The organism is Antarctobacter sediminis (assembly GCF_019218285.1).
GTDB lineage: Bacteria > Pseudomonadota > Alphaproteobacteria > Rhodobacterales > Rhodobacteraceae > Antarctobacter > Antarctobacter sediminis.
Window position 1 is genome coordinate 112,074 of record NZ_JAHUZG010000003.1, and the last position, 57,671, is coordinate 169,744.

Here is a 57,671-nt window from a genome sequence, read left to right on the forward strand (position 1 = left end):
GCTCTGGGGCACCTTGGCACCCAAGGTGCAGACCTCGCTGGGGGCTGTCCCCGGGCCGGCCCAGGTCTGGGAAGAGATGCTGAACCTGCATGACGATGCGCAGGCCAAGGCCGCCAAGAAGGCCAAATTCGAGGCCATGGTCGAGAAGCGCAACCAGAAGTTCATCGAAGCGGGCCAGCCCGAACGGGTCAAGCAGGTCGCCTATACCGGCGCGCCCAGCTACTACGAACAGATCTGGACCTCGATCAAAACGGTCTTCTTCGGGTTCCTGATCGCCACCGTCGTTGCCGTGCCGCTGGGCATCGCGGCGGGCCTGTCCCCCACGGCCAACGCGGGCCTGAACCCGCTGATCCAGATTTTCAAACCGGTTTCGCCGCTGGCATGGCTGCCGATCGTGACGATGATCGTCTCGGCGCTTTACACGACCAATGACGGGTTCTTTGCCAAGTCCTTCCTGATCTCGGCGATCACGGTGACGCTGTGTTCGCTCTGGCCGACGCTGATCAACACCGCACTGGGCGTGGCCAGCATCGACAAGGATCTTGTGAATGTTTCCAAGGTTCTGAAAATGAACACCTATACCAAGATCACCAAGCTGGTGCTGCCCTCGGCGCTGCCGCTGATCTTTACCGGTTTGCGCCTCTCGCTGGGGGTCGGCTGGATGGTTCTGATCGCGGCCGAGATGCTGGCCCAGAACCCCGGACTTGGCAAATTCGTCTGGGATGAGTTCCAGAACGGTTCGTCCAGTTCGCTGGCCAAGATCATGGTGGCCGTCTTTACCATCGGGATCATCGGCTTCCTGCTGGATCGCGTGATGTTCGCGCTGCAATCCCTCTTCACCTTTACCAACAACCGGTGAGCGACATGGGTGTGATCGACTTCAAGAACGTCACCAAGGGATTTGGCGAAGGCACGGCCGCCACAACGGTCCTGCGCAACATCGAACTGGAGGTGCAGGACGGCGAGTTCCTTGTGCTGCTGGGCTTTTCCGGCACGGGCAAGACGACGCTGATCAACCTGATGGCCGGGCTGGAAATGCCTACCAAGGGCAGCGTCACCTTCAAGGGCAAGCAGATCGACGGTCCGGGCCGTGAACGCGGTGTGATCTTTCAGAACTACTCGCTGATGCCCTGGCTGACGGTAGAGGGCAACGTGCGGCTGGCGGTGGACACGGTGTTCCCCTCAATGCCCAAGGCCGAAAAGGCCGCGAAGGTTGCCCATTACGTCAAGATGGTGGGGCTCAGCCATGCTGCCACGCGCCGCCCGGCGGAACTGTCGGGCGGGATGCGTCAAAGGGTCAACGTGGCCCGCGCCCTGGCCATGAACCCCGAGGTCCTGCTGCTGGACGAACCGTTGTCGGCGCTGGATGCGCTGACCCGCGCCAACCTTGCCGACGAGATCGAAAAGATCTGGGAGGCCGAGAAAAAGACCTGTGTCCTGATCACCAACGACGTGGACGAGGCGATCCTGCTGGCCGACCGCATCATCGCGCTGAACCCGGACGGCAGCCTTGGCGAACAGTTCACCGTCGACATCGCCCGCCCGCGCGAACGTTCGGCGATGAACCATGACGACCGGTTCAAGGCATTGCGGGGCAAGGTCACGCAATACCTGATGGACGTGGGTATCGAGGCCAAGGCCGAAGGCACCAAGGTGCTGCCCGACGTGACGCCGATCCACGGTGTCCCCAAGGCTATCAAGGAAGCACAGTCCGGCCTGATCGAAGAGCGCTTCCTGGACTTCAGCCAGTTGCACAAGGTCTATCCCACGCCCAAGGGGCCACTGACCGTGGTCGAGGATTTCAACCTCAAGATGGATAGGGGCGAGTTCATCTCGCTGATCGGCCATTCGGGTTGCGGCAAGTCCACGGTGCTGACCATGGCCGCCGGTCTCAACGCGATTTCCAAAGGTGCGATCAAGCTGGACGGCCGCCATGTCGAAGGCGCCGACCCGGAGCGCGCGGTGGTGTTCCAGTCGCCCTCGCTGTTCCCTTGGCTGACCGCGCGGGAAAACTGCGCCATCGGTGTCGACAAGGTCTATCCCCGCGCGTCGCAGACCGAACGGCAGGACGTGGTGGAATACTACCTTGAACGGGTGGGGCTGGCCGATGCGATGGACCGCCCGGCAGCGGACATGTCCAACGGCATGAAACAACGCGTCGGCATCGCGCGGGCCTTTGCCCTGTCGCCGAAACTGCTGCTGCTGGATGAGCCTTTCGGGATGCTGGACAGCCTGACCCGCTGGGAGTTGCAGGAAGTGCTGATGGAGGTCTGGGACCGCACCAAGGTCACCGCGATCTGCGTCACCCATGACGTGGACGAGGCGATCCTGCTGGCCGACCGCGTGGTGATGATGACGAACGGCCCGCAGGCCACCATCGGCAAGATCGTCGACGTGGACCTGCCGCGCCCGCGGTCGCGCAAGGCGCTGCTGGAACACCCCGACTACTACCACTACCGCGCGCAGGTGCTCGATTTCCTCGAGGAATACGAACATGGCGCCAAACCCAAGCCGAAAACCGCCCCCCGGGCCATAGCAGCGGAGTGAACGCCATGACTCGCAAACTGGTCGTCATCGGGGCCGGCATGGCCTCGGGCCGGGTGCTGGAACGCCTGCGCGAGCAGGCTCCGGATGCCTATGATGTCACGCTGTTCAATGCGGAACCGCGTGGCAATTACAACCGCATCATGCTGTCGCCTGTTCTGTCCGGCGAAAAGACCTACGAGGAAATCGTCACCCATGACGATGCCTGGTACGCGGAAAATGCAATCACCTGCCGCTTTGGCGAACATGTGGTGGGCATCGACCGTGAAGCGAAGACAGTGACCGGGCAGAACGGCACTGTGGCTTATGACAAGCTGCTGATTGCCACCGGTTCGGCGCCCTTCATCATCCCGGTGCCGGGCAAGGATCTGACCGGCGTCATTTCGTACCGCGATCTCGACGATACCAATGCGATGATCGAAGCCTCTGCCAAGGGCGGGCGCGCGGTGGTGATCGGTGGCGGCCTTCTGGGGCTGGAGGCCGCGGCGGGGCTGGCCCTGCGCGGCATGGAGGTGACGGTCCTGCACCTGATGGGTCACCTGATGGAACGCCAGCTGGACGAGGCGGCGGGCTATCTGCTGAAGAAGGATCTGGAAAAGCGCGGCATCACGGTGATGACCAAGGCTTCGACCAAGGCGATCCTGGGCGAGGACCGGGTCGAGGCGGTGCTGCTGGAGGACGGCACCGTTCTGGACGCCGATCTTGTGGTGATGGCCGTGGGCATCCGCCCGGAAACGCGGTTGGCCAATGACGCCCAAATCGACGTGGCGCGCGGGATCGAGGTGAACGCGCAGATGATGACCTCGGACCCCGATATCTTTGCCGTTGGCGAATGTGTCGAGCTTGACGGACAGCTTTTTGGCCTTGTCGCGCCGCTATACGATCAGGCCAAGGTGGTTGCGGCGGGTTTGTTGGATTCCCCGGCGGCTTTCGTTCCCAAGGAACTGTCGACCAAGCTGAAGGTCACCGGCTGTGACCTGTTCAGCGCGGGCGATTTCGCCGAAGGGGAGGGCCGCGAGGACATCGTGTTCCGCGATCCGGCGCGCGGTGTCTACAAGCGGCTGGTGATCGAGGGCGACCGGCTGGTCGGCGCGGTGATGTACGGCGATACCGCCGACAGCAACTGGTTCTTTGGTCTGATCAAGGATGGCACCGACATCTCGGACATGCGCGAGACGCTGATCTTTGGCCCGGCCTACCAGGGAGGCGGCCAAGCGGACCCTCTCTCAGCCGTTGCAGCCTTGCCGCCTGAGGCGGAAATCTGCGGTTGCAACGGCGTCTGCAAATCCACCATTACCGATGCCATTGCGGCGGGTGCCACCGATCTTGGCGCCATCAAGGCGACGACCAAGGCCAGCGCCTCTTGCGGCACCTGCACCGGGCTTGTCGAACAGCTTTTGCAGGTCTCTCTGGGCGACGATTTCCAGATGCCAGCGGCGCAATCGGTCTGTGGCTGCACGGACCTCAGCCACGAGGACGTCCGCCGCCTGATCAAGAGCCAGGAGCTGAAAAGCCAGGAGGCGGTCTGGCAGGAACTGGGGTGGAAGACGGTCAACGGCTGCCATGTCTGCCGGCCGGCGATCAACTATTACCTTCTGGCCGACTGGCCGTTGGAGTACCAGGACGACGCGCAAAGCCGTTTCGTCAATGAACGCAACCACGCCAACATTCAGAAAGACGGCACCTATTCGGTGATGCCCCGCATGTGGGGAGGCATGACCACGCCGGACGAACTGATCGCCATTGCCAATGCGGCCAAGAAATACAACGCGGCGGTCAAGGTGACAGGAGGGCAGCGGATCGACCTTCTGGGCATCCGCAAGGAGGATCTGCCCGCCATCTGGCATGACATGAACGCGGCGGGGATGGTGTCGGGCCACGCCTATACAAAGGGGCTGCGGACAGTGAAGACCTGCGTCGGCTCTGACTGGTGCCGCTTTGGCACGCAGGACAGCACCGGGCTGGGCATCAAGCTGGAGAAAAAGCTCTGGGGGTCGTGGACGCCGCACAAGGTCAAGCTCGGCGTGTCCGGCTGCCCGCGCAACTGTGCCGAAGCAACCTGCAAGGACGTGGGCGTGATCTGCGTCGACAGCGGATACCAGGTGAGCGTCGCGGGTGCGGCAGGCATGGACGTGAAAGAGACAGAACGCCTGATCGACGTGGCCAGCGAAGAGGAAGCGATCGAATGGATCACCGCCTTTGTCCAACTGTACCGCGAGCACGCCAAATACCTTGATCGCCCTTATAAATGGGTCGCCAAGGTGGGGCTGGACTGGGTGCAGGAGGTCCTGTCGGACGAAGCGGAACGCGCCGATCTGGTGCGCCGGTTCGATATCTCGCAAAGCGTCTATCAGACAGATCCTTGGGCCGAACGCGCCGACGGCGAAGCCGCACGCCGGTTCCAGCCCATGGCCGACTTCACCCGGGAGGCGGCGGAATGAATATCGTCGCAACCCGCCCCGGCCTTTGCGCCGGGGCCTCCTGCCGGCCCGCGAGGCCCCGTATCAAGTCCGGGGCGGGGTCTTGGTCTTTTGAACTGTGTCACGCCAAGGAGGCTGCGGAATGAACTGGATCGACATCGGAGCCGTGTCAGATGTGCCGCTGCGCGGCGCGCGGCTGGTCAAGACCCACGCAGGCTGTATCGCGGTCTTTCGCACCGCCGAGGCCGAGGTCTTTGCCGCCTCCAACGCCTGTCCCCACAAGGCCGGGCCGTTATCCGAGGGCATCGTTCACGGGCAAAAGGTCACTTGCCCGCTGCACAACTGGGTCTTTGACCTGAACACGGGCGAGGCACAGGGGGCCGACGAAGGCCGCATTGCCGTCTACCCGGTGCGCATCGAAGCGGGCCGTATCCTGCTGGACGTCAGCGTGCTGGAAAACCGGAGCGCGGCGTGATGGACGGGGCAGGGCGGAAACCGATCCGGTCGACCTGCCCCTATTGCGGGGTGGGCTGCGGGGTTCTGCTGACGCCGCAGGCGGATGGCGGCGTGCAGGTGCAGGGCGATCCCGATCATCCGGCCAATTTCGGGCGACTTTGTTCCAAGGGGTCGGCGCTGGGCGAAACCGTGGGGTTGGATCACCGCCTTCTGGCGCCGCGTATCGGCGGGCAAGACGTCACCTGGGACCGCGCGCTGGATACCGTGGCCCGCCGTTTTTCCGCCACCATCGCCGAACACGGGCCGGACAGCGTGGCCTTTTATGTCTCGGGCCAATTGCTGACCGAGGACTACTATGTCGCCAACAAGCTGATGAAGGGGTTCATCGGCTCGGCCAATATCGACACCAATTCGCGGCTGTGCATGGCCTCGACGGTGGCAGGGCACAAGCGGGCCTTTGGCACCGATACCGTCCCCGGCACCTATGAAGACCTCGAAGAGGCGGATCTGATCGTGCTGGTCGGGTCGAACCTCGCCTGGTGCCACCCTGTGCTGTACCAGCGCGTGCTTGCCGCCCGTAAACGGCGCGGCACCCGGATTATCGTCATCGACCCGCGCCGCACCGCCAGTTGCGACGGCGCGGACATGCATCTTGCGCTGGAACCGGGATCGGATGTGGCGCTGTTCAATCGTTTGTTCGCGGCGATCTACGAGGCCGGCGCGCTGGACAAGGAATACCTGCAACATACCGAAGGCTTCGATCAGGTGCTTTGCAAGGCCAGCGTCGAGGACAGCAGCGTCACCGGGCTGAGCGAGGCGCAGATCACCGGGTTTTGCCGCGAATGGATCCGCACCGAAAAGGTCGTCACCATCTTCAGCCAGGGCGTGAACCAATCCAGTTCCGGTTCGGACAAGGTCAACGCGATCCTGAATTGCCACCTCGCCACGGGCCGGATCGGCAAGCCGGGTTGCGGTCCGCTGTCGGTCACGGGCCAGCCCAACGCCATGGGTGGACGAGAGGTGGGGGGGCTGGCCAATATGCTGGCCTGCCATCTCGACCTTGAAAATGCCGACCACCGCGCAGCGGTGCGCGACTTCTGGCGCGCGCCTTTCGTGCCCGATGCGCCGGGGCTCAAGGCCGTCGACATGTTCCGCGCCGTCGGAGTGGGGCGCATCAAGGCGCTGTGGATCATCCACACCAATCCCGCCGTTTCCATGCCGGATGCCGACGCTGTGCGCGATGCCATCGCCGGTTGCGATTTCACCGTCGTCAGCGACATTACCGGGGCAACGGACACCGCCCGCCTTGCCGATGTCCTGCTGCCCGCCAGCGCATGGGCGGAAAAGGACGGCACCGTCACCAATTCCGACCGCACCATCAGCCGTCAGCGCGCGGTGCTGCCCGCCCCCGGTCAGGCCAAACCGGATTGGGAAATCCTTGCCGAGGTCGGTCGCCGCATGGGCTGGGACGAGGCCTTTGACTATCAGTCGCCAGCCGAGATCTTTCGCGAATACGCGGCGCTGTCGGGGATCGCCGGGGCGTTTGGCCGTGATTTCGACATCTCGGCGCTCGCCACCCTGCGGGCCGAGGCCTACGAGGAGATGGCCCCGGTACGCTGGCCGGTCAGCAAACTGCGCAAAGGCGGTCGGTTCTTTGCCGATGGCCGGTTCTTTCACCCCGACGGCAAGGCCCGCCTCTTGCCGGTGTCCTGGCGTCCGCCCGTGGCAAAGACCGCGCCGCGCTATCCGTTCCGCCTGAACACCGGGCGCACGCGTGACCAGTGGCACACGATGACGCGCACGGCGCTGTCGCCCCGCCTGTCCGCACATCTGGCCGAGCCGTTCCTTGAAATCCACCCGTCGGATGCACGGGCACAGGCCATCGGCTCCGCCGATCTGGTGCAGGTCCACAGCCCGCAGGGCAGCGCCATCCTGCGCGCGCGCATCACCGATGCGGTCCAGCCCGGTCAGGTCTTTGCCCCGATCCACTGGACGGGGGAAACTGCACCCTCGGCCCGGATCGACACGCTTGTGGCGCCGGTGACGGACCCGGTGTCCGGGCAACCCGAAAGCAAGGCCAGCGTGGTCAATGTCACCCGGTTGCAGGCGGCGTGGTACGGTTTCGCCGTCTCGGCCCGCCCGATGACGCCGCGTGCCGAATATTGGGCGCTCAGTGCCACACGCGCCGGGATGCGCGCCGAACTTGCGGGGATGACAGCCCCGCAAAACTGGGAGGAGGAGGCCCGCGTGCTGTTCGGCCTGCCCTGGGCCGAGGTGTCCTCGGTCATCGGGCCGGGGCCGGGCAGCGCGCGGCTGGTGTTCCGACAGGGCGGTCGTCTGGTCGCGGCGTTGTTCGTGTCGCCCACACCGGTCGCCGTCATGCGTGATTACCTTGCCACGCTGCCGGACCAGCCGGACCATGGCATCCTGTCGGGCCGGTCGCCCGCCGATATGCCAGATCCCGGCCCGATCCTCTGTTCCTGTTTCGGGGTGGGCGTGAACACCATCCTCACCGCGATCGAAAAGGACGGGTTGTTGAGCGTCGAAGCCATCGGCGCGGCGCTTCAGGCGGGCACGAACTGCGGTTCCTGCCGTCCGGAACTGGCCGACCTGCTGGCTTCGGTGCAACCAAGGGAGGCCGCGGAATGAGCCTGTCCGCCCATGTGCGCACCCTTGGCCGGGGGCCGGGTCGGTCGCGGTCGCTGACCGAGGATGAGGCCGCCGAGGCCATGACCCTGATGCTGGAAGGGGCCGCGCCCGAGGCTGTTGGCGCGCTGCTGATGCTGCTGCGGATGAAGGGAGAGACCGCGCCGGAAATCGCCGGTCTGGCCCGCGCCGCGCAGGCCCCCTTGGCGGATTGGCCTCAGGTGGATCTGGATTGGCCCTGCTATGCGGCAGGGCGCACCCGGGGCCTGCCATGGTTCCTGCTGTCGGCCAAGCTGGTCGCGGGCAAAGGGCACCGCGTTTTGCTGCATGGCTGGAACGGGCAGGACGGGGCGATCCGCGACGGGATTGCCCGGCTGGGCATCCCGACGGTCGCAACCCCGGCGCAAGCGGCACAAGCGCTGGAGAACGGTGGCATCGCCTACCTTCCGCTGGAACAGGCGCACCCCGCGCTGTTTGCCTTGCTGGACCTGCGGCGCAGGCTGGGCCTGCGGTCCTGCATCAACACTGTTTGCCGGATGCTGAACCCGGGCCGCGCCACGGCCAGCGTGCAGGGCGTTTTTCACCCGTCTTATCGACTGTTGCAGGCGGATGCGGCGCAATTGCTCGGCTGGCGCAACCTCAGCGTCATCAAGGGCGGCGGCGGCGAATTCGAACGGCATCCGGGGATGGATATCGCCGGGTTCGGTTTGCGTGATAGCCAGCCGTGGCAGGACAGCTTTGCCGCGCTGACCGAGGATCACCGCCGCCTGTCTGACCTTGACCTGCCCGGCGAAGCGCTGACCGCGCTTTGGGACCGGGATCGGGGGCCGGAATTCGCGCGCCAGATCGTTCTGGGCACCGCGGCGCTGGCCTTGGACACCCTGGGGCAGGACGCCGATGCCACGCAGCTTTGGCAAGCCCGCCCCGTTCCGCAGACCGCCTGACAGGAGACCGCCATGAAAAGCTTTCCGATGTTCATCCGCACCTCTGGCCGCCGTGTCGTCATCGTCGGCGGGGGCGAACAGGCGGCACAAAAGGCGCGGCTGATCCTCAAGACGGATGCGCAGATTCTGCTGGTCGCACCGGAACTGGACGCAGAGTTGCAGGCGCTGGTGCTGGCGGGGCGGGCGGTTCATCACCGCAGCTTGTCCGCCGACACGTTCGACGGCGCGGCCATGGGGTTCATCGCCACCGGATGTCCGGGGCTGGACGCCGCCGCGCACGGATTGGCCCGGGCGGTGCGCTGCCCGGTCAACGTGGTCGACCGGCCCGAACTGTGCGACCTCACGACCCCGGCTCTGGTCGATCGGGATCCGGTTGTGGTGGCCATCGGCAGCGAGGGCACTGCGCCGGTCCTGACCCGCGAGATCAAGACCCGGTTGGAAGAGATGCTGTCCCCCTCGCTGGGCGGTCTGGCGGCGCTGGCGGGTCGGTTGCGGCCCGTGGTCAATGCGCGTGTCCCGCGCAGTCAGCGGCGGGCCTTTTGGGCGTGGGTCTTCAAGGGTGCGCCGCGCATGACATGGACCCGTGGCGGCGAACGCGAGGCGGCGCAGGCGATCAAGGCCGCCATCGATGCGGGCGGTGCCCCGCGCAAAACCGCCAAGGGTCATGTTTCCCTTGTCGGGGCGGGACCGGGTGCGCGCGACCTGCTGACCCTGCGCGCGGTCGAACGGCTGCAAGAAGCGGATGTGATCTTTTACGACCGGCTGGTCGATCCCGAGGTGCTGGAACTGGCGCGCCGTGATGCCGAACGGATCTTTGTCGGCAAACATGTCGGCGCGCACGCTTGGCCTCAAGACCGCATCAACGCGGTGATCCTGACGGCGGCGCAACAAGGCAAACGGGTGGTGCGTTTGAAATCCGGCGATCCCGGCATCTTTGGCCGCGCAGGTGAGGAAATCGCCGTCCTGCGTGCCGCAGGTGTGACGGTTGACGTGGTGCCGGGCATCACCGCGGCCTCGGCCGCGTCGGCAGCATTTGGGGAAAGCCTGACCGAACGCGGCATATCGGACACCTTGATCCTGACCACCGGGCAAAGCCGCGAGGGCGCGGCCCTGCCCGACAGCACGCGACATGCCGTGCCGGGAACGACCTCTGCTTATTACATGTCGGTGCGACAGGCGGCGCGCATTCGGGATGACCTGATTGCGCGGGGATTGCCGCCGCATAGCCCGGTGCGGGTGGCCATCGAGGTTTCGAAACCCGGCGAGCAATTGCTGAACTGCCCGCTGGGGGCGCTGGTCGAGACACTGAAAGCGGCGGATTGCGACGGCTGTGCGGTGATCCTTGTCACATGGCCCGAAGTTTCTGGACCCGAAGCCATCAACCGCCCGGTGGCGCAACGTCCCAAGGTCTGTTTGGCCTGACCCTTGGATTGGTCCAAGGCAAAAAGGGGCGCGGAACGCCCCCTTTTTATCACCTGACCAAGGTCACTTTTTCAGGTTGGTCCAGATCTGGTCATAGACCTCTTGCACCTGCTGGTCGCAGACCTGGATAAAGACGCCCTGACCGGCATCGGCGGGCGGGTTCGATTCAGGCTGGGTGGCCAGCGTCGGATCAAGAAAGGGGCCAACGCCTTCGACACCCGCGACGTAGCGCGCATAGTTGGTGACGGCGGCGATGTTTTCAGGCTCCAGCAGGAAATCCATGAACTTGAGCGCGTTGTCGCGGTTGGGCGCATCCTTGAGCAGCACGACATTGTCCATCCAGACCACATACCCCTGTGCCGGAAAGGCGTATTCGATGTTCGCGCCTTCTTCGCGCGCCTTGGCGGCGAAGCCGTCATAGATCTGGCCCACGGCGGCATCGCCCGAGACCAGCACCTCTTTCGCGGTGTCCGAGTTGAACGAGGCCCAATGCTGTTTCGCCTCTTGCAGCATGGCGTTCAGCGCCTTGAGCTGGTCGCGGTCGGTGGAACATTGCGGAATGCCCATGTGCAGCGCGGCCATGGCCATGACCTCGCCCTGACTGTCCAGCATGTTGATCTTGCCCGACAGGGCGGCAGGCGGGTTGAACAGGATGTCGGTGGTGTTGATGTCGCCGTCATAGACATCGCGGTTCACGGCAAATGAAGTGGACCCCCACTGGTACGGGATCGAATGCGCGCGGCCCGGATCGAAGGACGGGTCGGCCCATTGCGGCTGGATATTGTCCTTGTTGGCCAGCTCGCCGTCCTTGATCGTGTCCAGCAGGCCCTCTTGTGCCATGATCTGCACCATGTAGTCGCCGGGCACCGCGACGTCATAGGTGCCGATGGCGCCCGCTTTGAGCGCGGCCAGCAGCGCCTCGTTGCTGTCGTAGGTGTCCATGACAACCTCGACGTCATATTCCTCGCTGAACTTGTCCAGCAGATCCTGCGGGATGTATTCGAACCAGTGATAAACCACCAGCTTGCCCTCGGCGGCGGCCATTCCCGCCGTCAGAGCCAGTGCCGCGACGGTTGTCGTCAAGAGTTTTTTCATTGTCTTTCCCCTCTGTTGGTTCACGTGTTTCGGTCCTTGCGGCTGATCAGCCAGGACAGTGTGACCATCACCACCGACACGCCCAGAAGCATGGTGGAAATGGCCATGATATTGGGTTTGATCCCCTGTTTGACCGCGCCGAAAATCGCCGTGGGCAGGGTCTCCACCCCGGCGCCCTTTACGAAGTTGGTGATGATGAAATCATCAAGCGACACGATGAAGGCCAGCAGGAAGCCCGAGACGATGCCTGGCGACATCAGCGGCAGCAACACGCGGGTAAAGGCCCGCCGCCGGGTGGCGTAAAGGTCCATCGCCGCCTGTTCATAGGTGGCCTCGATCCCCTGCATCCGGGCGGAGATCGGCAGGTAGGCGAAGGGGATGCAAAAGGCGATATGCGCCAGAAGGATGGTCAGAAGGCCACGGTCGAACCCGATGGCGTTGAAAAAGATAAGCGTTGCCACGGCGGTGACGATTTCCGGCACCATCAGCGGCAGCGAGATCAGGCCGAAAGACACCGTGCGCAGGCGGAACTTGCCCCCGCGCAGAATCGCCGTGGCCGCCAGCGTGGCGATGGCGGTTGCCGCGCTGGCTGCGATCAGCGCGATGACAAAGCTGTTGCGCGCCGCCGCCTTGAACTTGGCGCTTTCGGGGCCGGTAAAGACATCCGCATACCAGCGCAGCGACACCCCTTCCCAGTTGGTGATCGAGGGCGAGGCATTGAAGCTGTAGACCGTCACCACCACAAGAGGCGCATAAAGGATCACGAGGCAGAGGATCGTGATCGTGCGAAAGCCGGGGTAGACGCGCAGATCGAACTTGCGTGAGGTCATGGTCAGCCCTCCGCCCTTGCCTGTTGCCGGGCCAGAACCAGCAGGATCATCAGAACGATGGTCAGCAGGATCATCGAGGCCGCCGCGCCAAACGGCCAGTTGCCGGCGTTGCCTTTGAACTGCTCTTCGATCAGCGAGCCGATCATGAAATTCTTCGCCCCGCCCAGCAGGTCAGGCGCAAGAAAGGACCCAAGCGAGGGCACGAAGACAAGGATACAGCCCGCCACGATCCCCGGTTTCACCGCCGGAAGCAGGATGCGCCGCAGCACTGTCCAGCGGGTCGCGTACAGGTCGGACGCGGCCTCGGACAGGGTAAAGTTGTAGCGTTCGACTGCCGCGTAGATCGGCAGCACCATGAAGGGCAGGTAGGAATAGAACAGCCCCAGTTGAACGGCGAAATTCGTGTTCACGATAGACAGCGGCTGATCCAGCAGGCCGATCCCGGTCAGGAAATCATTGAGCGGACCCTGATCGCGCAGCAGGAATTTCATCGACACGGTGCGGATCAACAGGTTGACCCAATAGGGGATGGTCACAAGAAAAAGCCATAGAGTGCGCTGTTTCGCCGGGCGCGTGGCAATGAAATAGGCAGTGGGAAAACCGATGGCGAGGCTGAGCAGCGTCGCCGCGCCCGCCTGCCAGATCGACCGCCAAAAGATCAGGATGTAGGTCCATTCGATGCTGCACGGCTCATCCCCGAACAACCCGCGGTCGCAAAAGAACTGGTCATAGGCGCTGAGGCTGAAATCCCATATCACCCCGCCGCGGAATTCCTTGGTCAGGAAGGAATAGACCAGCATCATGCTGACCGGGGCCAGCACAAGGATGCTTAACGTGACCCATGCGGGCAACAACAGCCAGCCCCGCGCGGGAGCATAGGTGTCGCTGGTGGACGATCCGCCGCTGGCTGCGCCGCCTGCCATCAGTCCACCAGGAGGCGCGCGGCCCCCTGCTCCATCGTGACGTGGACCTCTGTCCCCGGATCGAAGGTGCGCTTGTCACCGCGGCTGGAATTGGGGGCGCGGACCTTGAAGCGCGGCCCGTCGTCCAGATCAAGGATGGTGGCGATGTCGGTGCCGGTAAAGATGTTCTCGCGCACGCGGCCCCTGAGGCTGTGATCTCCCTGTGGCTCTTGCGACAGGATCAGCCGTTCCGGGCGCAGCGACATATGCACCTTGGCACCCGGCCCGATGCCTTCCACGGCGTCGCAGGTCAGCCGGTGGCCACCGCCAAGATGGCAGGCCGCGCGCCCCGAGGCCACGCTGTCCACCGTGACTTCCAGCAGGTTGGTATCCCCGATGAAATCGGCCACGAACATGTTGCGCGGATGGTCATAGATCTCACGCGCATCGCCCAGTTGCTGCACCTCGCCCGCCGACATGACGGCGATGCGGTCGGACATGGTCAGCGCCTCTTCCTGGTCATGGGTCACAAAGATGAAGGTGATCCCGGTTTCCTTTTGCAGGTGCTTCAGTTCGATCTGCATGGCCTTGCGCAGTTTCAGATCCAGCGCGCTCAGCGGTTCGTCCAGCAGAAGCACCTTGGGGCGGGGGGCCAGCGCACGGGCAAGCGCCACGCGCTGTTGCTGGCCGCCGGACAGTTGCGACGGCTTGCGGGCCGCGAATTGCGACAGCTGCACCATCTCCAGCACTTCGCCCGCGCGGGCGCGCGCCTCGGCCTTGCTTTTGCCCAGCATTTCCAGCCCAAAGCCCACGTTGTCCAGCACGGTCATATGCGGGAACAGCGCGTAGTTCTGGAACACGGTGTTGATCGGGCGCTTGTGGGGCGGCAGGCTTTCGATCTCGTCGCCGTAAAGATAGATCGCGCCCTCGGTCACATCCTCGAACCCGGCGATCATCCGCAAGAGCGTTGTCTTGCCGCAGCCGGACGGGCCAAGCAGGGTGAAAAATTCGTTGTCCGAGATGGTCAGCGAGACCTTCTTGAGCGCGGTGAAATCGCCGTAGCGTTTGACCGCGTCCTGCACCCTGATTGCATCTGTCGCACTTTTGGCCACGCTATGCCTGTCCTTGCTGTCTTTGCCGTTCCGCGAAAGCATAGAAAGGGGCCGGGGCGATCCGAAGAACCCTGTTCCTCAGCGATTGTTAGGCTGTGCCTAACTTTCGGACATGAAACGCCTTGCAAAGCGCATTGGACATTCGATTTTGCCTAATCTTGCGGCAGTTTGCTCCCGTCCAATGTCATCAGGCGCCCATACTGGTCCGGGCGACGGTCACGGAAGATGCCCCAATAGCTGCGGTGGCGCGCGGTGGCATCCAGATCAAAGGTATGCGTCAGCACCGTTTCGCTGCTGCGGTCCGCTTCGGCGACCTTTGCGCCGAATTCATCGGCAATGAACGAGGAACCGTAAAAGGTCATTTCGGTGCCATTGCGACCCGGTTCAGTGCCGATCCGGTTCGAGGCGATCAACGGCACGAGGTTGGCCCCGGCATGGCCTTGCTGGACGCGCTGCCAATGCGGCGCGGAATCCCAGTCCTCCGCGCCGATTTCCGAACCGATGGCTGTCGGGAAGAACATCAGCTCTGCCCCCATCAGCGCCATGGACCGCGCCGTTTCCGGAAACCACTGGTCCCAGCAGATTCCCACGCCGATGCGGCCAAAGGCCGTGTCCCAGACCCGGAACCCGGTGTCGCCGGGCGAGAAAAAGAATTTCTCCTGATAGCCGGCGCCGTGCGGGATATGCGTCTTGCGGTACAGGCCCAGTTGTTGACCGTCCGCGTCTATGATGACCACGGAATTGAACCGCGCCTGCCCAGCCAGTTCGTAGAACGACACGGGCAGCACCACGTTCAACTCGCGGGCAAGGGTGGACATGCGGGCCAGTGTCGGATGGTCCGCAACCGGGCGGGCGCGGGCCAGATCCTCGGGTGTTTCGTCCTGACAGAAATAGGGGCCTTCGAAGAGTTCCTGCAAAAGGATGATGTTCGCCCCTTGGGCCGCGGCCTTGCGCACCAGCGCCTCGGCCCGGGCAAGGTTGGTATCCAGTTCCGGAGAACAGGCCATCTGGGTGGCGGCCACGGTGACGTTGCGCATCTGTCGGTCCTTCAGCAAAGATCGTCCAGCACACGGTCCAGCATGGTATCGCAGGCCGCAAGCTGGGCGCGGGTGATGTATTCGTCCGGTTTGTGGCCCTGACCTTCCATGCTGCCCGGCCCGCAGACAACCGAAGGAATGCCGATGCCGTTAAAGAACCCCGCCTCGGTGCCAAAGGCGACCTTGGTCAGGTGCTGGCTTTGTGCCAGTCGTTGTGCCAACCGAGTGACCTTGGCATCCGGGGCTGTGTCCAGCCCCGGATAAGCAAAGACCTGTTTCAGTTCGATTTCCGTACCGTGGCGCTTGGCGGTCTGCCGGATCAGCCCGTCGATCCGGCTGCGCAGTTCCTCTGGGCGGTCGGCGGCAAGGTGGCGGAATTCGAACAACAGCTCGGCCCGGTCAGGCACGATGTTCAACGCCGTGCCACCGGTCAGCTTGCCTGCGTGGACCGTGGTACAGGGCACCGCGTAATCCGCATCCTGCGCGCCGTTGCGGGACAGGTCGTCCTGCAAATCCCGCAGGCCGGTCAGCAGGTCGGCGGCGGGGTGCAGCGCGTTGACAAAGCGCGGCGCAAGGGCGGAATGCCCCGCTTCGCCGTGGCAGATGGCCCGCAGCGCCTGTTTGCCCTTGTGGCCGACAGCGACCTGCATCTCTGTCGGTTCGCCGACGATGCAGGCGCGCGGCAGACCGATGGCCGGTTCCAGCGCGTCGATCATGCGCGCAATGCCGATGCAGCCTACTTCCTCATCGTAGGAAATCGCCAGCTTCAGCGGTTCGCGCAAGGGGCGCGCGGCGGCCTTGTCGGCGCAGGACAGCATGGCCGCCAGGAAGCCCTTCATGTCCGTTGTGCCGCGTCCGTACAGCCGGTCGCCTTCATCTGTCAGGCGAAAGGGATTGCGGGTCCAGCACTGCCCTTCGACCGGGACCACATCCGTATGCGCCGAGAGCATGAGCCCCGCGCCCGCCGGCCCGATGCTGGCATAAAGCCCGGCCTTGGGCTGATCCGGGTCCGGCACGCGGGTCACGGCAAAGCCGCGCGTGGTCAGGAAATCTTCGATCCAGCCGATCATATCCAGGTTGGATCGGGCGCTGACCGTGTCGAACGCGATCAGCCGGTCGAGAATTTCAAGCGTCTGGGTCATCTGGTCAGGGTCCGCAGGGTGGAAAGAACCTCGGTCGGGCGGGTTTCAGCATTCACGATGCACAGGCGGAACACCATCTCTCCGCGCCAGCGCGTTGGCAGACACAATAGCGCGCCCGAGCGGCGGTGCCCCTCGGCCCATGCGACCATCTGATCTTCGCTCATCCGGGTCGGACGGAACAGGATCACCGTCAGTTGCGGGCCAAGCAGCAACTCGATGCCCGGCATGGTCGCAAGCCCCGCAGCGATTTCTTCGGCCACCTTTCGGGTTGTGGCGATGGCCTTTGCATAGGCCTCGGTTCCGTGAACGGCCAGCGCGTACCAAAGCGGCAGACCGCGCGCGCGGCGCGTCAGGTGAAGCGCGTAATCCGACGGGTTCCAATGGGTCTTGTCCACCGTGTCCAGATAGACCGCCTGCTGCCCATGGGCCGCCGCGCCGTGCCCGGCATCGCGGTAGATCAGGGCGCAACTGTCATATGGGGCGAACAGCCATTTGTGCGGATCGACGATCAGGCTGTCGGCCCGTTCTATCCCGTCGAACGCTTTGCGCATGGCGGGATCGGCCAGCGCCGCACCGCCATAGGCCCCGTCCACGTGCAACCACAGGCCCTTTTCCCGGGCCAGATCCGCCAGTCCGGCGATGTCATCCACCGCGCCACAGTTCGTGGCCCCGCCATTTGCGACGATGGCAAAACAGTTTGGGGGGACATGCCGTGCGGCTGCGCCGGCGCTCATGCGGCCCGTGTCATTGGCGTCGACGACGATCACATCCGCATCCATCACCCGCGCAACCGCCCTGATCGAGCTATGCGCCTCGGACGAACACAGGATTGCGCCGCGGTCCCTCCGCCTGCTTTGCCGCCGGTGCCATTCGCGCGCCGCATGCAGCGCCGAGAGGTTCCCAAGCGTTCCCCCGGCCACAAAAACGCCCCCCGCGCTGTCCGGCCACCCGGCAAGGTCGGCAATCCAGCGCAGCGCCTGGTTCTCGGCGTGGATTGCCCCGGCGCCGCCATCCCAGTTGCCGGCAAAGATGCCCGCCGCGCCAAGGGCCGCATCAAAGCTCAGCGCCGCGCGGCTGGGGGCCGAAGCCACGAAGGACAGGCTGGTTGGATGCCCGAAGGGCCGCGTCGAGGGCACAATGGTCTGTGTAAACAGGTCAAAGGCCCGGTCCGCGCCCATGCCTTTGGCCGTGATCGACCCGCCAAGGACAGGCTCCAATGCGGCAAAACCCTGAGCGCCATGAGTCGGGTCCGGACCATCGGCAATGCGCTGCTCGGTCCAGTTCAGCATCTCGCGGGTTGCCTCGGGCGGAAAGGGAAAGGGATCGCTCATTCCGGGGCCAGTTCGGTGATTTCACGGCGGAAGGGCAGGGCGTCGCCGATGTCCTCGCCGTCCAGTTCACGGGCATAGCGGTGCCCGGCATAAGTAGCCCATGCAATGGGACCGGGCGCCTCGGCGTCGCCGATGATGCGCAGGGATTTGATCCCGGCATCCGCCCATTCTGCCTTGCGGGCGGTCAGGTCGCGATAGATCCCGTTGTTTTCCAGTTTCGAACCGACGATCACCACCGCGTCACAGACAATCGGCGTCTGGCGGTCGGTATAGGTGCAATTGCTGAGCACATGATCCGCGCCGATCCCCACGACGCCCCTGTTCAACACGATCTCGACCCCCATCTGCGCCAGACGGCGGTGGATCGTGTGCTGTTCCAGCGTGTTCACCGTCCAGTCCGACAGATAGGCCGAGGGCGTGACGATGGTGACGGCGTTGCCCGCCTGCCGCAACAGTTCCGCCAGAACGCCGCCCATGTAATAGTGATCGTCGTCATAGATCACCACGTGACCGGAGGGGCGCTGCCCGTCCATCAGGTCATCCGGCGTCAGCACAGGCATCGCCGGGTCGATGGAAAAGGGCACCACATGCTGACGGCTGACCCCGTCCCGCCGCCATTTCGCCCCGGTGGCGATACAGACATGTTCGAACCCGAACTCAAGGATGCTTTCCGCGTCCAGCGCGCTGTCGAAATAGGTCTGGACGTTGGGCTTCTGGCTGATCTGGTATTCCCGGTAATCCGCCACGCGCCCCCATGCCGACAGGCCCGGCAGCAGCCTCTCGCGCGCCACGCGCCCGCCCAGGGCGGTGCCCGCCTCGGCCAGCGCCACGTCATAGCCGCGTTCCGCCAGCGCCCGCGTCGCCTCCAGCCCCGCCGGGCCCGCGCCAACAACCAGCACCGAGGAACTGGCGCCCTTGGCGTTCATCCGTTCCGGGTGCCAACCCTTGCGCCATTCCTCCATGAAGGTCGGGTTCTGGGTGCAGCGGCTGATCGACATGGTCATGTCACCGGTGATGCAGATATTGCAGCCGATGCATTCGCGGATGTCCTCGATCCGCCCTTCCTCGACCTTTTTTGGCAGGAATGGATCGGCAATCGAGGGACGCGCGCAGCCGATGGCATCCAGCACGCCCTGCCGGATCATCCGCGCCATGACGTCAGGCGAGGTAAAGCGCCCCACACCCACCACCGGTTTCGACGACAATTCGCGGATGCCGCGCACCAAAGCCTCTTGCGCGGCTTCCTCCTTGAACCGCGACGGGCCGGAACACTCCTCCCAGGTGCCGTGCGCAAGATCCCAGAGATCCGGCAGGTCCTTGTTCATCTCGACGAACTCGCGCACCTCAGCGTTGGAAAAGCCAAGATCCCCGATGGTTTCGTCCAGACTGACCCGCATGGTCAGCCCCATCGTATCGCCCACCGCCTCGCGCATGTCGGCCACCACCTCGCGTGCAAAGCGCGAACGGTTCTCCAGCGAGCCGCCGTATTCATCGTCGCGCATGTTGGTGGCGCGGCTGAGGAAATGCTGAAAGATCCCAAAACCATGCGCGCCGTACAGGCAGATCAGGTCGAACCCCGCCGCCTTGGCGCGCTTGGCCGCGTTCACGAACCAGCGGCGCAGGTCGCGAATCTCGTCCTTGGACAGGGCGCGCGCCTGCACCGGATCGTTGGTAAAGGTGCGGATCGGCCCCGGCGACACCGCTAGGGGCACTTCCTTGGTGTAAAGGTTCGGCCCGTTGATCCCGGAGTAGGCAAGCTGGATCCCCGCCAGCGCGCCATGTTCCTTCATCTTGTCCGCCATGCGCGCCAGCATGGGAATGTCCTTGTCCTCCCACAGGCGCAATTCGATGAAGGGCGTGATCTCCGAGGTGTGGTGCATCTCGCATTGCTCGGTAAAGATCACCCCCCAACCGCCCTGCGATTTTATCCCCCGCATCGCTGCGGCCGCCGAAGGATCGCGATAGCCGCCGCCATTGCAATGCGGCACCTGATAGAAACGGTTCTTGGCGGTGACCGGGCCGATGGTCAGCGGCTCGAAGAGGATGTCGTATCGGGGATCGCGCACGTAGGGCTCCTGTAAGCTGTCGGGCGCAGGATACCCGCGCACCCGGCCCCTGAAAGTCCGCCCTGCGAAAGCGTTGCTTAGGCGCGGGCTAAGGTCAGACCACGGGCACACCGCCGATCCGCGCGAGCTTGCCCGCGCGGACCAGATCGATCCCGTATTCGATAAAGGCGCGCACGGCGTTGGACCTGTCGGCATCCTGCGCGGTCAGAAACCCCATGCGCAGCGGGCGTACGTTTCCGGTGATCGGCACGCAGCGCACCGGGTTGCCGTCGGGCGAAGTATCGCTAAGCGGACGGACGTTGGCGATGGAATAGCCAAAGTCATTGGCCACCATGCTGCGCATCACCGCCATGTCGCGGGTGCGTTCGGCAATCACCGGCTTGCCCCCGGTGCCGTCGAAAAAGGACAGAAAATAATCCGCACTCAGCGGCAGATCCAAAAGAACCATGGGATGATCTTTCAGCTCCTCGACGGTCACCCCGTCGCGCTCCGCCAACGGATGCCCGCTGCCCATCAGCGCCATCGGCGGCAGGCGCAGCAAACCGGTGAATTGCAGATCGGCCGGAACGTCGATGTCATAGGTCAGGGCGATGTCGATCTCGGACCGGCGCAGGGCGCTGAACAACTCGACCTGGTTCAGTTCGAACTGGCGCAGGCGCACGTCTGGATAGGTCGTCTCGAAGCCGCGCCGGAGGCCGGGCAGGACCAGTTGGGCAAAGGTCAGCAGGCAACCCACCGACAACGGTCCGCGCACCTTGCCCGCAATATCGCCCGCGATGTCGGTCAGCGCCGATGCCTCGCGCAGCACCAGCCGCGCCTGTTCCATCATCTGCCGCCCGCCCTGCGTCAGCGACAAGCCCTGCGCGTGCTGGCGCACGAACAGCGGCAGGCCGAATTCCTGTTCCAGTTGCGCAATGGCTGCCGAGATCGACGGCGAGGACACGTTGATCCGCTCCGAGGCGCGCGCGATGCTGCCCGCCTCCCCGACGGCGACGAAATACTCCAGTTGCCGAAGCGTGTACCGCAGCATCTTCTTTCCCTGAACGGTTGGACCGTTCAAGCATGGTCCGCGAAGCCCGGCAGTTGCAAGTGGCCGTGTCACTCGTCGCCCGGAACGCCATATGACGGCGCCGCGCGCGGGTCCAATGCGCGCTGAACATAGGCATCCAGTTGCGGCTTGTAGACCTCCCAGGCGGTGGCGACCGCCTCGATCGGGCATTCTTCGGTCCAGTCACAGCGCAGGTCGGCCACGGGCCAGCTGACCTTGTCCACCAGCATCATGCCCGCCGAATGCACCGGCCCGGCCTCACCGCCCGCCGCCAAACCGGCGCGCATCGCCGTGATCAGCCGGTCCCCCAGATGCCCCGTTGCGGCCTCAAATCCCGCCACGATGGCCCGCGGTACGCCGTCATTGGCCAGCAGGTTCCCGCCAGAGGCCACGTCGCAGCCCCGCGCCTGCGTCCAGATGCCCAGCGAATTCGGCCCCGAATGAATGGCCGTGCCACCGGCCGCGTCCACCGCCAGCACCTGCCGGTAGTCGATGAACCTGCCGCGCCGCTGTACCTCGGCCACCGCCTCTGCCGCCGTCATGCCGTCGGCCATCAGGTCCAAGGCCAGCGGCCCAAGCGTCGGGTCGGTCACATTCTGTGATGCCACCGCCCCGACACCGGCCCGCGCATAGGCACAGCGCGCCGCCACCGCCGGCGAGGACGAGGAAATCGCCACGCCGAACATGCCTGTCTCCGCGCATCGCGCAACCAGCGAAAATGTCATGCCCGACCCCCTGCTTCTTCTTGGTAAAAATACTCGAAAAAACCCGGTCTCAATCCGGGATGACGGCGGTGGCGTCGATCTCGACCAGCCACTCGGGCCGCGCCAGCGCCTGCACCACCAGACCGGTGCAGACCGGGTGCACCCCTTTGATGTATTCGCCCATGACACGGTAGATCGCCTCGCGGTGGCGCACATCGGTGATATAGACCACCAGCTTGACGATATGGCCCATTTCGCCGCCTGCCTCGCCCAGAACCTGCCGGATGTTCTGCATGACCTTATGGGTCTGTTCGGCCGGATCATGGCTGTCGACATTGACCGACGTGTCCAGATCCTGCGGACAGGCGCCGCGCATCCAGACGGTGCGACCGCCGCGCGTCACCACCGCGTGGCAGACGTCATTGTCGAGGTTCTGCTCGGGGTAGGTGTCCGAGGTGTTGAAGGGGCGGATGCGTTCATGCGTCATGTCGGGCTCCTGTCTGACCGGCTTCGATGCGGGCCATGAGATATTGGGCGAAATCGTAATTGGGCCGTTCAAGGTGGCTCAGGTGGCCGGGGACAGCCATGTCGGAACACAGGCCCTTGTAGACCTTTTCGGTACAGCCGCGATCCTCGACGTTTACCTCGTCCAGCAAGGTTTTCAGCGCGCGGAAATTCTCCTGCGCGTCCGGGTCGTCCTTGTAGTCGTCCGACATGCCGCCGCCAAAGCGGATATGCACCTGTCCCGGCCCCTTGGGGTGCAACGAAAGATACCAGAAATAGCCGGGTGTCAGCGTGATCATCAGGCTGGGATACAGCGCCAGCAAGAACGTGGTGCGCCGTTCGTCGCCTTTCAGGCGGTCGTTCGAGGGATGCGCCATGGCGATCCGCAGCGAGTCGTCCTTGAGGATCGTGTGATAGTTGAACGCGTCGTGCCCCGGCGGGCAGATCATGTCCTCCAGCCGGGACAACCCGCCGATGGTGCCCGCATGACAGACCGGCAGGTGATAGCTTTCCATGAAGTTCTCGGCCAGCACCTTCCAGTTGGTATCCCAGACGTGCTCTTCGTAAAAGGCCTCGGTGTAATTGGTCATGTCATAGCCTGCGACCATGGCCTCGACCTCGGCCAGTTTCTCGGCCACGGGGGGCGTGTCAGGATCGAGGCAGACAAAGACCCAGCCCAGCCATTCCTCGCATCGCACGGCGGGCAGGGTGTAGGCATCTTTGCAGAACCCTTCGTTCAGGGTCATTGCCGGGGCGCCGCGCAGGCTGCCATCCAGATTGTAGGTCCAGGCGTGGTAGGGACAGACAATGGCCCGCGTGTTCCCACGCCCCTGCAACAGGGTCGACATCCGGTGCAGGCACACGTTGCTGAGCGCGCGCAGGGCACCGTCACGATCGCGCAGAACCACGATGGGCTGACCGGCCAGTTCGGCACTGACATAATCGCCCGGGTTGGCCAGCGCATCCGCCCGTCCCACGCAATACCAGTCCTTACGGAAGATGTGGTTCAGTTCCTGCTCGACGAAGGATTGGGAGGTGTAGACCTCGACCGGCATGGCGCGCGCGCGTTCAAAGGGGACAGAGGTGTTCTGTCTCAGCGCCTCGACGGGGTCGGCATGATCCTTGGCCATGGGACATCTCCTGTTCAACGCGCCATGGGGCGCCCGGACTTTCGGCGCAGGATGGGGCAGGGGGCGCGGTTTGAAAAGGAATGCTGTTGCTCACCAATGGTTAGCCCCGCCCTAAGCGCGCTTAGCCTGCCCGAAAGCAAGGCTTCACCATTGCCTAGTTTCGGCCTCACGTCCGTCGCGCCTAGGGTGTGCGAAACGTGAAAACCGGAGGGCGCGGGATGGAAAAGATCGACACGGTGGTCGTGGGCGCCGGGCAGGCGGGCATCGCCATGAGCGAACACCTTGGCAAGCTGGGCATCCCGCATGTGGTTCTGGAACGCCACCGGATCGCTGAACGCTGGCGGTCCGAGCGCTGGGATTCTCTGGTGGCCAATGGCCCGGCGTGGCACGACCGTTTTCCGAACCGTGAATTCCATTGTGATCCGGATGCCTTTGCCGGCAAGGAAAGCGTTGCCGACTATTTCGTCGATTATGCCCGCCAGATCGACGCGCCGGTGCGCACCGGGGTCGAGGTCAGATCGGTGACGCCCTTGCAGGGGCGGGACGGGTTCCGGGTCGAGACCTCGCAGGGGCAGATCGAGGCGAAACATGTGGTCGCGGCCACCGGCCCGTTCCAGCGTCCGGCCATTCCGCCGATCCTGCCGCAGGACGCAGGCCCGGTGCAGATGCATTCCAACACCTATCGCAACCCTGAGCAGTTGCCAGATGGCGCGGTTCTGGTGGTGGGCGGCGGGTCCTCTGGTGTGCAGATCGCCGAGGAACTGATGAAAGCGGGCCGCAAGGTCTATCTTTCCATCGGACCGCACGACCGCCCGCCGCGCCGCTATCGCGGGCGCGACAATGTCTGGTGGCTGGGGGTGTTGGGCAAGTGGAACGCGGATTCCCCCGGTCCGGGCACCGAACATGTGACCATCGCCGTCAGCGGGGCCGAAGGCGGCAAGACCATTGATTTCAGGCGGCTGGCGGAACAGGGCATGACCTTGCTGGGCATGACTTCGGGCTATCGGGACGGGCGGATCAGCTTTGCCCCCGACCTGAAGGCAAACCTTGACCGGGGGGATGCGAATTATCTCTCGGTTCTGGATGAGGCCGATGCCTTTGTCGCCGATCACGGGCTGGACCTGCCTCCGGAACCCGAGGCGCGGAAGATCCCCGCCGATCCGGCCTGTGTGCGTGACCCGATCCTTGAGTTGGATCTGGCCGAGGCCGGGATCGGCACCGTTCTGTGGGCGACGGGCTATACCTTCGATTTTGGCTGGATCAAGGCCGATACCTTTGACGATCGCGGCGCACCTATCCACCAGCGCGGCGTCTCGCGCGAGCCGGGCCTGTATTTCGTGGGGCTGCCCTGGCAAAGCCGCCGGGGATCGTCCTTTATCTGGGGGGTCTGGCACGATGCCAAGTTCATCGCCGACCAGATCGACATCCAGCGCGGCTACATGGCCTACGAGGGCTGCGCGCGCCGCATCCTGCCGGAACCCGAGGCCCAGCCGGTGACGGGCGGCTGAGGTCCTAGCCCCCGCGCACCGCGGACCAGTCCAGCCCAAAGCGCGCGAGGTACTTGCGCAGCCGGTCCGCATCATTGGTCGAGGATTTGCGCGCCCGTGACACCGCGAAGAGCCTGCGACCGGCGGCGCTTTGGCTGGACGACGTGCGGCAGGTTCGGATCACCTCGGCCAATTGAACAAGGTCAAAGGGGTCGATGTCTTCGCCGTCGGGCAAGACCTCTGCCACCAGCCGGGCGTCCTGATCCGAACGTGCCCGGCGCCAATCGTTCTGCAACATCGCAATTTCATCCTCGACCATCGACAAGGTGATCCGCCCGCGTGGCGCAAGCACGCAAAGCCGCCGGACCGACCCCGAGAAATCGCGGAAATTGCCCGGCCATGGCGTGGCCGGATCCGACGCAAATCGCAGGTATCGGTCCCGTGCATCGGTGTTGAAACCGACCCGGTTGCCCAGATGCTTTTCCGAACGATCCAGTTCGAACCGCAGATTGGGTTCGATGTCTTCACGCCTATCGCGCAGCGCGGGCAGGCGAAAGCTCCACATGTTCAGGCGCGCCAGCAGATCGGGGCGGAACATTCCGTCCGCCGTCAGGGCGCGCAGGTCGCGGTTGGCGCCAGCGATGATCTGGAACCGGCTTGTGACCTCGTGATCGGACCCCAGAGGGTAGAACCGTCCGCTTTCGATGGCGTGCAACAGGATGCTTTGTTCATTCAGGCCCAGTTCGTCGATTTCGTCCAGGAACAAGACGCCACCATCCGCCTCGCGCAAGAGACCGCTGCGTTCGCTGCCCGCCTGTCCGGTAAAGCTGCGCCGTTGGCCGAACAGGGTGGCCAGTGCGTCCTGCCCCCGCAGCGTGGCACAATTGACATGCACCAGTCGCCCTTTGACCCTGCGCCGATCCAGTTTCAGCGTGTAGATCCGGTCGGCCAGCTGCGTCTTGCCCGTGCCGGTTTCGCCCAGCAGCAGGATCGGTTCGTCAGAGTTGCTGGCCACCAGTTCGATCCGGTCGATCAGCGCGTTGTAGGCGGGATTGGTGGTTTCGATCCCGCCCTTGAGCTGGTCGCTGTATTCGCGCGACAACTGGTCGAACCTCTGTTGCAGCGCGTTGTAGCGGCCAAGGTCGAGGTCGATGATGTCCATGCGCGCCTGTGACTCGTCCGGGCCGGGCGGGCCGGTTTGCAGCAGGCGCGCGGGGATGTGACGGCTTTCGGTCAGCAGGAACCAGCAGATTTGGGCCACATGCGTGCCGGTGGTCAGGTGGACGTGATAGCGTTCGCGATCCTCGTCAAAACCATAGCCGCGCGCAAAGTCGAACAGCTTGCCGTAGACCTCCTGAAAATCCCACGGGTTCGACAGGTCGAGGTTGCGCAATATGACCTCTGTGTCGGGATTGGTCTCTTGCACCTCGCGTTGGACGTGATGCGCAAGACGCTGAAACCGCATGTCGTAGAGGATTTCCAGACGGTCCACCGGGAAATCCTGATGGGTGACAAGGCTGATGGTCGGTTTCCAACGGCGAGTCCGCCCCACGTCGAGCTGCGTACCAAGGAAGCCGAGGACGACGTTCTTCATGGGCTATCCTGTTTGATAATTCTTTATACCTTTGGATCGTATCTGCGCGCGATGATTTGGGCAATAAGGGTGTTTTAATAATGAAATCAATGCCCTGATTGGATATCTCTTTTTTCTCGGGGTTGGTCCATGGCCATGGCAAAACAGGCTCACCAACAACGAAGGAACAGAGCAATGGCAAACAAATCCGTGTTTGCATCGATCCGGGGCCGGTTGCTGCCCAAGGCAACCACACGGAACGCCGAGGGCGCGCCGGCCTATGGCTACACCGATGCACATGCCCTGGCGCAACTGGCGGCCACCGGGACGATCGGTGGAATGTTCTACCAGTCGGCGCAGGATGAACTGACCCGCGTGGTCGCGCTTGCCGACAAGGTCGAGCCGGAGTTCCTTGCCCAAACGGCGGTCTACGCCCGCCAGAAAGGCAATATGAAGGATATGCCGGCGGTGCTTTTGGCGGTGCTGGCGCGGCGCGATCCGGCGCTGTTCCGGGCAGTGTTCGGCCGTGTGATCACGCATGGCAAGATGCTGCGGACCTTCGTGCAGATCGTGCGCTCTGGTCAGACCGGGCGCAAGTCCCTTGGGTCGGCACCGAAAGCCATGGTGCAGACCTGGCTGAACACGGCTTCGGACCGGGCGATCCTGAACGCCAATATCGGCAATGACCCGTCGCTGGCGGATGTCATCAGGATGGTCCACCCGAAACCGGCGGATGCGCGTCGCGAGGCGCTGTTTGCCTGGATCATCGGGCGTCCGTGCGATGTGTCGCTGTTGCCGGAGGCGGTTCAGGACTGGATGACCTTCAAGGCGACCTGCAATGGGCCGTTGCCGGAGGTTCCGTTCCAGATGCTGACGCAATTGCCGCTGACTGTGGACCACTGGGCGCAGATCGCGCGCAAAGGCTCGTGGCAGATGGTGCGTCAGAACCTGAACACCTTCCTGCGCAAGGGAGTGTTCGCCGATGCCGGGATGGTCGATCATGTGGCGTATCTGCTGCGTGACGCCGAGGCGATCTCGAAGGCCCGCGCCTTTCCGTACCAGTTGATGGTTGCGGCGCAGAACGCGGACCCCGAGATGCCGCGCGAGATCGTCGATGCGTTGCATGACGCGATGGAACTGGCGGTGCGCAACGTGCCGAAAGTGGCCGGTGAGGTCGTGATCTGCCCGGACGTGTCCGGGTCCATGACATGGCCGGTGACGGGTTACCGCAAGGGCGCAAGCTCGTCGGTGCGGCATGTGGACGTGGCGGCGCTGGTCGCGGCCTCGTTCATGCGGGTGAACCGCAAGTGCCAAGTTTTGCCGTTCGAGGTGAAGGTGCGCGAGGCGCGTCTGAACCCGCGCGACACGATCCTGACCAACGCGGAACGGCTTGCCCGGCTTGCCGGGGGCGGAACCAACTGTTCGGCGCCACTGCGCTGGTTGAACGAAAGGCACAAGGCCCCGGATCTGGTGGTCTTTGTGTCGGACAACCAGTCGTGGGTGGATGCCGGGCAGGCCCGTCAGGCGACGGCGATGATGCAGGAATGGGAAACGCTCAAGCGGCGCAATCCCAAGGCCCGGCTGGTCTGCATCGACATCGCGCCCTACGGCACGACACAGGCGCAAACGCGCGAGGACGTGCTGAACGTCGGCGGGTTCTCGGACGCGGTCTTTGACCGGATCGCGGATTTTTCCAAGGGCCGTACCGGGTCCGAAAACTGGGTGCGCGAGATCGAAACGATCGAGATCTGACACCCGATACAAAAGGGTCAGGCGGAATGCCGACGGGACTACATTTTCAGGACATGTACCTGTCTCGTCATTTTATTGTCCGCCTGACCCACTTCGAAATTGAACAGGAAAGGATTTTTGTCCCGGCGAATGCCGGTGGAACTACAGCGCTGTTAACGCCCAGGTTGCGGGTTCGAATCCCGTCGCGGTCACCAGATTTATGGCCGCGTAGCTCAACGGTAGAGCAGGTCTTGTTTCACCCCGGTCGCGATTTGCCTGCAAACGTGACCATCTTGTCGCCGGGACACATGAATTTTCAGGGATTAGCTCAGTTTGGCAGAGTGCCGCATCCGGACTGCGGAGGCCGAAGGTTCAAATCCTTCATCCCTGACCAGAACGCAGGAGGAATGCCTGCGGGGCTCCTTGTCTTCGAAACCAGATCGGCCTCGTAACATCTTGTCCTCCTGACCATTGAACCAAGCAAAGCCCTGGCGAATGCCGAAGGAACTACATGGCTCCAAACTTCCGGGTAAACCGAGCGGGTTCGATTCCCCTCCTCGCCTGTGCCCATACGGCAAACGCGCGCCAGCGCGGGGCAGGTCCCGGGTTGTTTCTTCCCCCTTGTCGCCAGGGCCTTTTATCATGGATCATGAGACATGACCGACAACACGGATTTTGATCCGGTGACCGGATCGCACCTCAAGGAATGGGGGCACCGCCCGGGCAAACAGTTTCCGGCGCTGCTGCAAAAGGCCAACGCGATGCGGGCCGAAGGCTTTGGTCTTGTGCGCATCCTTTTGGAACTGGACGCGGACATTCCGCCAGAGCCACAGACGCTGGCCCTGCGCGCGCCGGGAGAGCTGGCGTTTTCGGAAAACATCGACGTGACGCACCCGGATGAGGCTGACAATGTCGCCAAGGTGCGCGAAACGATGCGCGCCCTGATGAGAACGCCCACCATAGAGGCCGGGGCAATCATGCCGGATGCCTGCCCGGCGGGGCCGGTGGGCACGATCCCGGTGGGCGGGGTGGCGGCTGCACGCAATGCAATCCATCCGGGGATGCATTCGGCCGATATCTGTTGCTCGGTCATGATGACGGACCTTGGCGACGCAGACCCAAAGGCGGTGCTGGACGCCGCGCAATCGGTCACGCATTTCGGACCGGGCGGGCGCCGCCCGGGCGACCGGATCGCCGTGTCCGCCGACCTGCTGGAGGCGTTCCGAGCAAACAGTTTCCTCGATAACCCCAAGTCCCTGCGCATGGCAGAGGACCACATGGGCACGCAGGGGGATGGCAACCATTTCCTGTTTGTCGGACGCTCGCGCAAGACGGGCCGTACCACGATCGTGACGCATCATGGTTCGCGTGGGCCGGGGGCGGTCCTGTACAAGAAAGGGATGGAAGCCGCCGAGCGTTTCCGCCGAGAGTTGTCGCCGGAAACGCAAAAGCAGAATGCCTGGATCCCGGCGGATACCGAAGAGGGGCGCGCCTATTGGCAGGCACTGCAACTGATCCGCGACTGGACAAAGGCCAACCATGCGTCGATCCATGACGCCACGGTGGCCACAGCGCGGGCCGAGCCCGGCGACCGGTTCTGGAACGAGCATAACTTTGTCTTCAAACGGGGCGATTTGTTCTATCACGGCAAGGGCGCGACCCCGGCGTGGGGGGATTATGCGGCGGATGCCAACGGGTTGACCCTGATCCCGCTGAACATGGCACAGCCGGTTCTGGTGACGCGGGGCAAGGATGCGGCCAGCGGGCTGGGCTTTAGTCCGCATGGGGCCGGGCGCAACTATTCCCGGTCCGAACATCGTCGCCGCATGGGGGCGCTGACGCCGGACCAGTTGCTGAAGGCCGAAACGGAAGGGTTGGACATCCGCTTTCATGCCGGTGGCGTGGATGCCTCGGAACTGCCGTCCAGCTACAAGAACGCCGATAACGTGGTGGCGCAGATCAAGTCCTATGACTTGGCCGAGATCGAGGATTTCATCGACCCCTATGGCTGTATCATGGCCGGTGACATCCCGCCGTTCTGGGTAAACCGCAAAAAGAAAAAGGCGCGATGAACGGTCGGTGGGGGAAGGGTGCATTCCCCCACCGAGACCCGTGGTCAAAGGCTGTTCGGCCTGCGCCGGGAAAACGCGCCTGCATCCGCGGTTCGGGGTGAGTCGCATCACGCGTGTGATGTTAAGCCTTTGTTCCTGAGGTTCATTTTTTGCCTAAACAAAAAACTTGCCAGCTCGGCCAAGTTCTGGAAGCCTTAGGCATCATCTCTGGCACAGATCTAATCTAAGGGCCACGCAACCATTCCTTGAGGAGGAAACATGGGATCGCGTGTGCTTTCTGTGTGCTGTGGAGGTGTGCTCCCGGCCAAGTCAAATCCCGCATGGCGGGGCCATGATGGCGGCGCCGCGTCGCGCCAGCTCCGGGTCGGGTGCGCGGCATGAGCGTTCAGGGTCTCTGGGCCGAACTGCCCTCGTCCGCCTTTGAGGATCTGCCGTCCGACACGGTCGCTGTCCTGCCGCTTGGCGCGACCGAACAACATGGCCCGCATCTTGCCATGTCGGTTGACAGCACGCTGATCGACGCGGCTACGGAACGGATGCTGGCGGCGCTGGAACCGGGGCAATCCGTGCTGGTCCTGCCCACGCTGACGATCACCAAAAGCGAAGAACATATCGCCTTTCCCGGCACGCTGACGCTCAGCGGGGACACGCTTTTGGCAGTCCTGCGTGACGTGGGGGCCTCGGTTGCGCGGGCCGGGGTGCAGCGGCTGGTTCTGTTCAACGGTCACGGTGGCAACAGCGCGCTGTTGCAGGTGGCGGCGCGGGACCTGCGGCTGGCGCATGATCTGATCGTGGTCACCTGTTCATGGAGCGGTTTTGCCGAATGGCAGGGCCTGTTCGATCCGCAGGACTACGCCCATGACATCCATGCAGGCGACAGCGAAACCTCGGCCATGCTGGCCGCGCGGCCCGATCTTGTCGACATGTACAGGGCGCAGGATTTCAAACCGGCCATGGCCGAGTGGGAGAGCAGTTTTCCCCGGATCGGTCTGGGCGGAAAACCGGCGCAGCCGGGATGGCTGGCGCAGGACATGCACCCCTTGGGGGCCTGCGGCAATGCCTCTGCCGCGACAGAGGCGAAAGGCGCGCAGATGCTGGACAGTTCAGGGCGGAATTTCGCGGCGTTCCTGGCCGAATTCGCCCGGTTCGATCACCGGAGAACCCGCCCGTGATCCGAGCCGCACATATGGATGCACGCCTGCCCGGCGTGTTGGTGCCCCGCAGCCTTGTGGCGGATGCCGACAGGTTGGGCGGGGTGCCGCAGGGCGATTGCCTTGCCGGGGATCTCGTGCTGCGCGACGGCGTGGCGGTTGCGCTGGAGCGTTCGGACATGGTGCCGCGCGGCATGGTGCTGCCCAAGCTCACCGATCCGCATGTGCATCTGGACAAATGCCACAGCATAGGTCGGATGCAGGGTGTCGGAGGCGATCTGGCCGCGGCGATTGCGGCACAGATGGCGGACAAGGCCAACTGGACTGCCGAGGATCTCGCGCAGCGGGCCAGACGTGGCCTTGCCGAGTTGAAGGCGGCGTTCTGCGGGGCCGTGCGCAGCCATGTGGACTGGTCCGACAGCGACGATCCTGACGCCGTGCCGCTGGCGTGGGACGTGCTGGGCGACCTGTCCGCGGATTGTGGCCTGACGCTTCAACGGGCGGCACTGACCAACATCGACCGGCTGGCCGATGCCGAGTTCGCGCGCCGCTGCGCCGAACGGGTGGCCCGCGATAACGGCGTGCTGGGCACCTTTGTCTTTGATCAGGACAGCCGCGACGCGGGCCTGCGCAACATGTTTCGCGAGGCGGACCGCCTGGGCCTTGCGTTGGATTTTCACACCGACGAGGGGCTGGCGCCGGGTCTGGACGGGCTGGAGCGCATCGCCAACGCGGCGCTGGAGGCCGGGTTTCAGGGACCGGTCCTGTGTGGGCACGCCTGTTCGATGGCCAACCTTGCGCCAAACGACGTATCGCGGATTGCAGACAAACTGGCCCGCGCGGGGATCGCTGTGGCGATGCTGCCGCAGACGAACCTTTACCTTCAGGGCCGCAACGATGGCACCCCGGACCGCCGGGGTGTGACCCGGCTGCATGAACTGCGTGCCGCTGGCGTGACGGTCACTGTTGGCGCGGATAACGTGCGCGATGCTTTCTGCCCGATCGGGCGGCACGATCCGCTGCATGTGCTGGGGCTCAGCGTTCTGGCCGCCCATCTGGACCCGCCGTTTGGCGACCATCTTCCGCTGATCACCACCAACGCGCGCCGCGCGCTGGGACTGGCGCCCCAAACCGTCGACGGGGCTGCCATCGGGGATCTGTTCTTCGTCGACGCAACCGATGGCTCGGATCTGCTGAGTGGCGCCGCCCGCCGCCCCCTGTCCGAGGAACTGGGAGCACATGCATGACAGAGACACTGCAAGACATTGACTGGGTCGCAATCGCCGCCGAACTGGCACCGGTGGCGATCATCGACGAACCGGTTCTGGTCAAGAAACGCTCACGCGATTTCTTTTGGTATTCGCCGATCCTGAACGCGCAGCTGAAGAAAAGTTTTGGCGACCTCGTCGCCCAGCCCAAGACACGCGAGGAAATGGCGCACTGCCTGTCCGTGGCCCATGCCCATGACATTCCCGTGGTGCTGCGCGGCGGCGGCACCGGGAATTATGGCCAGGCCGTGCCCTTGAAAGGCGGTCTCATCATCGAGACCACTGGCATGAACCGTATCCTGGAAATCGGCAACGGTTTTGTCCGCGTCGAGGCGGGCGCGCTGATGGCAGACATCAATGCCGCGCTGATCCCGCAGGGCTGGGAAATGGCCATGTTCCCCTCGACACAGGACATTGCCACCATCGGCGGCTTTGTCGCTGGTGGCAGCGGCGGTATCGGCTCTATCGCCAACGGCGCGTTGCGTGAAAAGGGAAACATCATCCAGCTCAAGGCGCTGTCGGTCGAGGCCGTCCCGCACGAGCATGTCTTCGACGCCGAGGACGCGCTGCAAATCCACCACGCATGGGGGCTGAACGGCGCGATCACCGAGGTCACTCTGCGCACCGTGCCAACGCGCGACTGGGTCGGCTGCATGGCCAGCTTTGACAGCTATCGCGACGCCTATGCCGCCGGTTACGCGCTGGCCACCAGCAAGACTGTCGCACGCAAGCTGTGTTCGGTGGTCGATGCGCGTATTGCCGAGTATTTTCCGCGTCTCAAGGACCACATCCGCGACGGCAAGCACCTGCTGGTCACGCTGGTCCCGCGCGAGGACATGGAGGCCTTTGGCGAACTGGTTTCTGCGCAGGGCGGCGCGGTCGATCTGGCGCTAGGCGAAGAAGAGCGAGCAGCAAAGGGCATCCCGCATGTCTTTGAGTTTGCTTACAACCACACCACACTTCAGGTGCTGAAGTCCGACCGGTCCGCCACCTACCAGCAGATCGGTGTTGCGGACCCGTCCGATGTGGATTCCGTCATCGCGGTCGAAGAGGCCATTGGCGATGACGTCTGGCATCATCACGAATTTGCCCGGGTCGACGACACGCTGATCGCCGCCGACCTGCCGATCATCTGGTTCAAGGACGAGGCGCGCCTGCGCGAGATCGACGGCATCTATGCCTCCCACGGGTTCACCGTCTGGGACGCACATACCTACCACGTCGAGGGCGGCGGCCTGAAGGATGCCGATTACCGCCACCTCGCGTGGAAGAAACGCATGGACCCCAAGGGACTGCTGAACCCCGGCAAGTCACGGGCCTGGGAGATGGTGCGCCATCTCTCCGCAGACGACATCGAAGCAAAGGCCAAGGACTGAACCAATGACAATTCATACCAAACCGCTGACACCGCAATTCGGTGCCGACGTGCAGGGCATCGACCTGAACACCGTGACCGCGACGCATTTGTTCCCGCAGATCCGCGCCCTGTTCGAAGAACATTCGGCTCTGCTGTTCCGCGCGCAGGAAATGACGGATGAAACCCACCTGCGTATCGCCGGATTGTTCGGCCCGATCGAGGATCGCGAGGCGGATGAACGCAAACCGGGCGAAGCCTTCAAGATCCCCAAGGTGTCCAACGTGCAAGAGGACGGCACCACCTCGGGCGAGATGGATCTCAAGACGCTGAACCTCAAGACCAACTTCCTGTGGCACTCGGACAGCACCTTTCTGCCGACCCCTTCGCTGACCAATATCATCACCGCGCGTGTCGTTCCCTCGTCGGGCGGCGCGACGGAACTGGCCTCCACTCGGGCGGCATGGGCGATGATGCCGGCAGAGCTGAAGGCCAAGATCGAAGGTCGCGGTATCTGGCACCGCTACAGCCATTCGCGGCGCAAGATCTCTCCCGAACTGGCCGAATTGCCGATGTTCAACAAGTGGCCGGATACACATTGGAACGCGGTCTGGGAAAACCCGATCAACGGCCGCGAGGCGCTGTATATCGCCAGCCATGCCTTCAAGGTCGACGGCTACGATGAGGCCGAAAGCGAGGCGCTGCTGAAAGAGCTGACCGACTACTGCACCCAGCCAGCCTTTGTCTATTCGCATAACTGGCAGGTGGGTGACGTGCTGATCTGGGATCAGCGCGCCGTGATGCATCGCGGCACGCCGTGGCCCTACGAACAGCCGCGCACACTGTCCAGCATCTGCGCCACGGTCACCGAAGAAGACGGGCTGGATCGCATCCGCGTTCCCGCCTGACCCCGAAAACGCGCGGCCGACCGGGCCCTTTGCGGCCGCGCGCCTCCCGCCGCAGTCCTCACGCTGCTTTCCGACAGGGCGGTCCCCCTCACGACCCTACAGAGAGGAATGAAAGATGACGTTCACGACCCGTACAGGCAAACCGCTGCCTGCCAGCCTGACGCGCAGCGCCCAAACCGCTGCCTCTGACGCCATGAGCCGCCGCGAGTTCATGGCAACCGCCTGCACCTTTGGGGCAAGTGCCGCCACGGCTTATGCGATGATGGGCCTGCCGACCCCGGCAGAGGCCGCCAGCCACGCCCAGATGGGTGGCACCGTGCGTATTCAGCAGGAAATCGTCACCATGCGCGACCCGCGCAAGTTCGATTTCAACAGCCTTGCCACATATACCCGCGGCTGGCTGGAATACCTCGTCCAGTACAATTCGGACGGCTCTTTTTCCCCGGTTCTGCTGGAAAGCTGGGACATCAGCGAGGATGCCAAGACCTATACCCTGCGCCTGCGCAAGGGCGTGACCTGGAACAACGGCGATCCTTTCACCGCCTCCGACGTGGCCTTCAACATCGAACGTTTCGCCGATGGCACCGCCGAGGCCAACGCCATGGCGCTGAAATTTGCCGTGTTGCAGGACCCGCAGACCCAGATGCTGATGGAAGGCACGGTCGAGATCGTGGACGATCACACCGTCGTCCTGAACCTGCCCCGCCCCGACATCTCGCTGATTGCCGGTCTGGCTGATTATCCGGCGGCCATCGTGCATCCCTCGTTCACCGAGGACGACATGCTGACCAACCCGATCGGCACAGGCCCCTACCTGCCTGAAACCTATGAAGTCGGTGTCAGCGCCTCTCTGGTGCGCAACGCGGATCATACATGGTGGAACGCGGGCAACGGCGCATGGATGGACCGGATCGAAATGATCGACTTTGGTTCGGACCCGGCTTCGCATTTTGCGGCCGCCGAAGCGGACGAATACGACGTCGCCTATGACACCGAGGGCGACTACATCACGGCCTTCGAGGCGCTGGACGACTGGACCAAGCACACGGTGAACACCGCGGCGGCCGTTCTGGCCCGGACCAACCAGCTGGCCGAGGAGGGTGGCAAACAACCCTACGCGGATGTGCGCGTGCGCCGCGCGCTTGCTCTGGCGGTGGACAATGCCACCATCCTTGAACTGGCGTACAGCGGTCTTGGCGCGCTGGGCGAAAACCACCACGTCGCGCCGGTGCACCCGGATTACGCCGACATTGGCGCGCCGGTGCGCGATGTCGATGCGGCCATGGCGTTGCTCGAAGAAGCGGGCATGGCGGATTACGAGTTCGAGTTGATCTCGCTTGATGCGGCATTCTGGAAGTCGACTGGCGATGCCATCGCGGGTCAGTTGCGCGATGCAGGCTTGAACGTCCGCCGGACCGTCTATCCCTCGAACACCTTCTGGAACGACTGGGCGAAATACCCGTTCTCGATCACCAACTGGAACCACCGCCCGCTGGGCATCCAGACCTATGCGCTGGCCTACAAATCGGGTGTGTCCTGGAACGAGACCGGTTTCGCCAATGCCGAGTTCGACGCGCTGGTTGACGAAGCGATGTCTATCGCCGACCCGGACGAGCGCCGCAAGATCATGGCCAAACTGGAACAGATCATGGTCGACGAAGGCGTCATCATCCAACCTTACTGGCGCGGGCTTGCGAACTTTACCAAGTCGAACCTGAAAGGTGCCGAGATCCACATCTCGCAGGAACTCTATCCCCAGTACATGTACTGGGAGGCCTGATCCCCGAAACCTGCTGCCCGTCCGTCACTGGGCGGGCAGCCCCAGTCAATTTTCAGAAGAGATATGCTTGATACCGTGATCCTGGGCGTCTGTGCCCTGAACCTTGCCTTCATGGCGGCCTGGCTGACCATCGGTGCGCTGGAAAACCTGTTTCATCCGTTCCTGAACGAAACCTACACGGCGCAGGTCATGGACATGGAGCGGATGCGCGAAGATTACCCCGAAGCCTATGTGCATGTCTCTTATCGTCGCCTGACAAACCCGCGGCTGCGCCGGATCCTGTTTTCGGTGATCGTCGCGTGGGAACTGACGGCCATGGCCGCACTTTGGGTCGGGGCGGTCTGCATGGCGCTGGCCATGCTGGGTCTCTTTGCCCCTGTTTCGGCCTTTGCTTTGGGGCTGATCGCGGTTGCGCTTTTCTGTTCGGTTTGGGCGGGCTTCCTCGTCGTCGGAAACTATTTTTGCTACTGGTTCGGCCATGAAGGAGGGCAGAACACCCATTTCCAGATGCTGCTTTGGGGGATGGCCAATTCGGTCCTTCTGATCGGCGGATCTGTGGCCTTGCTGGGCTAAACCCCTTCGTGGCTACGGCCAAAACTGAAAAAGGGGCGCAGCGCGCCCCTTTTTGTCGTCAGCGGGTGGCCTCGCGATACCATGCTACGATCGCGGCGCGGCTTTCGTCGTCCATGGTCCGGATCGCATGGGGCGGCGGCATTGCGTGGCTGACGCCTGCTTGCAGGAAGATCTGCTTGGCGTGGCGGGCCACGTCGGATTCCGTTTCCAGCACCACGCCCTTGGGAGGCCACCGCACACCGTCCCAGACCGGTTCGCGCGCGTGGCACATCGAGCAATTGCCCAGAACCACGTCATAAGCGTCGCTGAACCCATCCGCGCTGGCGAATTGCTGTTCATAGGGTGTCAGGGGGCGGGCTTCGGCTTCGTCATAGCTGTCCATCATGGGCGCGGTGGACAGCCATGCAATGATGATAAACAGGATCACGGTGACGGCCCATGTCCAGTTCGGTTGCCCTTTGCGGGCGTGCATCGAGTTGAAATAGTGCCGGATCGTCACGCCCATCAGGAAGACAAGGCTGGCGATGATCCAGGCGTTATCGGTTCCGAAAGCCAGCGGGTAGTGGTTGGACAGCATCAAGAAGACGACGGGCAGCGTCAGATAGTTGTTGTGCGTCGACCGCAGCTTGGCGATCTTGCCGTATTTCGGATCGGGCGTCCGGCCCTCTTGCAGGTCTTTCACTACGATACGCTGGTTCGGCATGATGATGAAAAAGACATTGGCCGTCATGATCGTGGCGGTAAAGGCGCCCAGATGCAGCAGTGCGGCCCGCCCGGTAAAGACCTGATTCAGGCCCCAGCTCATCACCACGATGATGGCGAACAGCACCAGCATCATGGCGGTCGGATAGTCCCCGAGGCTGGATTTGCAGAGAAAGTCATACAGCAACCAGCCGATGGCAATCGTTGCGGCTGAAATCAGGATGCCTTGCCACAAGGCAAGGTCGGCCTTGGTCGGGTCCAGCAGGAACAATTCGCCCCCGACCCAGTAGACGATCATCAACAGCGCCGCACCGGACAGCCATGTCGAATAGCTTTCCCATTTGAACCACGTCAGGTGGTCCGGCATCTGTTCCGGAGCGACCAGATATTTCTGGATATGGTAGAAACCGCCACCGTGGACCTGCCATTCCTCGCCATGTGCCCCTTCGGGCAGGTTGGGCACCTTGCGCAGTCCAAGGTCCAGCGCGATGAAGTAGAAAGACGAGCCAATCCAGGCAATTGCGGTGATGACGTGGAGCCAGCGGACCGCGAAGGCCGCCCAATCCCACATGATTGCCAGGTCGTACATGGCAAGCCTCCTTCAGGGTCGAGTCCGCGGCACCCTATGCCGTCGGAAATTGTTCTGCTATCTCTGCCGAATACCAAGCAGCATCAAATAATCCAGAACAATGTCCTACCTCGACAACATCCGAACCTTCGTGCGTGTCTATGAATTGGGCAGCATGTCGGCGGCAGGACGCGATCTGCGGATTTCTCCGGCGGTGACATCCTCGCGCATTTCTCAGCTGGAGGTGCATCTGAACGTGCGGCTGTTCCAGCGCACCACGCGCAGCCTGACGCCAACGGAACATGGGCGCGCCTTTTATTCTGGTGCGTGCGAGATCCTCGAGTCGGTGGAAAACGCCGAGGCGCAGGTGGTCAACATCACCGAATACCCCAAGGGGTCGCTGTATGTTGCCGCCCCGCTGGGCGTAGGGCGGCGGCTGATCGCGCCGCAGGTTCCGGATTTCCTGCAATCCTACCCCGAGGTGAACGTGCGCTTGCGGCTGACCGACCGCAAGGTGGATCTGACGACCGAGGGGCTGGATCTTGCGTTCTTCCTTGGTCAGCCGGAGGACAGCAACCTGCGCATTCGCAAGATCAGCGATGTGGAACGGGTGCTATGCGCCGCGCCCGCCTATGTGGACGCGCGTGGACTGCCCCGTGACGGTAACGAGATCATTGCGCAGGGTCATGAATGCCTGAACCTGCGATTTCCCGGCGCGACAGAGTTTCACTGGCGATTGCAGACAGGGGAGGGGCCGCGCAAGTTCCGTGTCTCTGGCCGGTTCGAATCCGATGATGGCGATGTGCTGACGGATTGGGCCTTGGGCGGTCACGGGATCGCGTTGAAGCCGATCTTTGAGATCGCCGAACATCTGGAGACCGGGCGGCTTGTGCCTGTCGCGGTGGAGACACCGCCCGAACCGATCCAGATGGCCTGCCTGTTCACGCACAGACGCAGGCAGGATCCCAAGACCCGCCTGTTCATGGAGTTCGTGATCGAACGGATCGCCGCCGTGATCGGCGAGGCCGAAGCACGCGTTCAACTGCCCCGGTAGGTGGAATAGCCGAAGGGCGACAACAACAGCGGCACATGATAATGCGCCGCCTCGGACATGCCGAACCGGAGCGGGATCACGTCGAGGAACCGGGGGCTTTCCGGCGGGGTGCCGATGGCGTCAAGATAATCGCCTGCGTGGAACACCAGTTCGTAGGTGCCGGTTTCAAATCGGTCCTTGGGCAGGATCTGTTCGTCGGTGCGCCCGTCGCTGTTCGTCACCAGTGTCTTCAGGTGGCTGCGCTGATCGCCTTCGATCCGGTACAGCGCGATGGTCAACCCTTCGGCCGGGCAACCGCGTGCAGTATCCAGAACATGTGTGGTCAGGTATCCGGCCATGTGTGCAATCTCCTTTGTGGTGCCCCTTTTAGGCGTGGAACCGTGCCGGTGGCAAAGCGGGCCACCCCGAAAGCACCTTCAAACCGATTTTGAAAAAAGATCGGATTGCCTTGGATTACAAGTGGCCAACTTTGAAGAGGCCCCCTGTGACACGCTACCCAAGAGACATGACCGGCTATGGCGCGACGCCGCCCGCCGCAAACTGGCCGGGCGACGCCCGGATCGCCGTACAGATCGTCCTGAATTACGAAGAGGGCGGCGAAAATGCCGTATTGCACGGAGATCCGGCTTCCGAGGCGTTCCTGTCCGAGATCACCGGCGCGCAGCCTTGGCCGGGCCAGCGGCACTGGAACATGGAATCCATCTATGAATACGGCGCGCGCGCCGGATTCTGGCGCGTGCATCGCCTGCTGAAGGATCTGCCCGTGACGGTCTATGGCGTTGCCAGCGCGCTGGCCCGTGCGCCTGAACAGGTCAGGGCCATGAAGCAAGCCGGTTGGGAGATCGCCAGCCACGGGCTGAAGTGGGTCGAACACAAGGATATGTCCGTCGAGGAAGAAAGGGCCCAGATCCGCGAGGCCATCCGCCTGCATACCGAGGTTGTCGGAGAGGCTCCGCGCGGGTGGTACACCGGACGCTGTTCCATGAACACGGTGGATCTGGCGGCAGAAGAGGGCGGTTTTGCCTATATTGCAGACAGCTATGCCGATGATCTGCCCTATTGGGTGCGCGCCGGTGGCCGCGATCAGCTGATCGTGCCCTACACTATGGATTGCAACGACATGCGGTTCGCGATTCAGGCGGGATTCACCCATGGCGACCCGTTCGAGGCAATGCTGAAAGATGCCTTTGACGTGCTCTACGCTGAGGGAGAGGCCGGTGCGCCCAAGATGATGTCCATCGGCCTGCATTGCCGCATCGTGGGGCGGCCCTCGCGACTGGCGGCGTTGAAACGGGCCTTGGAACACATGCAATCGCACGCCGGTGTCTGGTTCGCCACGCGCCTGCAAATCGCCGAGCACTGGATGCAGGAGCATTCGCCGATGACCGGACCCCGCCCCTCAGAGATGGATCGCGACAGTTTCGTGGCGGAATATGGCGGTATCTTCGAACACAGTCCCTGGATCGCCGAAGGGGCCCATGCGCTGGAACTGGGGCCGACCCATGACACGGCGGCGGGGGTGCATTCCGCGCTGGCGCGGGTGTTCCGCTCTGCGTCCGAGGATCAGCGTCTGGGCGTTCTGCGGGCCCACCCCGATCTTGCGGGCAAGCTGGCCGCGGCACGGCGCCTGACGGCCGAGTCGACGGCGGAACAGGCCTCTGTCGGGCTGGACGCGCTGACCGATGCCGAGCGGGCGCGGTTTACCGAGTTGAACGAGCGCTACACCGAGACGTTCGGCTTTCCCTTCATCATCGCGGTGCGCGACAACACCAAGGACAGCATTCTGGCCGCATTCCTCCGCCGGATCGACAATGACCGCGACACTGAATTCGCCGAGGCTTGCCGGCAGGTCGAACGGATCGCCGAACTGCGTTTGGATGAGAAATTCGGCGCATGACGCGGGCTGTTGCCATCGTCCCGCTGACGCCAGCGGCCTTTGCGCCCTTCGGGGACGTGATCGACTGTACGGGAGAGCCGGACAAGATTATCAATCAGGGCCTGTGCGGGCGCTTTCATGATCGTGCAAGGCTGGATTTCGCGGACGGTCGGGCAGGGATCAGCCTGTTCAGGGCACAGCCCCGCAGCCTGCCGCTCAGACTGGACATGATGGAGCGGCACCCCGAGGGCAGCCAAGCCTTCATCCCCATGACCATGGCCGCTTTCCTTGTCGTCGTGGCCGAGGACGCAGGAAATACGCCCGGACATCCGCGCGCCTTTCTGACCGCGCCGGGGCAGGCCGTCAATTTTCACCGCGGCACGTGGCATGGCGTTCTGACACCCCTGTCAGAGCCCGGGCTTTTCGCGGTGGTGGATCGGATCGGGGACGGTCCGAACCTTGAGGAACACTGGTTCGACACCCCGTATCTTGTCGAGCTGGCACAGGAAAACAACAGCAGCACGGGGCTGGGTTGACACAACAGAGAGGGACTGAACATGGCCGATGCATCCATCGGAACACCGGAGCAACTCCGCGATCCGAACTATACACCACCGCTGCACAAGGCGGTTCCGCTGGGGATCCAGCATGTCCTTGCGATGTTCGTGTCCAACGTGACACCAGCCATCATCGTCTGCGGCGCGGCGGGATTCGGTTTCGGCTCGAACAGCCCGGATTTTCCGCAGATGATCTACATGATCCAGATGTCCATGTTCTTTGCGGGCATCGCCACGTTGTTTCAGTCCATCGGGGTCGGCCCCGTGGGTGCGCGCCTGCCCATCGTGCAGGGCACCAGCTTTGCCTTTATTCCGATCATGATCCCGCTTGTGGCGGGCAAGGGCGTTGACGCCATCGCGGTGCTGATGGGCGGTGTCTTTGTCGGTGGTTTGTTTCATGCCTTTCTTGGCTTGTTCATCGGCAAGATCCGCTTTGCCCTGCCGCCATTGGTCACGGGCCTTGTGGTGACAATGATCGGGCTGGCGCTGGTCAAGGTCGGCATCCAGTACGCCGCAGGCGGTGTTCCGGCGATCGGCAAACCAGAGTACGGATCCGGCATCAACTGGCTCATGGCGGGAACGGTTATCCTTGTCACGCTGGGGTTGAAGTTCTTTGCCCGCGGCATGCTGTCGGTTTCGGCTGTGCTGGTCGGGCTGCTGGCGGGTTATGCGCTGGCTTTCATGCTGGGCGAGGTCAATCTTGGCAACGTCGGGCGCGCGGCCTCTTTTGCTTTGCCGGACCCGATGCATTTCGGGATGGAGTTCACGGTTGCGGCAATCATCGGCTTTTGCCTTATGGGCTTTGTCTCTGCCGTTGAAACTGTGGGCGACGTATCGGGCATCACCAAGGGGGGCGCGGGACGCGAAGCCACCGACAAGGAAATTCAGGGGGCAACCTTTGCGGATGGCTTCGGCACCGCGATTTCCGGCCTGTTCGGCGCCCTGCCCAATACATCGTTCAGCCAGAACGTCGGGCTGATCGCCATGACCGGTGTCATGAGCCGTCACGTGGTGACCATCGGCGCGCTGTTCCTGATCCTCTGCGGGCTTGTGCCCAAGATCGGGGCGATCATCTCGTCCATTCCGATCGAAGTGCTGGGCGGCGGCGTGATCGTCATGTTCGGCATGGTCGTCGCGGCGGGCATCTCGATGCTGTCGGATGTTCATTGGAACCGCCGCAACATGGTGATCTTTGCCATCGCACTGTCGCTTGGCCTTGGTCTGCAACTGGAGCCCGGCGCGTTGCAACATCTGCCCGGTACGCTCAAGGTGCTGGCGACATCCGGCATCCTGCCGGCGGCCTTGATCGCCATCGTGCTGAACCTTGTCCTGCCTGAGGAACTGGCCGGCGAGTCCACCGAGGAAGTTTCGGGCGGCATGGCGGGCCACGGTGACGGATCGCTGGGCCGCGGGTGAGTGACGGCATGTCCTGCGAATGAAAAGGCCCGCCGGATCGCTCCGGCGGGCCTTTTCATTTGTCGCGGCTGTGGCCCGCGTCGTCAGCCCCGGCGGACCATCGGCCCCAGCGGCATATGCCGGTTCACATCCTTATACAAAAGGTAACGGAACCGCCCCGGCCCGCCCGCATAGCAGGCCTGCGGGCAGAAGGCGCGCAGCCACATGTAATCGCCTGCTTCGACCTCGACCCAGTCTGTGTTCAGCCGGTAGACGGCCTTGCCCTCCAGCACGTACAGCCCGTGTTCCATCACATGGGTTTCGGCGAAGGGGATGATCGCGCCGGGTTCAAAGGTCACGATGGTGACATGCATGTCATGGCGCATGTCCGTCTGATCGACAAAGCGCGTGGTCGCCCATTTGCCATCGGTGCCGGGCATTTCCGACGGGGCCACATCGCGTTCGTTGGTGACGATCACCTCCGGCGCGGGCAGCCCTTCGACCGCCTCATAGGCCTTGCGGATCCAGTGAAACCGCAGATGCGCGTCGCCGTCGTTGCGCAGGCTCCAGTTTGTTGCGGGTGGCAGGTAGACATAACTGCCCGGCTCCAGCGCATGGGCTGTGCCTTCGATGGTGATCGTGCCGGTGCCGTCCACGACGAACAGAACGGCCTGCGCCGTGGAGTCCGTTTCGGGCCGGTCCGAGCCGCCGCCCGGCGCGACTTCCATGATGTATTGCGAAAAGGTTTCGGCAAAGCCTGTCAGCGGGCGCGACAGAACCCAAAGCCGCGTGCCTTCCCAGAAAGGCAGGAAACTGGTGACGATGTCGCGCATCGTCCCCTTGGGGATGACCGCATAGGCATCGGTGAACATGGCGCGGTCGGTCATGATCTGATCTTGCGGAGGATGCCCGCCCATCGAAGCGTAATAGCGTGCCGTCATTGGTCCCTCTCATCTTGGGGTGATGATCCAGAGTTACCGGGCTGCGCGGGCGCAAGCCATAAAACGATTTGCGACAGGTCCATTCCGAAAATCTTGATAATGAAAAAATTTCCCCGCAACGGGGCTAATAGTCGGATGCCCGTTCCGGGCCGGGTTTGGACGGAACGGGCGGGGCTTGTCAGGTGCGGGGCACGGTCTGCATCCGTTCAAGGATGTCGACGCCCTGCGTTTTCCAGAAATGCAGCATGTCGATAAAGATCCAGTTTTCGGCCAGCTTGTCACCGTGACGGCGATAGATGTCGATCACCCGCATTTCGCCGGGCGTGTCCGAGGCAGGCATCCCCATGAAACCTCCGGTATGGCGCGCGGTGAAGTTCGGCCAGCCGAAAAAGCCGCCATAATGTCCTTCGGCCATGCGGCACAGGTGCTTGGTCTTGGACCGGTCGGTAAAGGCGGCGCGGAAGGGGCCGGAATGCTGCTTGGCATAACGTTCGATCGTGTAGGTCGCGCCGATGCCGGCGGGGCCCCACCAGATCATGTCGTCATGCCACGTGCGGGCCAGTTCCTCTTCCAGCGGCAGGCCAAGCTGCCATGTGCCAAGATCGCCGATCATGGCATTGATTGCCGCCAGCGTGGCTTTGCCTTCTGCCTCGGGCTGGGCGTCGAACAACAAGCCATCGTGGGTCTGCGGGCCGGGCTGGACCAGATGCGCAGCGGTTTGCGGCGGAAAGGGCTGAAGCCCGGTTTGCATCATAAGGTGCGGAATGTCGAAATACATCGCGACCTCGGCGATGCGCCCGTTTTCGATCCGCAGGAATTCGGAGTAGCGCAGGAACGCCATCTTGCGCGTTGGTGCGATCCCCAGCCAAGGCTGATCGAACAGGCCCATCAGGTGGCCCATGGACACAACCCATGTCGAGTCATAGCCGTCGATTTCGTTGCGACCGGCCATGAAAACGTCCATCCGGCGCTGCATCCGGGTCAAAGATTGACGCAGCGGCAGCCAAAAGGTGGTTGCAACGGCCTCGGGACCGGTCAGTTCGTTGAAGGGATGAAAGCCCCGCCAGAGGCAATCAGGGGTCATGTTCTTGGACAGAACGTCGGTGATTTCATCGCCGTTAGCGCCATCCAATGCCCGGTAGAAGTCCCGGACCAAAAGTTTTTCTGCCTGAAATTCAACCATCTCGCCGGCCTTTCTGCATACGCTTGCAAAAAAATCTTGCCAGATTGCCGCAGTGGAGTCTAGGCTTTTTGCAAGCGTATGCAAGAGAGCGCGATTCCACGGGAAAGGGAGCCGCCATGGCCGAAATTCAACTCAGAAACGTGTCCAAGCGGTGGGGGAGTTTTGTCGGGGTCGACAACTTCGACCTGACCATTGCCGACCGGGAATTCCTTGTCCTTCTTGGGCCGTCGGGTTGCGGCAAGACGACCACCATGCGGATGATCGCCGGACTCGAAGATCCCACAGGCGGCGAGATCACGATTGACGGCAAGGTCGTCAACGATCTGGAACCGAAAGACCGCGACGTAGCCATGGTGTTCCAGAGCTACGCGCTCTATCCGAATATGAACGTCTACGACAACATCCGCTTTCCGCTGAAGGTGCGCGGCGTTGATCCGGCCACCCATGACGAAAAGGTGCGTCGCGCCTCGGCCATGGTGGAACTGGACGATTTCCTGCACCGCAAGCCCGCCGAACTGTCCGGCGGTCAGCGTCAGCGCGTGGCCTTGGCCCGCGCCATCGTGCGTGAGCCGAACGTCTTTCTGATGGACGAACCTCTGTCGAATCTCGACGCCAAGCTGCGCGTTTCGACCCGGGCACAGATCAAGAACCTGAGCCACGAACTTTCGGTCACGACGATCTACGTCACGCACGACCAGATCGAAGCGATGACACTGGCAGATCGTGTGGTCGTCATGGAAAAGGGCATCGTCCAGCAGGTTGGCAGCCCGACCGAGATCTACGATAACCCTGCCAACACTTTTGTGGCCAGCTTCATCGGCAGCCCGGCCATGAACCTGATCGAAGGCAGCATGTCCGGCGGCAGCTTTACCGCGCCGAACGTCCAGATTGACGGGCTACAGGCCCCGGACGGCAAGTTGACGCTGGGCTTTCGCGCCGAGGATGCCTCGGTCGTGGACACCGGCGGCCAGATCAACGCGCCGATCTACACGCTGGAACTGCTGGGGGACGCGACCATGGTCACCGTGCGCATTGGCGGCACGCTGGTCAGTGTCCGCGCGGACAAGAACTATCGCGCCGAAATCGACGACATGGTGTCGATCCGTATCCCCACGGATCACTGCCATCTGTTCGACGGTCAAAGCGGCGCACGCATCAACAAAAACGGAGCCTAAGCTCTGAAAAAGGGAATCCCCGGACAGATCATCCGGGGACAACTCGAGGTGCGCGATTGCAAGGCGCACCCGTCCAACAAAGAAACAGGGAGAAAGACATGTTTCTGAAGAAGATTGCCATCACCGGGGTCGTGGCGGGCCTGATGAGCACGGCGGCCTTCGCCGAAAGCCACGCCGTTGACTGCGGCCCCGAGGGCCAGTCGATCCGCATCCTCGCCAGCGACTTTCCGGCGATCCACGCGATTGCCGATCAGGCCGAAGCCAACTGTGGCGCGGCAGCGGCAGAGTTCGTGCGCAACCACACCACCGAAGCGCGCCAGATCATGAACGCGGCCCTGACGCCCGACCCGGCGGAATACACCAGCGTGATCCTCGCCAACTCGACCCTGACCCAGCTGATGAACGACGATCTGGTTCGCCCGCTGGACGATCTGGTCGAGAAATACGGCGCCGGCATCAAGAAGACCCAGCTGATCACCATTGGCGGAAAGGTCATGGCGGTTGCCTTCATGGCCAACGCACAGCACCTCTATGTCCGCGAAGACATCCTGGCCGAGGCCGGTGTCGAGGAAATCCCGACCACCTATGACGAACTGATCGCCGCCGCCGAAAAGATCCGCGCAGCAGGCATCATGGAACACCCGCTGGTCATGAACATGCAGGTCGGCTGGAACGTCGGCGAGACCTTCAACCTGTTCTTCCTTGCCCATGGCGGCGAGTTCTTTGAACCGGGCACCGCCGAGCCCAAGGTCAACAGCCCCGCCGGTATCGCCGCGCTGGAAACCCTTGCCAAGCTGGTCGAATATGCACACCCCGATCACCTGACCCATGCCTCGAACGAGACTCAGGGCCTGTGGGAAGCCGGCGAAGCGGCGCTGGGCATCATGTGGGGGTCGCGTGGCGCGGCCATCCTTGATGAAGACGGTGCTCTGCCCGTGGTGCGCGATCACACCGTTCTGGCGGCGGCTCCCTCGGTCGAGCCGGGCGGCGTTCCGGGTGCAACCCTGTGGTGGGACGGCATCACCATTTCCAAGAACATCACCGACGCGCAGGCCGAAGCCACCTTCGCGGCGCTCATCAGCGGCATGACCCCCGAGATGGTTCAGGCCAACAATGACGATGCCGTCTGGCTGCTGGACGGGTTCACCCCGGGCCGCGCGGCTGCCGGTGTTGCCGCGACTGCCCGCGGCGGGGCCAAGCCCTATCCGATGATCCCGCAGATCGGCCTGATGCACAACGCGCTGGGCGCGGAGCTGGTCGACTTCCTCAAAGGTGAGGAAAGCGCGGAACAGGCGCTCAAGGACGTCGAGGCCGCCTATGTCACCGCCGCCAAGGAAGCGGGCTTCCTCCAGTAAGCCGCAAGACGCGCGCTCCGGGGGAACCCCGGGGCGCGACCCTCCTGACCCAATCGGAGCGCTCCCCGATGAAAGACCGTACTTTCTTCTGGTTCATCCTGCCGACGCTGTCGGCGATGATCCTCTTCATCGCCCTGCCGATCGTATCGGTCTTTATCCAGTCGCTGCACATCCAGCACGAACAGGTGCTGATCGTCTCGGAAAGCTGTGGGCCCTTCGGCTGCGAGGAAACCTCGGAAGTCGATCAGGACGCCACCCGGGCCCTGCGAGAGGCGCAGCCTCTGGGCCGCTTCAACGGGCTGAACACCTATCTGAACCGTTCGCACCTTGCGATCACGGAGATTGGCGAGGCCTGGGCCAATGCCGACAGTTTCGGTGCCTTCTGGAACCGGGTCTACAACCTGCCGTTCTACAAGGCGCTGACCTTCACCATTGTCTACACCGCCGTGGTGACGCCGTTTGTGCTGTTCCTTGGGCTGGCGGTTGCGACCGGGGTCAACAACCTGCCCAAACTGCTCAAGGGCCCAACGATCTTTGTCTCGCTTTTGCCGATGATCGTGACCCCGCTGGTTGGGGCGCTGATCCTGTTCTGGATGGTTGACGGGGACGGCATCATCGGTGCCTCGCTGCAACGGGCTTTCGATGATCCGTCGCTCAGTCTCAAGGCTTCGCCGACGCTGACCTGGATCATGCTGATGGTTTACGGTGTCTGGCACTCGCTCCCGTTCAGCTTCATCGTCTTCTATGCCGGTCTGCAAACCGTGCCCAAGGACACGATGGAGGCGTCGATGATCGACGGCGCCACCACCTGGCAGCGTATGCGCTATGTCACCATTCCGCACCTGATGCCGCTGGTGACCTTCGTGACCCTGATTCAGCTGATGGACAACTTCCGCGTCTTCGAACCGATCGTCAGCTTTCAGGCGCAGGCCCATGCGACCTCGCTGTCCTACGTGATCTTCAACGACCTCCGTGAAAGCGGCAACCCGCTCTACGGCTCCGCTGGCGCGACCTCGATGATGACCATCATCGGCGTGGCCATCCTGTTGACCCCGGTGCTGATCCGCACCTGGCGCAACTACAACCGCAAGGCGCACTGAGGAGAGACCCCATGAGCACCAAGGCCCTCAACCGCACCACGCCCCTGACCATCATCTCTTTTGCGCTGGTCGCAATCTGGCTGATCGTCGCCGCCTTTCCCTTCTTCTGGACCCTCTGGGGCAGCTTCAAGGTGCAGGCGGACTTCTTCTCCAAGGCGGACTGGATGAACGCCCTGCGGGGCACCAACACCATCGCCGAAACCGGCAGCGCCTTTACCGGCAAAGGCTATTACGGCGCGTGGGTGCAAGAGGAATTCTGGCGCGCGGTCCTGAACACCGGCATCGTCGTCTTCTTCACCGTTATCATCTCGCTGACCTTCGGCACGCTGGGCGGCTATGCGCTGGCCCGTTCGGGCAAGAAATACGCCTTCTGGATCCTGATGGCCGCGCTGGTCTTTCGCGCAATGCCGCATATCACGCTGGTTTCGGGCTACCTGTTGCCGTTCTTTGAATGGAACGTCTGGGGCATCCTGCCGACGACGATCATCGTTCTTGTGGCGATCAACCAACCCTTCACGCTGTGGATGCTGCACTCGTTCTTTCTGAACATCCCCAAGGACATGGACGAAAGCGCCATGGTCGATGGCTGCACCCGTTTTCAGGCCTTCCGGCATGTCATCATCCCGGTGATGTGGCCCGGCGTCATCACCACCGGCCTGTTCAGCTTTCTTCTTGCCTACAACGACTTTGCCGTGACCTCGATGCTGCTCAGCTCGGAAAACGAGACCATGATCCCGGCCATCGCCAGCTTTCTTGGCACAACGCAGGTCGAGGGCAACGTGATGTTCGCGGTTGCCGCCGTTGTCTCGGCCACGGCCCCGCTCTTTGTGCTGGTCATGTTCTTCCAGCGCCAGATCGTCAGCGGCTTGACCGCCGGCGCGGTCAAGGGATGAGCGTCCACGACGATAACAAGGCGCTTGTCGCCACTCTGCGCGCGGCTTTGCGGTCTGCCGACGCCGCGCGCATCTGGGCTGCGTTACACGCGGCCTTTTCGCCCGATGCTGCTATCCGGTTGGGTCATCCGCTGGACGAGATGACCGGCCCTGAACAGCTGTGGCAACGGGTCTATGCCCCGCTTCTGGACGCGATGCCGGATATGGAGCGTGCCGATTTCATCGTCATGGCGGGCCCCCGCTGGGGCGAGGGCAAAAGCGGCAACTGGGTTGGCCTTGGGGGTAATATCCTTGGCACCTTCCGGGCGGATTGGCTGGGCATTCCGGCCAGTGGCCGTCCGGTCCACATGCGCTATCACGAATACCTGCGCATCGAAGACGGCAAGATCGTCGAGATGGAAGGTCTTTGGGATATTCCGCAGGTGATGTTGCAGGCCGGTGTTTGGCCGATGGCACCACAATCCGGCGTAGAATGGATGTGCCCCGGCCCGACCAATGGCGGCGGGGTGCTGACCGCGCCGTGTGATGAGACGAGGGCGGATGCCTCGGTGCAACTGGTCTGGGACATGCTGCATGACCTCAAGCAAGGCACGGCCGACACACCCGAACGCGGGCTGGGCGGCTATTGGCATAACCATGCTTTCTGGTACGGGCCGACGGGGCTGGGTACGGCGCGCGGCCACGCGGGCATCGCGCGGTTGATCTTTAAACAGTTCCGTGACGGGCTGTCGGACAACACCCGCCATCTGGACGAAGGTGTGTTCTTTGGCGATCAGGACATTGTCGCCTTTACCGGCTGGCCTTCGGGGACGGCGGTGCATTCCGGCGATGGATTCCTTGGGCTTGCGCCCACCGGCAAGCGCATCACCCGCCGCAGCCTTGATTTCTGGCGGGTCGAAGAGGGCATGGTTCGCGAATGTTGGGTCATGGTCGACATGATCGACCTGTACTGCCAGTTGGGCGTCGATGTCTTTGCCCGTATGCGGATGCTGACCGGCGCGCGCCGACCTGCTCAAGCAGTAGGGGCCGCCGCCTGATGCGTGATTTCATCGTCATAGGAGCCGGATCCGCCGGTTGCGTCATGGCCGCCGAACTTGCACGTCGCGAGGCCGGATCGGTCCTGCTGCTGGAAGCCGGGCCAAGCGACCGCCATCCGCTGGTGTCCATGCCTTTCGGACTGGTCTGGCTGCTGAACGGGCCGCGGGACTGGGCCTTCAAGACGGTGCCGCAAGAGAAGGCGGGTGGCCGCCAGATCGGCGTCCCGCGCGGCCGCATGGTCGGCGGTTCGGGCTCGATCAATTCGATGGTCTGGTTCCGAGGGCGCGCGGCGGATTTCGACGTGTGGCAACAGCCGGGTTGGTCCTTTTCCGATGTGGAACCGGCCTTCAAGGCGGTCGAGGCACATTTGCGCCCAACCAAGCTGACCCACGCGCATCCTCTGTCCAGGGGTCTTGATCCGCTCTTTGATCCCGATCCGACGCCCGAAACCGAAAGCGCGGGGCTATTCCGTCACAACATGATCCGCCACCGGCGCAATTCGGCTGCGCGTGCCTTTCTGCGCAAACGGCCCGAGGTGGACTTGCGCACCGGAGCCGAAGTTGACCGTCTGATCTGGGAAGGCGATCGCGCCGCCGGGGTGGTTCTGATTGACGGGACCGAGATCCGTGCCGCCAAGGGCGTGGTGTTGTGCGCCGGGTCGCTGGCCTCTCCGGCGATCCTGATGCGCTCGGGGCTTGGCCCGCGCGAGGATTTGCAGGATCTGGGAATCGACACCCGCGTGGATGCGCCGACCATCGGTGCCAACCTGCACGATCACCCCGGCGTTGGACTGCATTTCGAAGGCCCCGGTTCCGGCTACGGTCTGGAACTGGCGCAATGGCCGCGCTGGGCGGTGTCGCCGTTGCAGTACCTGCTGACCCGGTCGGGGCCGCTGGCCTCGCCCACGGTCGAAGCAGGGATGTTCTTCAATGCGCGGGGCGACGGCGGCGAAGCCGACGTGCAAACGCATTTCATCCCCTTCTTTCTGGCGCATGACGGTGACCGCTATCAGCGCAAGGCCGGGTATTTCGCGGATGTCTGCCTTTGCCGTCCGAAGTCACGCGGCAGCCTGCGGCTGGCGTCAAAGGATCCCGCGCAGGCGCCCTTGATCGACCTTGGCCTGTTCCGCGAGGAAAGCGATCTGGACACGATGGTTGAAGGTGTGGACCGGCTGCGCCGCCTGCTGAAACAGGCCCATTTCGGTCCTCACCGCGCGCCCGAAGTGTTCCCCGGCGAACAGGTGTCGGGTGAGGCGCTGAGAGCCCATATTCGCAACAGCGCGGGCACCGCCTATCACCCGGTCGGCACCTTGGCGCTGGGTGGGGCGGTCACGCCGCGACTTGCGGTTGACGGGGTGCAGGGCCTGTGGGCAGCCGATGCCTCGGTCATGCCTGCCGTGACCTCGGCCAACACCAATGCCCCCAGCATGATGATCGGCTGGAAAGGCGCGGAGTTCATCGCGGAGGACAGCGTTTGAGTTCCTCCGCCCGTCACAATGCCCTGTCGCGCCACCCGGCGCTGAACCGGATGCCCCGGGATTTTCTGGAGCGGTTGAACCCGCTTCGGCATTTTCCGGATTTTGGCATTCAGAAAGGACAAGTGACATGAAAGGTTCTCGCCCCGAACAGGCGGTTCTGTCCCGCGACACGGACATGAGCAAGACCGACGAAACCCGCGCCGTGATCGAAGGCATGGTCGACGGACTGAACGATCACCGCATCGACGACATCGGCCAATTCTTTGCCGAAGGGTTCCGTTGGATGGGGAACACCGGCTGCGGCACCAAGAACGGGCTGCAAGAGTTCCAGAACAACTGGCAACGCCCATTTCAGGCGGCCTTCAGCGACAAGACATGCATCGACGAGGCCCGCCTGTACATGGGCGAATGGGCCGCGGCCTTTGGCCGTCAGGAAGCCACGCATTCCGGCACCTTCATGGGCGTTGCCCCCACCGGCAAACGGGTCGAAATCCGATACATGGATTTCTGGAAGGTCGAGGACGGCAAGATCACCGACAACTGGGTGATGGTGGATTTTCCGCACGTTCTGGCGCAACTGGGTGTCGACGTGTTCAACGGCGAAGGCTGGGAAGCCTTCGACCGCGGCGAACGCGACGCGCCCCGGCCCGCGGCGAAGTGATTTTTGGTCCCGGCAGGCATGCCGGGACTTCAACGGCAGAGGCCCCGGATCAAGTCCGGGGCGGGAGTTAGAAATATGGCCATTACATATCTCAAACAGGGCAAGCCCGAAGCGGAACGGGCCGAGGATGATGCCAAGGTGCGCGGCACCGTCGAGGCGGCGCTGAAAGACATCGAAGCCCGCGGCGATGCCGCCGTGCGCGAGATGAGCCAGAAGTTCGACAACTATGCGCCCGAGAGCTTTCGCCTGACGCAGGGCCAGATCGAAGGGCTGATGTCCAAGGTATCGGCCCGCGATATGGAAGACATCAAGTTCGCGCAGGAACAGGTGATGAATTTTGCCCGTGCGCAGCGCGACTCGATGAAGGACATCGAAGTGGAAACGCTGCCCGGCGTGATCCTTGGCCACAAGAACATCCCCGTGCAATCGGTGGGCTGTTACGTCCCGGCGGGCAAGTTCCCGATGGTGGCCTCGGCACATATGTCGGTGGCCACCGCGACGGTCGCGGGCGTGCCGCGCATCGCCGCCGCAACCGCGCCCTTCAAGGGCGAGCCGAACCCGGCCGTGATCGCCGCCATGCATCTGGGCGGTGCGCATGAGATCTATGCCCTTGGTGGCATTCAGGCCGTTGGCGCGATGGCCATCGGCACCGAAACCATCGACCCGGTGCATATGCTGGTCGGTCCCGGAAACGCCTTTGTCGCCGAGGCCAAGCGCCAGCTGTTTGGCCGCGTAGGCATCGACCTCTTTGCCGGTCCGACCGAGACCATGGTGATCGCGGATGAGACCGTCGACGCCGAGATCTGCGCCACCGACCTGCTTGGTCAGGCCGAGCACGGCTACAACTCGCCCGCCGCGATGATCACCACATCTCGCAAGCTGGCCGAGGAGACACTGGCCGAGATCGACCGCCTGTTGCAGATCCTGCCGACGGCGGAGACCGCCCGAGTCAGCTGGGAAGATTATGGCGACATGATTGTCTGCGATACCCATGAGGAGGTGCTTCGCGTGGCCAATGACATGGCCTATGAGCACGTCCAGATCATGACCGACCGTGATGACTGGTATCTTGAGAACATGCACAGCTATGGCGCGCTGTTCCTTGGGCCGCGGACCAATGTGGCAAACGGCGACAAGGTGATTGGTACCAACCACACGCTGCCGACCAAGAAGGCGGGCCGCTATACCGGCGGTCTGTGGGTGGGCAAGTTCCTGAAGACCCATTCCTACCAGCGGGTGACCACCGACGAGGCGGCGGCGATGATCGGCGAATACGGCTCGCGGCTGTGCATGCTGGAGGGGTTTGTCGGTCACGCCGAGCAATGCAATATCCGCGTCCGCCGGTATGGCGGCAAGAACGTGCCCTACGGCGCGGCCGCGGAATGAACCAGAACGGTTGGACCGGGGCTCTGCCCCGGACCCCGGGATATTTTTGGACAGAAGAAACACAGAAACAGGCCAATGTCTGACATACACACGAAGAACAAAGAGGCCATTGCCCCGCTGCGTGCGGCGATGGTGGATTTCGACGCGGATGGCGTGCGCGCCGCGCTGAGGGCGGTGATCGCGCCTGACGCGGTGATCCACATGCCGCATCCGTTTGGCGATTTCGAAGGGCCGGACGCTTTTTACGACGCCTGTTATGCGCCGCTGTTCGAGGCGATGCCGGATCTGGAGCGGCGTGACTGGATCGTCATGGGCGGCCCGGACGAACATGGTGGCGACTGGGTTGGTTGCGGCGGTCATTATTACGGTACTTTTGTCGGTCCGTGGCTGGACATTCCGCCGACCGGCCACCTGACCCACATGCGGTTCCACGAGTTCTATCGTTTCGTCGATGGCAAGGTTGTCGAGATCCAGACGCTTTGGGATATTCCCGAGGTGATGATGCAGGCGAAGGCCTGGCCCATGGCGCCGAGTCTCGGGCTGGAATTCTGCATCCCCGGACCGGCGACGCTGGACGGTATCGTGCCCGGCCCCTGGGACGCGGAAAAGGCCAGCGCGTCGCAGCAGCATATCATCGACATGCTGACCCATATGAAAAAGCACCCCAGCCAGGGTGGTCCGGAAGTGATGGAGATGCCGCGTTTTTGGCATGAGCGGATGAACTGGTACGGACCGGCGGGTATCGGCACCGGTCGTGGCATCGCCGGGTTCCGTAACTGGCACCAGATCCCTTTCCTGAACGGGATGCCCGACCGCGGAAAATACGTGGATGAGATCACCTATCACTTTTTCGGGGACGGGGCCTATGCCGCGGTGACAGGTTGGCCGAACATGATCCAGACCGTGACCCATGACGGCTGGATGGGCATTGTGCCCAACGGCAAGAAGATCACCATGCGGAGCCTTGATTTCTGGCGCTTGGAAAACGGCAAGATCCGCGAAAACTGGGTCATGGTGGATATTCTGGATGCCTATCGGCAGATGGGCGTGGATGTCTTTGCCCGCCTGCGCGAGTTCAACAAGGTGCGCGTCCAGGGCCGCATTCCCTTCCCGGTGGGAGACGTCTGATGGATTTGCCACGCACCCCCGCGTTCCGGCTGGAGGGCAAGCGCGCGCTTGTCACCGGCGCGTCCTCGGGCATCGGTCTGGCCTGCGCCGTGGCGCTGGCCGAGGCCGGGGCAGAGGTGGTGTTGGCGGCCCGGTCGGCTGGCAAGCTGTCCGCGTTGGCCGACGCGCTGACAGCGGCCGGTCATGCGGCCACGGTGCTGTCGCTGGATGTCTCTGACATCGCGGCGACCGATAGCGCCGTGGCCGCGCATGGCCCCTTTGACATCCTTGTGAACTCGGCCGGGCTGGCGATCCATTCGCCGGCACTGGACACGACCGAGGCGGACTTCGACGCCGTCAACGATCTGAACGTCAAGGGGGCCTATTTCCTCACGCGTGCCGTGGCGAAGGGGCTGGCCGAGGCGGGCAAGCCCGGGTCGCTGATCAATATCTCGAGCCAGATGGCCAAGGTGGGCGGCATCGACCGTGCCGTGTATTCGGCCACGAAACATGCGGTCGAAGGCTTTACCAAGTCGATGGCCATCGAATGGGGCCCGAAGGGCATTCGCGTCAACACGATCTGCCCGACTTTCATCGTCACACCACTGACCAAGCAGACCTTTGACCGGCCTGAGCGGCGCGCCTGGGTAGAGGAGAAGATCAAGCTGGGTCGCGTGGGCGAGGTCGAGGACATTATGGGGCCGGTGGTTTTTCTGGCCTCGGATGCGGCGGCGCTGATCACCGGCACCGCCCTGATGGTGGACGGAGGCTGGACGGCGGACTGATGACCAACGTGGTGCAGCTTGACCTCAGACGACCGCATCGCACGCTTCAGGCCGAGATCCTGTGGCGGGCGATGCCGCGCGACCTGCGTATCGTGTTGAGGCACAAGCTGTCCCACCTTGGCCCGGGCGGGATGACGACGGAACTGGGGCGACACTGGACCGCCGGGCAGTGGTCGCTGACGCCTTATCCGCATAGTGAAGAGTTCGGGCTCGACGCCAGCGTGGCGGCCGAGTTGGTAGAGCGGTTGAGGAGGGGCGATGACTGAGACCAAGGTCACATCGATGGACGTGGCGCGGCTGGCCGGGGTCAGCCAATCCGCTGTAAGCCGGGTGTTCACGCCGGGGGCCTCGGCCTCGAAGAAGACGATCGAGAAAGTGCGCAAGGCTGCCGAACAGCTTGGGTATCGTCCCAATATTCTGGCCCGCGCGATGGTGTCGGGCAAAAGCCGGATCATCGGCTTGGTCGTCGCTTATCTTGATAACTACTTTTACCCCGAAGCGCTGGAAAAGCTGTCGAATGCGCTTCAGGCCGAAGGCTATCACGTGCTGATCTTCATGGCCTCGCAGACGGCGGGCAATATCGACGAGGTGCTGGACGAGATCCTCGATTATCAGGTCGAAGGCATCGTCATGGCCTCTGTCGCCATGTCTTCGGACATCGCGCAACGCTGCCAACAGGCCGGTGTGCCGGTGGTTTTGTTCAACCGCTACGAAGACCGCGAAGGCATCACCTCGGTGGCGTCGGACAATTTCGGCGGCGGGCAGCGCGTGGCCGAGTTCCTGCTGGCCGGTGGCCACCAGCGGATCGGCCATATCGCGGGATGGGAAGGGGCTTCGACCCAACGCGACCGCGAAGCCGGGTTCCTTGCCGGTCTGGCCGAACGGGGGATGACGCTGTGCGCCCGCGAGGTCGGCAACTTCCACATGGAAGAGGCGCGGGCTGCCGCGCGCGCCATGTTTGACCGGCCGGATCACCCCGACGCTGTTTTTGTCGCCAATGATCACATGGCCATTGCGGTCATGGACGTGATCCGTTTCGAGCTGGGCCTGACCATTCCGGGGGATGTTTCGGTCGTCGGTTACGACGATGTGCCGCCCGCGGCCTGGCCCGCCTATAACCTGACAACCGTGCGCCAGCGCGCCAACCGGATGGTCGAAGAGACCGTCAAGGCATTGCTGGATCACATC

49 protein-coding genes and 1 tRNA gene (2 of these 50 cut by a window edge) are annotated in these 57,671 nt (G+C 63.3%); 33 read left to right on the forward strand and 17 right to left on the reverse strand.

The features are described from left to right. The 7 genes from KJP30_RS15640 to cysG form a co-directional block, all read left to right on the forward strand. Positions 1 to 859, forward strand: partial view of an ABC transporter permease gene (locus KJP30_RS15640; protein ID WP_218450277.1) — the 3' portion only. The gene continues 224 nt to the left of window position 1, outside the view; the window shows 859 of its 1,083 coding nt (coding positions 225–1,083); its start codon lies off the left edge, out of view; its stop codon occupies positions 857 to 859. 5 nt (positions 860 to 864) lie between these two features. Beyond that, positions 865 to 2,547 (forward strand): ABC transporter ATP-binding protein, encoded by a 1,683-nt coding sequence (locus tag KJP30_RS15645; protein ID WP_218450946.1) that lies wholly within the window; start codon positions 865 to 867, stop codon positions 2,545 to 2,547. A gap of 5 nt (positions 2,548 to 2,552) precedes the next feature. After that, positions 2,553 to 4,985: a nitrite reductase large subunit NirB gene (gene nirB / locus KJP30_RS15650; RefSeq protein ID WP_218450278.1), complete on the forward strand. Its 2,433-nt coding sequence runs from the start codon at positions 2,553 to 2,555 to the stop codon at positions 4,983 to 4,985. A 121-nt stretch (positions 4,986 to 5,106) separates the two neighbouring features. Beyond that, positions 5,107 to 5,439, forward strand: coding sequence for a nitrite reductase small subunit NirD (gene nirD / locus KJP30_RS15655; RefSeq protein WP_218450279.1), 333 nt, complete (start codon positions 5,107 to 5,109; stop codon positions 5,437 to 5,439). After that, the gene (locus KJP30_RS15660; protein ID WP_218450280.1) at positions 5,439 to 8,069 is read left to right on the forward strand and encodes a nitrate reductase; all 2,631 of its coding nucleotides are present in this window, start codon (positions 5,439 to 5,441) and stop codon (positions 8,067 to 8,069) included. Before nirD ends, KJP30_RS15660 begins: the two co-directional genes overlap by 1 nt. Continuing rightward, positions 8,066 to 9,010: a glycosyl transferase family protein gene (locus tag KJP30_RS15665; protein ID WP_218450281.1), complete on the forward strand. Its 945-nt coding sequence runs from the start codon at positions 8,066 to 8,068 to the stop codon at positions 9,008 to 9,010. The genes KJP30_RS15660 and KJP30_RS15665 overlap by 4 nt, the downstream gene beginning before the upstream one ends. A gap of 12 nt (positions 9,011 to 9,022) precedes the next feature. Beyond that, positions 9,023 to 10,432, forward strand: a complete 1,410-nt coding sequence (gene cysG / locus KJP30_RS15670; RefSeq protein ID WP_218450282.1) for a siroheme synthase CysG — start codon at positions 9,023 to 9,025, stop codon at positions 10,430 to 10,432. A gap of 63 nt (positions 10,433 to 10,495) precedes the next feature. On the opposite strand, the gene KJP30_RS15675 is transcribed toward cysG, so the two are convergent. From KJP30_RS15675 to KJP30_RS15730, 12 genes are all read right to left on the reverse strand, one after another. Continuing rightward, complete coding sequence (locus KJP30_RS15675) at positions 10,496 to 11,527, reverse strand: extracellular solute-binding protein (protein WP_218450283.1); 1,032 nt, start codon at positions 11,525 to 11,527, stop codon at positions 10,496 to 10,498. Positions 11,528 to 11,547: 20 nt separating this feature from the next. After that, positions 11,548 to 12,357, reverse strand: coding sequence for an ABC transporter permease (locus KJP30_RS15680; protein ID WP_218450284.1), 810 nt, complete (start codon positions 12,355 to 12,357; stop codon positions 11,548 to 11,550). A 2-nt stretch (positions 12,358 to 12,359) separates the two neighbouring features. After that, the gene (locus KJP30_RS15685; RefSeq protein ID WP_218450285.1) at positions 12,360 to 13,280 is read right to left on the reverse strand and encodes an ABC transporter permease; all 921 of its coding nucleotides are present in this window, start codon (positions 13,278 to 13,280) and stop codon (positions 12,360 to 12,362) included. Then, a complete protein-coding gene (locus tag KJP30_RS15690; RefSeq protein ID WP_343222787.1) occupies positions 13,280 to 14,371 on the reverse strand; it encodes an ABC transporter ATP-binding protein in 1,092 nt (363 codons plus the stop codon). The genes KJP30_RS15685 and KJP30_RS15690 overlap by 1 nt, the downstream gene beginning before the upstream one ends. 152 nt (positions 14,372 to 14,523) lie before the next feature. Next, on the reverse strand, positions 14,524 to 15,408 hold the full coding sequence (gene aguB / locus KJP30_RS15695) for an N-carbamoylputrescine amidase (RefSeq protein WP_218450287.1): 885 nt from the start codon (positions 15,406 to 15,408) through the stop codon (positions 14,524 to 14,526). Positions 15,409 to 15,419: 11 nt separating this feature from the next. Beyond that, positions 15,420 to 16,550: an acetylornithine deacetylase gene (gene argE, locus KJP30_RS15700; protein ID WP_218450288.1), complete on the reverse strand. Its 1,131-nt coding sequence runs from the start codon at positions 16,548 to 16,550 to the stop codon at positions 15,420 to 15,422. Further along, a complete protein-coding gene (locus tag KJP30_RS15705; RefSeq protein ID WP_218450289.1) occupies positions 16,547 to 17,881 on the reverse strand; it encodes a pyridoxal phosphate-dependent decarboxylase family protein in 1,335 nt (444 codons plus the stop codon). Before KJP30_RS15705 ends, argE begins: the two co-directional genes overlap by 4 nt. Then, a complete protein-coding gene (locus tag KJP30_RS15710; RefSeq protein ID WP_218450290.1) occupies positions 17,878 to 19,947 on the reverse strand; it encodes an oxidoreductase in 2,070 nt (689 codons plus the stop codon). Before KJP30_RS15710 ends, KJP30_RS15705 begins: the two co-directional genes overlap by 4 nt. 94 nt (positions 19,948 to 20,041) lie before the next feature. Continuing rightward, a complete protein-coding gene (locus KJP30_RS15715; RefSeq protein ID WP_218450291.1) occupies positions 20,042 to 20,977 on the reverse strand; it encodes a LysR family transcriptional regulator in 936 nt (311 codons plus the stop codon). A 68-nt stretch (positions 20,978 to 21,045) separates the two neighbouring features. Next, positions 21,046 to 21,720 carry a DUF1028 domain-containing protein gene (locus KJP30_RS15720; RefSeq protein ID WP_218450292.1) on the reverse strand — a complete coding sequence of 225 codons (675 nt, stop codon included), beginning with the start codon at positions 21,718 to 21,720 and terminating at the stop codon, positions 21,046 to 21,048. Between the two features lie 49 nt (positions 21,721 to 21,769). After that, positions 21,770 to 22,186 (reverse strand): RidA family protein, encoded by a 417-nt coding sequence (locus KJP30_RS15725; RefSeq protein ID WP_218450293.1) that lies wholly within the window; start codon positions 22,184 to 22,186, stop codon positions 21,770 to 21,772. After that, positions 22,176 to 23,333: an aromatic ring-hydroxylating oxygenase subunit alpha gene (locus tag KJP30_RS15730; RefSeq protein ID WP_218450294.1), complete on the reverse strand. Its 1,158-nt coding sequence runs from the start codon at positions 23,331 to 23,333 to the stop codon at positions 22,176 to 22,178. The genes KJP30_RS15725 and KJP30_RS15730 overlap by 11 nt, the downstream gene beginning before the upstream one ends. A gap of 218 nt (positions 23,334 to 23,551) precedes the next feature. On the opposite strand from KJP30_RS15730, the gene KJP30_RS15735 reads away from it, so the two are divergent. Continuing rightward, positions 23,552 to 24,841: a flavin-containing monooxygenase gene (locus KJP30_RS15735; RefSeq protein WP_218450295.1), complete on the forward strand. Its 1,290-nt coding sequence runs from the start codon at positions 23,552 to 23,554 to the stop codon at positions 24,839 to 24,841. 4 nt (positions 24,842 to 24,845) lie between these two features. Here the strand turns inward: KJP30_RS15735 and rtcR are convergent, their stop codons facing one another. Beyond that, complete coding sequence (gene rtcR / locus KJP30_RS15740; protein WP_218450296.1) at positions 24,846 to 26,414, reverse strand: RNA repair transcriptional activator RtcR; 1,569 nt, start codon at positions 26,412 to 26,414, stop codon at positions 24,846 to 24,848. Between the two features lie 174 nt (positions 26,415 to 26,588). Here rtcR and KJP30_RS15745 point away from each other — a divergent pair, with 174 nt between their 5' ends. The 9 genes from KJP30_RS15745 (at position 26,589) to KJP30_RS15785 (ending at position 37,230) form a co-directional block, all read left to right on the forward strand. After that, entirely contained in the window at positions 26,589 to 28,145 is a 1,557-nt protein-coding gene (locus KJP30_RS15745; protein WP_218450297.1) for an RNA-binding protein, read from the forward strand. A 296-nt stretch (positions 28,146 to 28,441) separates the two neighbouring features. Continuing rightward, positions 28,442 to 28,518 (forward strand) — tRNA-Pro (locus KJP30_RS15750). Between the two features lie 262 nt (positions 28,519 to 28,780). Then, positions 28,781 to 30,196: an RtcB family protein gene (locus tag KJP30_RS15755; protein ID WP_218450298.1), complete on the forward strand. Its 1,416-nt coding sequence runs from the start codon at positions 28,781 to 28,783 to the stop codon at positions 30,194 to 30,196. Between the two features lie 377 nt (positions 30,197 to 30,573). Continuing rightward, entirely contained in the window at positions 30,574 to 31,368 is a 795-nt protein-coding gene (locus KJP30_RS15760) for a creatininase family protein (protein WP_218450299.1), read from the forward strand. Further along, positions 31,365 to 32,594, forward strand: coding sequence for an amidohydrolase family protein (locus tag KJP30_RS15765; protein ID WP_343222788.1), 1,230 nt, complete (start codon positions 31,365 to 31,367; stop codon positions 32,592 to 32,594). The genes KJP30_RS15760 and KJP30_RS15765 overlap by 4 nt, the downstream gene beginning before the upstream one ends. After that, positions 32,591 to 33,991, forward strand: a complete 1,401-nt coding sequence (locus tag KJP30_RS15770; RefSeq protein ID WP_218450300.1) for an FAD-binding oxidoreductase — start codon at positions 32,591 to 32,593, stop codon at positions 33,989 to 33,991. Before KJP30_RS15765 ends, KJP30_RS15770 begins: the two co-directional genes overlap by 4 nt. 4 nt (positions 33,992 to 33,995) lie before the next feature. After that, positions 33,996 to 34,877, forward strand: a complete 882-nt coding sequence (locus KJP30_RS15775; protein WP_218450301.1) for a TauD/TfdA dioxygenase family protein — start codon at positions 33,996 to 33,998, stop codon at positions 34,875 to 34,877. A 115-nt stretch (positions 34,878 to 34,992) separates the two neighbouring features. Continuing rightward, positions 34,993 to 36,657 carry an ABC transporter substrate-binding protein gene (locus tag KJP30_RS15780; RefSeq protein ID WP_218450302.1) on the forward strand — a complete coding sequence of 555 codons (1,665 nt, stop codon included), beginning with the start codon at positions 34,993 to 34,995 and terminating at the stop codon, positions 36,655 to 36,657. A gap of 63 nt (positions 36,658 to 36,720) precedes the next feature. Continuing rightward, positions 36,721 to 37,230: a DUF2165 family protein gene (locus tag KJP30_RS15785; protein WP_218450303.1), complete on the forward strand. Its 510-nt coding sequence runs from the start codon at positions 36,721 to 36,723 to the stop codon at positions 37,228 to 37,230. A gap of 58 nt (positions 37,231 to 37,288) precedes the next feature. On the opposite strand, the gene KJP30_RS15790 is transcribed toward KJP30_RS15785, so the two are convergent. Beyond that, positions 37,289 to 38,521, reverse strand: coding sequence for a urate hydroxylase PuuD (locus tag KJP30_RS15790; RefSeq protein WP_218450304.1), 1,233 nt, complete (start codon positions 38,519 to 38,521; stop codon positions 37,289 to 37,291). 100 nt (positions 38,522 to 38,621) lie between these two features. Here KJP30_RS15790 and KJP30_RS15795 point away from each other — a divergent pair, with 100 nt between their 5' ends. Beyond that, positions 38,622 to 39,554 carry a LysR family transcriptional regulator gene (locus KJP30_RS15795; protein ID WP_218450305.1) on the forward strand — a complete coding sequence of 311 codons (933 nt, stop codon included), beginning with the start codon at positions 38,622 to 38,624 and terminating at the stop codon, positions 39,552 to 39,554. On the opposite strand, the gene uraH is transcribed toward KJP30_RS15795, so the two are convergent. Further along, positions 39,539 to 39,892, reverse strand: coding sequence for a hydroxyisourate hydrolase (uraH, locus tag KJP30_RS15800; protein WP_218450306.1), 354 nt, complete (start codon positions 39,890 to 39,892; stop codon positions 39,539 to 39,541). The genes KJP30_RS15795 and uraH overlap by 16 nt on opposite strands. Positions 39,893 to 40,038: 146 nt before the next feature. Here uraH and puuE point away from each other — a divergent pair, with 146 nt between their 5' ends. From puuE to KJP30_RS15815, 3 genes are read left to right on the forward strand one after another with little or no spacing between them, the layout of a single operon-like run. Continuing rightward, positions 40,039 to 41,451, forward strand: coding sequence for an allantoinase PuuE (gene puuE, locus KJP30_RS15805; protein WP_425515715.1), 1,413 nt, complete (start codon positions 40,039 to 40,041; stop codon positions 41,449 to 41,451). Continuing rightward, positions 41,448 to 41,966: an ureidoglycolate lyase gene (locus tag KJP30_RS15810; protein ID WP_218450308.1), complete on the forward strand. Its 519-nt coding sequence runs from the start codon at positions 41,448 to 41,450 to the stop codon at positions 41,964 to 41,966. The genes puuE and KJP30_RS15810 overlap by 4 nt, the downstream gene beginning before the upstream one ends. 21 nt (positions 41,967 to 41,987) lie before the next feature. Then, the gene (locus tag KJP30_RS15815) at positions 41,988 to 43,403 is read left to right on the forward strand and encodes a uracil-xanthine permease family protein (protein ID WP_218450309.1); all 1,416 of its coding nucleotides are present in this window, start codon (positions 41,988 to 41,990) and stop codon (positions 43,401 to 43,403) included. Between the two features lie 83 nt (positions 43,404 to 43,486). Here KJP30_RS15815 and KJP30_RS15820 read toward each other — a convergent pair whose 3' ends face one another. Beyond that, positions 43,487 to 44,323 (reverse strand): bifunctional allantoicase/(S)-ureidoglycine aminohydrolase, encoded by an 837-nt coding sequence (locus tag KJP30_RS15820; protein ID WP_218450310.1) that lies wholly within the window; start codon positions 44,321 to 44,323, stop codon positions 43,487 to 43,489. A gap of 178 nt (positions 44,324 to 44,501) precedes the next feature. Beyond that, positions 44,502 to 45,506, reverse strand: coding sequence for a nuclear transport factor 2 family protein (locus KJP30_RS15825; protein WP_218450311.1), 1,005 nt, complete (start codon positions 45,504 to 45,506; stop codon positions 44,502 to 44,504). 116 nt (positions 45,507 to 45,622) lie between these two features. Here KJP30_RS15825 and KJP30_RS15830 point away from each other — a divergent pair, with 116 nt between their 5' ends. The 12 genes from KJP30_RS15830 to KJP30_RS15885 all read left to right on the forward strand — a co-directional run. Further along, the gene (locus KJP30_RS15830) at positions 45,623 to 46,681 is read left to right on the forward strand and encodes an ABC transporter ATP-binding protein (protein WP_218450312.1); all 1,059 of its coding nucleotides are present in this window, start codon (positions 45,623 to 45,625) and stop codon (positions 46,679 to 46,681) included. A gap of 98 nt (positions 46,682 to 46,779) precedes the next feature. Next, the gene (locus KJP30_RS15835) at positions 46,780 to 48,036 is read left to right on the forward strand and encodes an ABC transporter substrate-binding protein (RefSeq protein ID WP_218450313.1); all 1,257 of its coding nucleotides are present in this window, start codon (positions 46,780 to 46,782) and stop codon (positions 48,034 to 48,036) included. 68 nt (positions 48,037 to 48,104) lie between these two features. Continuing rightward, entirely contained in the window at positions 48,105 to 49,136 is a 1,032-nt protein-coding gene (locus tag KJP30_RS15840; RefSeq protein WP_218450314.1) for a carbohydrate ABC transporter permease, read from the forward strand. An 11-nt stretch (positions 49,137 to 49,147) separates the two neighbouring features. Next, positions 49,148 to 50,029 carry a carbohydrate ABC transporter permease gene (locus KJP30_RS15845; protein ID WP_218450315.1) on the forward strand — a complete coding sequence of 294 codons (882 nt, stop codon included), beginning with the start codon at positions 49,148 to 49,150 and terminating at the stop codon, positions 50,027 to 50,029. Continuing rightward, positions 50,026 to 51,066 (forward strand): ester cyclase, encoded by a 1,041-nt coding sequence (locus tag KJP30_RS15850; RefSeq protein ID WP_218450316.1) that lies wholly within the window; start codon positions 50,026 to 50,028, stop codon positions 51,064 to 51,066. Before KJP30_RS15845 ends, KJP30_RS15850 begins: the two co-directional genes overlap by 4 nt. Then, the gene (locus tag KJP30_RS15855) at positions 51,066 to 52,544 is read left to right on the forward strand and encodes a GMC family oxidoreductase (protein WP_218450317.1); all 1,479 of its coding nucleotides are present in this window, start codon (positions 51,066 to 51,068) and stop codon (positions 52,542 to 52,544) included. The genes KJP30_RS15850 and KJP30_RS15855 overlap by 1 nt, the downstream gene beginning before the upstream one ends. A gap of 127 nt (positions 52,545 to 52,671) precedes the next feature. Then, complete coding sequence (locus tag KJP30_RS15860) at positions 52,672 to 53,205, forward strand: ester cyclase (RefSeq protein ID WP_218450318.1); 534 nt, start codon at positions 52,672 to 52,674, stop codon at positions 53,203 to 53,205. Between the two features lie 75 nt (positions 53,206 to 53,280). Then, a complete protein-coding gene (gene hisD, locus KJP30_RS15865; RefSeq protein ID WP_218450319.1) occupies positions 53,281 to 54,591 on the forward strand; it encodes a histidinol dehydrogenase in 1,311 nt (436 codons plus the stop codon). Between the two features lie 75 nt (positions 54,592 to 54,666). Next, on the forward strand, positions 54,667 to 55,719 hold the full coding sequence (locus tag KJP30_RS15870) for an ester cyclase (protein WP_218450320.1): 1,053 nt from the start codon (positions 54,667 to 54,669) through the stop codon (positions 55,717 to 55,719). Then, positions 55,719 to 56,483: an SDR family NAD(P)-dependent oxidoreductase gene (locus KJP30_RS15875; RefSeq protein ID WP_218450321.1), complete on the forward strand. Its 765-nt coding sequence runs from the start codon at positions 55,719 to 55,721 to the stop codon at positions 56,481 to 56,483. Before KJP30_RS15870 ends, KJP30_RS15875 begins: the two co-directional genes overlap by 1 nt. Further along, on the forward strand, positions 56,483 to 56,749 hold the full coding sequence (locus tag KJP30_RS15880) for a hypothetical protein (RefSeq protein WP_218450322.1): 267 nt from the start codon (positions 56,483 to 56,485) through the stop codon (positions 56,747 to 56,749). Before KJP30_RS15875 ends, KJP30_RS15880 begins: the two co-directional genes overlap by 1 nt. Then, positions 56,742 to 57,671, forward strand: the 5' portion of a protein-coding gene (locus tag KJP30_RS15885) for a LacI family DNA-binding transcriptional regulator (protein WP_218450323.1). It continues 99 nt past the right edge of the window; only the first 930 of its 1,029 coding nucleotides appear in the window; the start codon lies at positions 56,742 to 56,744; its stop codon lies beyond the right edge, outside the window. Before KJP30_RS15880 ends, KJP30_RS15885 begins: the two co-directional genes overlap by 8 nt.

Excerpts from the sequence above, each read along its gene's own strand:
- KJP30_RS15645 (WP_218450946.1), top strand. The coding sequence starts at position 865 with ATGGGTGTGATCGACTTCAAGAACGTCACCAAGGGATTTGGCGAAGGC.
- nirB (WP_218450278.1), top strand. The coding sequence starts at position 2,553 with ATGACTCGCAAACTGGTCGTCATCGGGGCCGGCATGGCCTCGGGCCGG.
- nirD (WP_218450279.1), top strand. The coding sequence starts at position 5,107 with ATGAACTGGATCGACATCGGAGCCGTGTCAGATGTGCCGCTGCGCGGC.
- KJP30_RS15660 (WP_218450280.1), top strand. The coding sequence starts at position 5,439 with ATGGACGGGGCAGGGCGGAAACCGATCCGGTCGACCTGCCCCTATTGC.
- KJP30_RS15665 (WP_218450281.1), top strand. The coding sequence starts at position 8,066 with ATGAGCCTGTCCGCCCATGTGCGCACCCTTGGCCGGGGGCCGGGTCGG.
- cysG (WP_218450282.1), top strand. The coding sequence starts at position 9,023 with ATGAAAAGCTTTCCGATGTTCATCCGCACCTCTGGCCGCCGTGTCGTC.
- KJP30_RS15675 (WP_218450283.1), bottom strand. The coding sequence starts at position 11,527 with ATGAAAAAACTCTTGACGACAACCGTCGCGGCACTGGCTCTGACGGCG.
- KJP30_RS15680 (WP_218450284.1), bottom strand. The coding sequence starts at position 12,357 with ATGACCTCACGCAAGTTCGATCTGCGCGTCTACCCCGGCTTTCGCACG.
- KJP30_RS15685 (WP_218450285.1), bottom strand. The coding sequence starts at position 13,280 with ATGGCAGGCGGCGCAGCCAGCGGCGGATCGTCCACCAGCGACACCTAT.
- aguB (WP_218450287.1), bottom strand. The coding sequence starts at position 15,408 with ATGCGCAACGTCACCGTGGCCGCCACCCAGATGGCCTGTTCTCCGGAA.
- argE (WP_218450288.1), bottom strand. The coding sequence starts at position 16,550 with ATGACCCAGACGCTTGAAATTCTCGACCGGCTGATCGCGTTCGACACG.
- KJP30_RS15705 (WP_218450289.1), bottom strand. The coding sequence starts at position 17,881 with ATGAGCGATCCCTTTCCCTTTCCGCCCGAGGCAACCCGCGAGATGCTG.
- KJP30_RS15715 (WP_218450291.1), bottom strand. The coding sequence starts at position 20,977 with ATGCTGCGGTACACGCTTCGGCAACTGGAGTATTTCGTCGCCGTCGGG.
- KJP30_RS15720 (WP_218450292.1), bottom strand. The coding sequence starts at position 21,720 with ATGACATTTTCGCTGGTTGCGCGATGCGCGGAGACAGGCATGTTCGGC.
- KJP30_RS15725 (WP_218450293.1), bottom strand. The coding sequence starts at position 22,186 with ATGACGCATGAACGCATCCGCCCCTTCAACACCTCGGACACCTACCCC.
- KJP30_RS15730 (WP_218450294.1), bottom strand. The coding sequence starts at position 23,333 with ATGGCCAAGGATCATGCCGACCCCGTCGAGGCGCTGAGACAGAACACC.
- KJP30_RS15735 (WP_218450295.1), top strand. The coding sequence starts at position 23,552 with ATGGAAAAGATCGACACGGTGGTCGTGGGCGCCGGGCAGGCGGGCATC.
- rtcR (WP_218450296.1), bottom strand. The coding sequence starts at position 26,414 with ATGAAGAACGTCGTCCTCGGCTTCCTTGGTACGCAGCTCGACGTGGGG.
- KJP30_RS15745 (WP_218450297.1), top strand. The coding sequence starts at position 26,589 with ATGGCAAACAAATCCGTGTTTGCATCGATCCGGGGCCGGTTGCTGCCC.
- KJP30_RS15755 (WP_218450298.1), top strand. The coding sequence starts at position 28,781 with ATGACCGACAACACGGATTTTGATCCGGTGACCGGATCGCACCTCAAG.
- KJP30_RS15760 (WP_218450299.1), top strand. The coding sequence starts at position 30,574 with ATGAGCGTTCAGGGTCTCTGGGCCGAACTGCCCTCGTCCGCCTTTGAG.
- KJP30_RS15770 (WP_218450300.1), top strand. The coding sequence starts at position 32,591 with ATGACAGAGACACTGCAAGACATTGACTGGGTCGCAATCGCCGCCGAA.
- KJP30_RS15775 (WP_218450301.1), top strand. The coding sequence starts at position 33,996 with ATGACAATTCATACCAAACCGCTGACACCGCAATTCGGTGCCGACGTG.
- KJP30_RS15780 (WP_218450302.1), top strand. The coding sequence starts at position 34,993 with ATGACGTTCACGACCCGTACAGGCAAACCGCTGCCTGCCAGCCTGACG.
- KJP30_RS15785 (WP_218450303.1), top strand. The coding sequence starts at position 36,721 with ATGCTTGATACCGTGATCCTGGGCGTCTGTGCCCTGAACCTTGCCTTC.
- KJP30_RS15790 (WP_218450304.1), bottom strand. The coding sequence starts at position 38,521 with ATGTACGACCTGGCAATCATGTGGGATTGGGCGGCCTTCGCGGTCCGC.
- KJP30_RS15795 (WP_218450305.1), top strand. The coding sequence starts at position 38,622 with ATGTCCTACCTCGACAACATCCGAACCTTCGTGCGTGTCTATGAATTG.
- uraH (WP_218450306.1), bottom strand. The coding sequence starts at position 39,892 with ATGGCCGGATACCTGACCACACATGTTCTGGATACTGCACGCGGTTGC.
- KJP30_RS15810 (WP_218450308.1), top strand. The coding sequence starts at position 41,448 with ATGACGCGGGCTGTTGCCATCGTCCCGCTGACGCCAGCGGCCTTTGCG.
- KJP30_RS15815 (WP_218450309.1), top strand. The coding sequence starts at position 41,988 with ATGGCCGATGCATCCATCGGAACACCGGAGCAACTCCGCGATCCGAAC.
- KJP30_RS15820 (WP_218450310.1), bottom strand. The coding sequence starts at position 44,323 with ATGACGGCACGCTATTACGCTTCGATGGGCGGGCATCCTCCGCAAGAT.
- KJP30_RS15825 (WP_218450311.1), bottom strand. The coding sequence starts at position 45,506 with ATGGTTGAATTTCAGGCAGAAAAACTTTTGGTCCGGGACTTCTACCGG.
- KJP30_RS15830 (WP_218450312.1), top strand. The coding sequence starts at position 45,623 with ATGGCCGAAATTCAACTCAGAAACGTGTCCAAGCGGTGGGGGAGTTTT.
- KJP30_RS15835 (WP_218450313.1), top strand. The coding sequence starts at position 46,780 with ATGTTTCTGAAGAAGATTGCCATCACCGGGGTCGTGGCGGGCCTGATG.
- KJP30_RS15840 (WP_218450314.1), top strand. The coding sequence starts at position 48,105 with ATGAAAGACCGTACTTTCTTCTGGTTCATCCTGCCGACGCTGTCGGCG.
- KJP30_RS15845 (WP_218450315.1), top strand. The coding sequence starts at position 49,148 with ATGAGCACCAAGGCCCTCAACCGCACCACGCCCCTGACCATCATCTCT.
- KJP30_RS15850 (WP_218450316.1), top strand. The coding sequence starts at position 50,026 with ATGAGCGTCCACGACGATAACAAGGCGCTTGTCGCCACTCTGCGCGCG.
- KJP30_RS15855 (WP_218450317.1), top strand. The coding sequence starts at position 51,066 with ATGCGTGATTTCATCGTCATAGGAGCCGGATCCGCCGGTTGCGTCATG.
- KJP30_RS15860 (WP_218450318.1), top strand. The coding sequence starts at position 52,672 with ATGAAAGGTTCTCGCCCCGAACAGGCGGTTCTGTCCCGCGACACGGAC.
- hisD (WP_218450319.1), top strand. The coding sequence starts at position 53,281 with ATGGCCATTACATATCTCAAACAGGGCAAGCCCGAAGCGGAACGGGCC.
- KJP30_RS15870 (WP_218450320.1), top strand. The coding sequence starts at position 54,667 with ATGTCTGACATACACACGAAGAACAAAGAGGCCATTGCCCCGCTGCGT.
- KJP30_RS15875 (WP_218450321.1), top strand. The coding sequence starts at position 55,719 with ATGGATTTGCCACGCACCCCCGCGTTCCGGCTGGAGGGCAAGCGCGCG.
- KJP30_RS15880 (WP_218450322.1), top strand. The coding sequence starts at position 56,483 with ATGACCAACGTGGTGCAGCTTGACCTCAGACGACCGCATCGCACGCTT.